The following is a 50,683-nucleotide window of genomic DNA, read 5'->3' on the forward strand; positions in this document are numbered from 1 at the left end:
CAGCTGCTCGTCGGTGAGGCCCTCGCACTTCATCGCCAGCGTGGCCCGGTGGTACTCCAGGAAGGCCCGCAGCGTCTCGCGCTCGGTCCCGGAGTGGGGCGGCTCAGGACGGTCGTCGGTGCTCACCGCGATGCTCCTCTCCCCTGTCGGACGTCCGGAGCGGACCCTACTCCAGGCCGTCCCGCGCCGGGCCGCCGGCCGTCAGCCGGCGAGGAAGGCCTCGATCGCCTCGGCGAGCGCCCGAGGGCTCTCCTCCGGCGCGTAGTGGCCCGCCTCCGGGAGCACTTCGAGCCGGGCGTTCGGATACCACCGGAGCCAGGTGGCCTCCATCGCCGCGGCGCCCAGCGCCGGGTCGTGGGCGCCGACGACGAGCAGGACGGGGGTCGGGTTGTCCTTGACCCGGTGGTGGAAGTCGGTGCGGGACCAGGAGTCCAGATAGGCGCGGAAGGCCGCGGCCGACGATCGTTCCAGCGAGCGTTCGACGACCTGGCCCAGCCAGGCGTCGTCGTACCGGCCGCCCGTGGTGGTGTCGATGATGACCCGTCGGTTGCCGGGCTCCTCCGCCGCGCCCGCGAATAGCTCCCAGCTCGCGCCGTCGAGGGGGAAGCCCGCCGCGGAGACGGGCGAGATGCCGATGAGCGAACGGACCCGCGCGGGCGCGTCGAGGAGCATCAGCTGGGCCGCCTTGCCGCCCATGGAGTGGCCGATCACCGAGAACGAGTCCCAGCCCAGGTCGTCGGCGACGGCCAGGGCGTCCGCCGCGACCTCCTCCATGGTGAACGCGCCCTCGGCGCCGATCGCCTCGCCGTATCCGCGGCAGTCGAGGAACGCGTACGTACCGGTGTCACCGTCGAGGTGCGCGCGGAGCGGGTCGAAACTCGTGCGGTCGCCGAACCAGTTGTGCAGCACCAGTGCCCGCCGGGACCCGCTGCCCTGTACGTCGTACGGAAGAACCTGGCCCGTCATCACGCCCCCCGATCACCGTGCACGCCATCGCCGACGATCGAGTCTCGCGAGCCACCGAACGCGGGTCAACCTTCCGGCGCGGGCCTGCCGGCGCCGGTCGGCGCACCCGCCGCCCCGCACAGGCGCCCCGCGCAACCCGTACGCCCCCACGCCCCGCGTGACGGCGGCGACGGTCCGTGACCGTGCCCGCCGTGCCCGCCCCGCCCACCCCGCCCACCCCGCCCGCGCGAGATGCGGGGGTCCGCGGTGGGGGAGCATCCTGGCTGTGTGACGTCGCACGGCGTGGCCGGCCCGGGCCCGTCGGCCGAGACCGGGGCCACGCCCTGGAGAACGGACGCCGACGGGGGGCCTTTCGATGCCTTGCCGCTGGTCACGGCCGAGGCCGCGCTGCGCACGATCGAGGCGGTCGGCGGGTACGCGGGCGCGGTCTATCTGCGGTCCGGGACTCCGGGCCTGCTCCGCATGTCGGTGCTGGCCGGGCTGCCTGGCCCGCTCTTCCGTCCCTGGTGGCGGATGCACGTGAACCGGCCCTTTCCCGTCGCGGAGGTGCACCGCTCCGGCCAGCCGGTGCACCTGGCCGACGCCGAGGAGGCCATGCGCCAGTTTCCGCAGCTGGTGGCGAGTCTCCCGTTCCCCTTCGCCTCTCTGTACGCGCCGATCGTCAGCGGCCGCGAGCGGTTCGGGGTCCTCGTCGTCCTGCGGACGCCCACCCCCGGCGTCCCCGTCAACGCCCGGGACCGCACCCGGATGGCACGGGAGGCCCGGCGGCTCGCGGCGGCCCTCGCCGACCTGGCCGCACGGGGCCATTCCGTCGAATGGCCCGGCGAGCCGGTGTGCGTCCAGCTGCCCTCGGGCGGCACACCGCCCGTGCGGATCGGCTACTTCGACTGGGACCTGGACACCGGCGCCGTGACCGCCGACGCCGGGCTGCGGACCATCCTCGGCGACGGCGGGTCCTTCCCCGGCACCATCGACGCGCTCACGGAGCGCCTGGCGCCCGAGGACACCTACGCCCTGTGGACGATGGCCCGGCGGGCCGCCGAGTCGGGCACCCAGGTGGCGCGCCGGCTCCGGCTGAAGGGGCCCGACGGCGGACTGCACCTGCTGGAGGTCTCCGCCCGCGCCAGCCCGAGCGGCCGGCCGGGCGTGCTGACCGGCTCCCTGGTCGACCTTGGCACCGGTCTGGTCGGCTCGGACGCCACCGACCGGCTGCCCCGGGCCATCCTGGCGATCGACCGGCTGGGCCGGATCACCTACGTCAACCACCTCACCGAGGCCCTGCTCGGCCGCCCCCGCGGCTCGCTCGCCGGGCGGACGGTGTGGGAGGCCCTGCCCTGGTTCGATCATCCCGCTCACGAGGAGCACCTGCGGGCCGCGCTCCTGTCCGACGATCCGGTGCACTTCCTGGCCCACGCCTCCGAGCACGAGTGGCTCACGGTCTCGCTCTATCCCGGCCACGACGGCGTGACGCTGGTGCTCCTGCCGGAGGCGGACCCCGCCTACCGTCCCGGGTCCGTGACCCGGCCGGACGCCGGTCTGGGCTCCCCGGCGGACCGGGCGACGGCGCTCTACCGGCCGGTGGCGCTCGCGATCGCGCTGACCGAGGCCGTCACGGCCCGCCAGGTGTCGGCGGTGGTCACCGACGAGCTGCTGCCCGCGTTCGGGGGCCGTCAGCTGGCGATCTATCTGCTCAGCGAGCGCCATCTGTACCTGGCCTGGGAGACCGGCTTCCCGCCGGGCTTCCTGGAGCCCTTCGACGGTGTGGGCCTGGACGCCCATCTGCCCGGCGTGGAGACGCTCACCACCGGGCGCCCGCTGTTCTACGAGTCGATGGAGCAGCTGAGCCGCGCCTATCCGGGGCTGCCGCTGGACGCGAACACGGGCGCCCGGGCGTTTCTGCCGTTGATCGCCTCGGGCCGTCCCGTCGGCTCCTGCATCCTCGGCTTCGACCGGCCGCGCGGTTTCAGCCCGGAGGAGCGCACCGTACTGACCGCGCTCGCCGGGCTCATCGCCCAGGCGCTGGAGCGGGCCCGGCGCTACGACAGCGAGGCGGCGCTCGCCCGCGGGCTGCAGGACGCCCTGCTGCCCCACCGGCTGCCGGTCCGCGACCAGGTCGACACGGTGGCGCGCTATCTGCCGGGCACCCAGGGCATGGACGTGGGCGGTGACTGGTACGACGTGATCGAGACGGACCGGGGGCTGCTCGCCCTGGTCGTGGGTGACGTCCAGGGCCACGGCGTCGCCGCCGCGGCCACCATGGGCCAGCTGCGCAGTGCGGTACGGGCGTTCTCCCTGGCCGGCCTCGCCCCCGAGGAGGTCGTCAGGGGCACCAACCGGCTGCTGATCGACCTCGATCCCGGGCAGTTCGCCAGCTGCTGCTACCTCGTGCTGGACCCGGAGACCGGCGTCGTCCAGGCCGTACGGGCGGGCCATCCGCAGCCCCTGCTGCGGCGACCGGACGGAACGGCGCAGGTGCTGGATCTCCCGGGCGGTCTCGTCCTCGGCATCGACGACGACGCCACCTTCCCGGTCTCCGAGCTGGTTCTGGAGCCGGGAGCGGTGCTCGCGCTCTACACCGACGGTCTGGTGGAGCATCCGGGGACGGACATCGACGAAGGGGTCGAGCGGCTGCGGCGCGCGTTCTCCGTCTCGGGTTCGGTCGCGCTCACGGAGACGGCGGACCGGCTGATCCGCGACGCCCGCCAGGCGGCCGACCGCCCGGACGACATCGCCCTCCTCCTGGCCGCCCGCTGGTCGCGCTCCTCCTGATCGCGGCCGAGCTGGGCCGGGGAAACGCCGGGGGCACGGCGGGGGCACGGCGGGAGACGTCACCCGGTCGGACCGTCGGTGCTGGTCGGCCGGCCGGTGCCCGGCGAGGCTGGGCCCAGCAGCAGGCAGCCCGAGGAGGAGACGTGCAGCAGGACAAGCAGCCGGAGTACGGTCCCGTGGTCTTCCGCGACCGCTCCGCCGGGTTCGCCTTCCTGACCCGGTCCACGGCGAGCAGCGAGCAGACCATCGAGTGGGACGACGGCGAGACGTACCCCGTCGTCGACGTCGAGATCTCCTCGGAGAGCCACCCGTTCTACACGGGCAAGGCGCGCACGGTGGACTCCGAGGGCCGGATCGCGAAGTTCGAACGGCGCTTCGGCGACGAGCCCTCCTGACCACTGATCGGGAGACGCCGGACCGCCCCGGCGAGAGGTTCGCGGGGGCGGTCGGGCGACGCTGATCGGGTGGTCGTGGCTCAGGCCTCGACGACGCCGGACGCGGCGACGGCGATCTTCGCCTTGGTCGCGCCGGAGGGCGAGCCGAGGGACTCGATCTTCGTGACCAGGTCCTGACCCTCGACGACCTCGCCGAAGACGACGTGCTTGCCGTCGAGCCAGGGGGTCACGACAGTGGTGATGAAGAACTGGGAGCCGTTAGTGTTGCGGCCCGCGTTCGCCATCGAGAGCAGGAACGGCCGGTCGTGCTTCAGCTGGAAGTTCTCGTCCGCGAACTTCTCGCCGTAGATGCTCTTGCCGCCGGTGCCGTTGCCGTTGGTGAAGTCACCGCCCTGCAGCATGAACTGCGGGATGACCCGGTGGAACGGGGAGCCGGCGTAGCCGAAGCCGTGCTCGCCGGTGGCGAGCTCGCGGAAGTTCTGGGCCGTCTTGGGGACGACGTCGTCGAAGAGCTTGAAGACGATCCGGCCGGCGGGCTCGTCGTTGATGGTGATGTCGAAGTAAACGTTGTTGCTCATGGGGACATCCTGTCATTCCTGTTCCGGCCGCGCGCGCACGGCCTGCCGCTACGCGGCGGATCCCCGCGCCTCTGGGCGAGGCGCGGGGATCGGGGGTGTCACGCCAGTCCTTCGACCTTCGGGGTCTTGAGCGGCGTTTCCGCCACGAGCTGTCCTGCCTCCTCAGCGAGGGTGCCGAGCGCGGTGTCGTTCTGCAGGAGACCGGTCGTGCCGGTGCCGGTCGTGCCGTGATCCGAGGCGGTCGCGTGGGGCGGCGGGGTGACGAGGGCGGTGACGACGCCTGCGGCGAGGGAGGCGATGGCGAGCATGCTGCGCTTCTTCATGCCCTGGTCAACTGTCGAGGGGCGCGAGGGTTACGGTCTCGTTCCGACGCGTACGGGACGAGCGGAGCGAGCTGGCGCACGGCGGCGAGTCCGCCCCGGCCCCGACCTCCCCACTTCAGGACATCTCCCTCTATTCCCCGCCATACCCCTGCAACCGTATGGTTGTGCTGGATGTCTCTCCTTGTGACACCACTGCCCCCATCGCAGGAAAGAAGGGGGGCGTCATGCTCCATCGTCAACGCCTCGCGGCCGTGGCCGCCGGCATTCTGCTGACCGCCGGGATCGGTGCCACGATCCCCGCCGACGCCGCCACGGAGCGGTCCCGGGCGACGACCCAGCCGTCGACCGCGCTCGTGGTCAACGCCCGCTGGGGCGGGCACTCCACGTTCGACCGGCTCGTCGTCGACGTCCGGGGCACCATGCCTCCGGTCACCGTCACCCCGGTCAACGCCCTGCATTACGACGGCTCGGGCGCCAGGGTTCCGCTCGCCGGGAAGTACTTCCTGGAGATCAAGCTCTCCCCCGCCGCCGCCCACAACGAGTCCGGCCGGTCCGTCTACGAGGGACCCCGGCTCCTGAAGATCCATCTGCCCATGCTCAAGGGTGTCGCCCTGACCGGCGACTTCGAGGGCGTGGTGACCATCGGAGCGGCCTTCGACACCAAGCCCGCGTACAAGACCTTCACGCTCCACTCGCCCGAGCGCTTCGTGCTCGACATCGCCCATCCGGTCGGCTGCCCGGCCTGACCGCACGACACGGCGGCGGGGCCCGTCCCGGCGAAGGGCCCGCCGCCTACCCCGCTTCCCCGCCGGGTCCGCGGTCTCTCAGATGTCGGCGGCGGTCTCGACGTACACCGTCGTGCCCGAGCGGCGGGCACGGTCGATCTCGGCGAGCCGGGCGAAGTTCCGCGGGGTCATCTCCCGCTGCCATTCAGCGAGGGTGCGGACCCTGAACTCGCTGTGCTCGTCGGGGTCGAGGACGACTCCGGCGAGCTGTTCATCCGTCAGGGTGCCGCCGTCGAAGATGAAGCCGATGTGGTTGGCCGGCCACTCCTCGCCCCGGTCGGACACGAAATGGGTGCCGAGGAGCCGCGGCTCACCCGTGAAGACGATCCCCGTCTCCTCGTGACACTCCCGTACCGCCGTCTGCCAGGGCGTCTCCCCCGGGTCCATGTTGCCGCCCGGCCACTGCCACAGATCGGTGCGGTACGTGGCGCGCAACTGGAAGGGCCGGCCGTCGGTGTCGGTGAAGTAGAGGCAGGCGTACGCCGTCGCCCTCGGCAGCGTCGCGACGTACTCGGCGGGCGGCAGCCAGGTGTTCGCCATGGGGCAGCTCTCTTTCGACGGGCCGGTGGATCACCTCCATCCAACCGGTCCCGCGGCCCTCTCCCGCCGCCCCGGGGCCGCGTCACCGGATCGTGTGATCATGACGGGCCGCTCAGTCGACGGACACCAGACCCGTCTCGTACGCGATGATGACGAGCTGCACCCGGTCGCGGGCGTCGAGTTTGGCGAGCAGCCGGGTCACGTAGGTCTTGGCGGTGGCGACGCTGATGAAGAGCCGCTCGGCGATCTCGCCGTTGGACAGGCCGCTGCCGATGAGGGTGAGCACCTCGCGCTCGCGGTCGGTGACGGCGGCCAGTTCTCGGCGTCGTGGCGTGCCCGGCGCGGGCCGGCCCGCGAGGTCCTTGATGAGGCGGCGGGTGACGCTCGGCGCGATCAGGGCGTCCCCCGCGGCGACCACGCGGATCGCCGCGAGGATCTCGTCGAGGCCCATGTCCTTGACGAGGAAGCCGCTCGCCCCGGCGCGCAGCGCCCCGTAGACGTGGTCGTCGTCGTCGAAGGTGGTCAGGACCAGGACACGGGTGGGGCCGGGCCGCGCCGTGATCAAGCGGGTGGCCTCGATGCCGTCCGTGCCGGGCATGCGGAGGTCCATCACGATCACGTCGGGGCGGAGGGACGCGGCCAGTTCGACCGCCTCCGCGCCGTTCCCCGCCTCACCGACGACTTCGAGATCGGGCAGCTCGGCGATGACCATCCGCAGCGCGGTGCGGATCAGGGGCTGGTCGTCGGTGAGGACGATCCGTACGACGTCGGAGTGGGCGGGGGCAGCGGCGGTGGTCGGGCCGGTCATCGGATTCCTGTCGGTACGGGGAGGCGGGCGGTCACCCGGAAGCCGCCTTCGGGGCGGGGGCCGGCGGCGAACTCGCCGTGCAGCAGGGCGACCCGCTCACGCATGCCGGCGAGGCCGTAGCCGCCGCCCGCGTCGGCGGCGGCGTCGCCCTGGCCGTCGTCGACGACCTCGATCCTCAGCTCGCCCCCGCGGCGGTCGACGGTCACCCGGCAGGAGGCGGCGCCCGCGTGCCGTACGACGTTGGTGACCGACTCCTGGATGACGCGGAACGCCGAGAGCTCGATGTCCGGGGGCAAGGGGTGGCGTTCGCCCCGCCACTCCACGTCGACGCGGACCCCGGCGGCCGTCGTCGCGGCGGCCAGCGCCTCGACGTCCGCGAGCGCGGCCAGGGGTTCCAGGGCCGAGCCGTCCGGCCCCTCCTGCGCGCGCAGGGCCCCGAGCAGGCGGCGCAGCCCCGCCAGGGTCTCCCGGCTCGCGCTCTCCACCGCGATCATCGCCTCGCGCGCCCCGGCCGGCTGGGTGTGGACGACCCGTGCCGCGGCGCCGGCCTGCAGGGCGATGACACCGATGCTGTGGGCGACCATGTCGTGCATCTCGCGGGCGATCCGCAGCCGTTCGTCGGTGACGGCCTGCTCCGCCGCCTGGGCGCGCGCCTGTTCGGCGTGCGCGCGGGCCTGCAGGGCCGCGTCGCCGATCAGCCAGGCGATGACGGTCGTCAGGGCCACGGCCAGTTCCGCCGAGGTGCCGACGTCCCAGCCGAAGGCCAGTCGGGTGCCCACGAAGCCGACGAGGACGCCGAGCGACGTGACAAGGGCCTTGATCCCCGTCCGGCGCGGCCCGTTGGCGGCGATGACGTACAACGCCACGTCGACGGCGAGGAACTGGGCGAGCGGGATCTCTCCCACGCTCAGTGGGACGGTCGCGAGGACGGAGCCGGTCAGGAGCAGAGCGAGCGCGTTCGTCGGGCGGGTGAGCAGGCGCCGGCTTCCGATGAGCACGAGGGCGGTGGCGAGGGCGAGGAACGTCAGGCCGTCCCAGCGGAGGTAGACGACTCCGGCCCTGACGGCCGGGCGGTTCTCGCCGGGCAGCTGGGTGCGGATGAGGAAGGTGAACAGCGCGCCCGCGCACCAGGCGAGCACCGTCCAGCCGCCCGGTGACACCTTCTTGAGCAGCGGAAGCGTGGGGGTGGCGGGCATGCGGTGATCGTATCGGCGGGCGACGGGCGGGGCATCGGGCCGGGGTCGTACACCCGGGGACGACAAGCGGCGGTCAGGAGTGTCCTCGGTGGTCCGATGCCCGGGACGGGTCCCCGGCGGCACCGTGGTGCCCATGATCGAAGTCAGGGAACTCACCAAGCGCTACGGCGCCACGACCGCCGTCCACGGGCTCACCTTCACGGTACGACCGGGCCGGGTCACCGGCTTCCTCGGTCCGAACGGCGCGGGCAAGAGCACCACGCTCCGGATGGTCCTGGGCCTGCACGCGCCGACGAGCGGCTCCGCCACGGTCTGCGGAAGACCCTTCCGGGACCGCGAGCGCGGTCTGCGGCACGTCGGCGCGCTCCTCGACGCGGGCGATGTGCACGGCGGGCGTACGGCCCGGGCGCATCTGGGCGTGCTGGCCCGCAGCAACCGCATCCCGCTCGCCCGGGTCGACGCGGTCCTCGAGGAGGTCGGCCTGACCGGTGCGGCCCGGCGCCGTGTCGCCGGGTTCTCGCTCGGGATGCGGCAGCGGCTGGGGATCGCCGCCGCGCTGCTCGGCGATCCGCCGGTGTTCGTGTTCGACGAGCCGCTCAACGGGCTCGACCCGGAGGGGGTGAAGTGGGTACGGGGGCTGTTCCGGCGGCTGGCCGGGGAGGGCCGTACGGTCTTCGTCTCCAGTCATCTGATGTCCGAGATGGAGCACACCGCCGACGATCTGGTGGTCGTGGGCCGCGGTGAGCTCATCGCGGCGGAGAGCCTGGCCGCGTTCTCGGCCCGGGGCACCCGGCCGAGCGTGACGGTGGTGAGCCCTGACGCCACCGCGCTGACGCCGCTGCTGGTCGCCGAGGGCGCCTCGGTGGAGACCGCGGGCGGCGAGCTGCTCACGGTGACGGGGCTCCCGGCGGCCCGGATCGGCGAACTCGCCTTCCGCCACCACGTCCCGCTGCACGAGCTGACCACGCACAGCGCCTCACTGGAGGAGGCGTTCATGGAACTCACGGCCGACAGCGTCGACTACCTCGCGGGAGAAGCCCGATGACCGCCCTCGAGCTTCCGCCGCTCGTCGAAGCGCGCGCCCGGTTCCGCGACCTGCTGGCCTCCGAGTGGCTCAAGCTGTGGTCGCTGCGCTCGACGCCCTGGTCCCTGCTCCTGAGCGGGCTCGCCGTCACCGCGTTCAACGTCGGCACGGCCTACGACCACTACCGCTGGTTCCCGAGCTACGGCCCGGACGGACAGGCCTCGTTCGTCGCGGACCGGATGGCGTTGGGGGACGCCTTCACCGCCAACGCCGCCATGGTCCTGATGCTCTGTTTCGGCGCCATCGGCGCCCTCACGGTCGTCGGCGAGTACAGCACCGGAATGATCCGCACGACGTTCGCGACCGTTCCGGCCCGCAGGTCCGTGACGGCGGCCAAGGTGGTCGTCGTCCTCGCGGTCACGACGGGCGCCGGCGCGATCATCTCGGGGGTGTCGTTCGCCGTCACCCAGGCCGTGCTGTCGGGCCGGGACGTGGGTCTCTCGATCGACGAGCCCGGCGCGCTGCGGCTGGTCGTCGCGTCCACGTCGCTCGCACCGGTCTCGGCGCTCGTCGGGATGGCCGTCGGAGTCCTGGTCCGGCACAGCGCCACGACGATGGTCGTGACCGTGCTCGTGCTGCTCCTGGTGCCGTCGGTCGTCGGCGACCAGCGCCACGCCACGGCCGTCGTCGCCCACACCCTGCCGTACCGCGCCTGGATGCGGCTGGTGCAGGCCGGACCGTACGAGGTCGCCTTCCCCTGGTCCGTGGGCGGGGCGTGGCTGGTGTACGGGGTGTGGACGCTGGTCGCGGGAGTGGTCACGGTGACCGTGGTGCACCGCCGGGACCAGTGAGGTCGTCGTCGTCCTGGCCGAAGTCCCGGTCCTCGGGGGGCAGCTCGGCGGGCAGGCGGTCGATGCGGCCCCGGACCAGGTGCTCGTGGATCAGGCGCCCGACCAGGGCGGCGCCGTAGACCACGAAGCCGACGCCGACGAGCCAGGACTGCAGGACGAGGACCGTCCCGAACTGGCCGTACGTCACCGCGTTGGAGGCGATCAGCGGGGAGAAGACGAACTGGGAGAAGATCCGCAGCCCCAGGAGCCCCAGGGCCGTGCAGATGGCGCCCGGGGCCAGGGCGCGCCAGCGGATGCGGCCGCAGAGGAGGAAGCGCTGCGACCACCAGAAGAAGAGGAAGGCTCCGACGACGTCCCCCGCCGCGACGAGGAGGGTGACCGAGGCGGAGGAGTCCACCGGCGGAGGGGTGGCGACGAAGAGGAGGAGCGCGGCGACGAGGACGGCGAGCCAGACGACATGGCGCCACATGGTGTGCCAGCGGGCGGTGGGCAGGTCCCACGCCCGTTCGTACCCGGTCTGCACGGCGGACCCGAAGGTGACGCCGAACGCGGCGAGCGCGGCGAGACCGAAGGCGGTGGTCCGCTGCAGCGCCTGCCCCGGCCTGCCGAAGAGCTGTTCGACCTCCTCCTGCGAGACCTCGGCGACGCCGAGGCCCTGCACCAGCCACCGGGCGAAGCCCTGACCGCTCGCCAGGTCGGCGGCGGCGACGACGATGAGGAGCGGGACGAGGGTGAGGAGGCTGAGCGCGGCGAAGCCCATCGCACGGTGCATCAGTTCCATCTCGCGGCCGCGGTACCAGGCGAGCCCCAGGACCGAGGTCACGACGGCCCGATGGAGCCGGTGGAACCAGTGACCGTGCTCGGCGGGGGCGCCGTCGTGCGGCGCACCGGAAGTGGAGGGCATGCCACGGGGAGTACCCGCAGGGAGCCGGGACACCTCCGGCATGCCGCCGAACGGGCGCTCTCTCCGCTCCTCGCGGTCAGCGGCCGGTGGTGAGGCACATACGGGTGCAGCGGTCCGACGTCGTGTCGGCAGGGGCGGCCGGGCCCCGGTCGGCGGCCTGGAGCGCCGCGCTGACCAGGGTCGCCAGGAGATCGATGTCCGAGCCCGTGTCGAGACGGACCGTCACCCACCCGGAGCCGGCGCGCAGTCGCACGGCGCTGGAGCCGAGCAGGGCCGGCCGCAGCTTCGCGATCATGGCGTGGGTCAGATGGACGTCGGCTTCGTGCTCACCGTGGAAGTGGACGATGTCGTGGGTCGTGGTGCCCAGGCCGAGTTCGGCGCCGCAACGGGCGCGTCCGGCGATCAGCGAGGGCCAGCTCATCAGGCGTTCACCGGCGTGCCTGGCGGTGTTCATAGCTGGAGCGTGCCCGGGATCGGCGCCCCCGCACAAGCGTCCTGCCGAAAGAATCGCGCCGAGGCGTGAAATAGCCCCTCGTGGTGACACGAGGGGGCGCCCGGAGCCTCGAACGCGCCGGGCCGTGGACTCCGGGGGGCCGCTTCCCGGCAGCTGTGTCACTGAGGGGTGTGGCGCTCGCGGATGCGCGCGGCGAGGACGGCGACGTCGTCCTCGGCGCGGCGGGCGTCGAGGCGCTGGAGCACCTCCTCGACGACCCGCTCGGGTCCGGAGCCGGCGGGAAGCCGCAGCGTGGAGAGGCGTGCGAGGGAGACGTCGATGTCCTCGCCACGCCGCTCCACCAGGCCGTCGGTGAAGAGCAGCAGCGTGTCGGACGGGGACAGGGTCCGGGTCACGGGTTCGTATCCGGCGACGCCCGTGCCCAGCGGCGGACCGACGGGCACCTCGACGAGGTCGGCGGACCCGTCCGCCGCGAAGATCACGGGTGGCAGGTGCCCGGCGCTGGCGAGGGTGGCGGCGCCGCGCGCGGGGTCGATCTGGATGAGCAGACAGGTCGCGGGTCGCATGGTGCCGTGCTCCGCGACGACGGCGTCCAGCTGGCGCAGCACGCGGTGCGGCGGCAGGTCCGTGGAGGCCACGTCCCGCAGCGCGGAGCGGTACGCGTTCATGTCGACGGCCGCGTCGAGGCCGTGGCCCATCACGTCGCCGACCACCAGGAGGCTCCGGCCGAAGTGGAGGCGTACGGTCTCGAACCAGTCGCCGCCGACCAGCGTCCTCGCGCCGGCGGGCAGGTAGCGGCCGGCGATCTCCAGGTTGGGGTGCGGCCGGCCCGGTTCCGCCACGAGGGCCTGTTGCAGGTGGTAGGCGGTCCGCTCGGTCGCGGCGAGGCTGCGGGCGTGGGCGAGGTGCGCGGCGGCGAGCCGCGCCACGTCCTGGACCAGGCCCGTCTCGTGCTCCTCGCCCCGCGAGGCCGCCGTCCGCGCCACGTCCTGGACCAGACCCGTCTCGTGCTCCTCGCCCCGCGAGGCCGCCGTCCGCGCCGCGTCCTGGACCAGGCCCGTCTCGTGCTCCTCGACGCGCGAGGCCGGGCCGCTCGGCGCGCCGGTGAGGCGCACGGCGGTCACGACGCCGAGGGACCGGCCCTGCCACTCCAGCGGGGCCCGGACCACGCGTACGGGCCGGCCGTCCGGCTCGGCGTCCGGGTAGGCGCGGCCCGGCCCGTCCTCCCGCGTCGGCTTCACGTGGTCGACGAGCTCCGACGGCCCGGCGACGGCGGCGCGCACCCAGGAGGCCCCGTCCTCCGGCCGGACGTCCACGGCCGCCGCGTCGTACCCGTGCCGGCTGAGGAACGCGGCCAGATCCTCGCAGACGGCCCGCTCGTCGAGGCGCGTGCCGATCTCCCCGATCGCGGCGGCCACGGCACGCAGCCGGGCCAGCGCCGCGGCGTGCTCCTCCACCGGGGAGACCGGCGCCTCCGCTCGCTCCGACAAGACACCTCCACCGCCGCGACGGGCCCCGAGCAGCGCACACCTCTCATTGGACCAGCGGCCCCGCGCGCCCGCGCGCCGCACCAGCCGGACCGGGTGTGACTTTCCGTAACCCTATAGCCATGGCTGGCCTGTTCCGGCGCTGGTCGCCACACGAGGACGCCGCCGACGGGCCCGTGATGTCGGCCGCAATCGCCGTCGGGACGGTTGTGCGGCCGGGCCGGAGCTGATCGAGTACACCCGTGGCTACCGGCCAGTAGGACAACCGCCGCTCCTGGGGAGAACAACCGATGGCGACCGGGTACTTCACCTCCGTCGACGACGTCGCCGAGCGACTCGCCGCGACCGGATATCTGGCCTCACCCGCCGTCGCCACCACCGTCTTCCTCGCCGACCGGCTGGGCAAGCCGCTGCTCGTCGAGGGCCCGGCGGGGGTCGGCAAGACCGAACTGGCCAAGGCCGTCGCCCGCGTCGCGGAGGCCCGGCTGGTACGACTCCAGTGCTACGAGGGCGTCGACGAGTCCCGCGCCCTGTACGAGTGGAACCACGCCAAACAGCTGCTGCGCATCACCGCGGGCCGCGAGGAGTCCTGGGACGAGACGCGGACGGACATCTTCAGCGAGGAGTTCCTGCTCTCCCGTCCGCTCCTGACGGCGATCCGCTCCGCCGACCCGACCGTGCTCCTGATCGACGAGACCGACAAGGCCGACGTCGAGGTGGAGGGCCTGCTGCTGGAAGTGCTGAGCGACTTCCAGGTCACCGTGCCCGAACTGGGCACCATCACCGCCACCCGGCGCCCCTTCGTCGTCCTCACCTCCAACGCGAGCCGCGAACTGTCCGAGGCGCTGCGCCGCCGCTGCCTCTTCCTCCACATCGGCTTCCCCGAGGCGGAGCTCGAACGCCGGATCCTGACGATGAGGGTGCCCGGTCTGGACGAGACGCTCGCCGCCTCCGTCGTGCGGGTGGTCGGGGCGCTGCGGGCGATGGACCTGCGCAAGGTCCCCTCGGTCGCGGAGACGATCGACTGGGCCCGCACACTGCTCGCGCTCGGCGCCGGCACGCTGGACGAGACGGTGGTACGCGACAGCCTGGGCGTGGTCCTCAAGCACCAGGACGACATTCTGAAGGCGGCGGCCAAGCTCGACCTGGACACGGTGTGACGGTGCCGACGACGGGGACGGGGGCGGCCGCGGCGGGGGTGACCGACCGGCTCACCGGCCTGGTGCGGGCGCTGCGCGCGCACGGGTTCGGGATCGGGACCGGCGAGAGCGTGGACGCGGGCCGCGCCCTGGAGGCCGTCGGGTTCGACGACCGGGAGCGGATGCGGGAGGCCCTCTCCGCCACGCTCCTGCACCAGGAGGGGCAGCGCGCGCTCTTCGACCGGGTCTTCGACCTGTACTTTCCCGCGAGCGCCGGCCCGGTGGCGGACGACGCCGTGGGCCACCTCGACACGGCCGCGCTGCGCGAGCGGCTGGCCGCCGCGCTCGCCGCCGACGACCGGTCGGCGCTGGCCCGCCTCGCCGGCGAGGCGGTGGGCGGCCTCGGCGGTTACGGCTCCTCGCCGGGGTCGGACGGCTGGTCCTCGTACCAGACCCTCGCCCGGCTCCGTCCCGAGACGCTGCTCGCGCGCGTGCGGGCCATGCTCCGGGAAGGGGGCGCGCCGGACGCGGAGCCCGGGGATCCGGCGTTCACCGACCGGCTGCGGGACGACGAGATCCGGCGGCGCATCGAGGCGTTCCGGGAGCAGGTGCGCACGGAGGCGCGCCGGCGGGTCGCCGAGCGGCAGGGCCGGGACCGGGTCGCCCGCCGCGCGGTCGGCGGCACGGCGGACAGCGTCGACTTCCTCCTCGCCGGCCGGGCCCAGCTCGACGAGCTGCGCAGAACGGTGCACCCGCTGGCGCGCAGGCTCGCGACCCGTCTCGCCGCCCGGCGCCGCCGCGCCGCGCGGGGGCGGATCGATCTGCGCAGGACTCTGCGAGGTTCGCTGTCGACCGGCGGTGTGCCGATGCGGCCGGTGTTGCGGCGCCGTCGCCCCGGGCGGCCGGAGCTGGTGCTGCTGTGCGATGTGTCGGGGTCCGTGGCAGGGTTCGCGAACTTCACGATGCTGCTGGTCCAGGCGCTGCACGACCAGTTCAGCCGGGTGCGGGTGTTCGCCTTCGTCAACCGGACCGACGAGGTGACCGACCTGATCGCCCGGGGCTCGGCCGACCCGGCGGGTCTGGGCGCCCGCATCCTCGCGGAGGCCGAGCTGACCGGCTGGCACGGGCAGAGCGACTACGGGAGCGCGCTGGGCGAGTTCGTCGAACGGTACGCGGACGCCGTCGGTCCGCGCACCGCCGTCTTCATCCTCGGTGACGCCCGTACGAACATGACGGACCCGAATCTTGCGGCGCTGAGGCTCATCAAGGACCGGGCCCGCCGCGTCCACTGGCTCAACCCCGAGCAGCCCTCCCTGTGGTCGACGGGCGACTCGGCGGCGCTCGCCTACGCCGAGCTGGTCGACATGCTCCCGTGCCGCAACGCACGTCAGCTCGGCGAACTGATCGGCCGCCTGCTGCCCGTCTGAGCCACGAGCCACGCCGGGGCAGTCGCGGGTACACGGGGGGTACGCCTCGGGGACGCCCGCCGGAGCGCCCGCGCCCGGGGCGGTTTCAGCCGGGACGCGAGGGGCAGCCGCGAGGTCGAGGGCGGACGGCGCGAGCCCCCCGCACGCTCGACGACCGGGGCGCACGCTGTCCGTACACCGGCGGTACTCGGCACCCACGCGTCTGGGAGACGTCATGGAACTCGGATTCCTCAAACCGCTCTTCACCCGGCCGGGCCCCTGGGCCTCGGTCTACATCGAGACCACGCGCGCGACAGAGGACGGGGCCAAGGTCCAGCAGCTCCGGGAGCGCTCCATCGCGGGCCAGCTCATCGACGCGGGCGCCGACGCCTACACCACCAGAGCGGTGATGGAGCGGCTGTCCCATGAGCCGGTCTCCGGCACACCGCCCGGCCGGGCGCTCTTCGCCTCCGGCGCCGAGGTCGTCCTCGACGTCCCGCTGTCCGTGGCCCCGCCCGCCGGCGAGGCCCGGTGGTCCATCCTTCCGCACGTGGCGCCGCTGCCCGCCCTGCGAGGCGACCAGCCGACGTGCCTGGTGGCGTACATCGACCGCACGGGCGCCGACATGGAGCTGCGCGAGGCGTTCCGCCGCGAGCACGTGGGCCAGGCGCAGGGCAAGGAGTGGCAGGGCCGCGGCCACCGCAGCATCCCCGCCGACCGGTACGAATGGCATTACCGCAACAAGGTCGAGAACAGCTGGAACGAGACCGCCGCCGCCATCGCCGGCGAGCTGGCCCGGCGGTGGCCGGAGAGCGGCGCCGACCTTCTGGTGCTGAGCGGTGATCCGCGCGAGCGCAAGGCCGTGTACGGGCGTCTCCCCGAGCAGATCCAGGCCGTGACCGTGGAGGCGGAGAACGGCAGCCGGTCCCCCGGCGCGTCGACGGCGGCGCTCGACCGGGAGATCGAGCGTGCCCGCGAGGAGTTCACGCAGAACCGGCTGCGCAGGGCGCTCGAACGGTTCCAGATGGGCCGCGGCAAGCCGGGGGCGCACCGCGCCTCCACCGTCGACACGGGCCCCGGGGAGGCGGCCGAGGGGATCCCCGCCGTCGTCGACGCCGCGCGCAACCATCAGGTGGCGACGCTGCTGCTGGCGCAGGGCGCCTCCGACGGCGGTCGCCCGGTCTGGATCGGGCCCGGTGTCGACGACATCGCCGTGCAGCGCGGCGAGGCGCGGGCGATGGGCGTGCCGCGTCCCGAGCAGGCGCGCGCGGACGACGCGGTGCTGCGGGCTGCCGCGGCGGCCGACTCCGAGGTCCTCGTGGTGCCCGACGGGGTACGTGGGCCCGCCGGCGGCCTGGGCGCGGTGCTGCGCTGGTCTATGTGAGGCACGCCGATGTGAGTCGCTGGGACGGGGAGCGGTGAGCCGTCGAAGCGCCCGGGCCGCGGGAGCGGTCCGGGCGCTTCGACGTGCTTTCGGCACTGATGAGGCGATGGGGGCCCTGACGCCGTGATCTCGGACACGACGCGTTCTCGGGCCTGGTGACGCCTCAGGCGGGGGTGACGTTCTCGGCCTGGGGGCCCTTCGGGCCCTGGACGACGTCGAACTCGACCGCCTGTCCTTCATTGAGCTCGCGGTACCCGGTGGCGGCGATGGCCGAGTAGTGGACGAAGACGTCCGGGCCGCCCCCGTCCTGGGCGATGAAGCCGAAGCCCTTTTCCGCGTTGAACCACTTCACTGTTCCGGTTGCCATCGTGATCTCCTTGGCGCATACGGACACTTCCATGGTCCCTCAGCACGGCGCGGAAGTCCCGGCGGACGCGCCCGTCCGGCCCGGACCGGCCCCGGCTGTACGGAAACGGGCCCGCGGAATTAGCGTGGCCCCATGGAACTCATCGGAGAGATCGCCGCCGACCGGCCCCTGCTCGTGCTCGCCGTGAAGGAGGAGGCGCAGTTCCTCGACACGGATCTGCCGATCCTGCTGACGGGCATGGGCAAGGTGAACGCGGCCACGGCGCTCGCGACCGTACTGGGCCGCGGCACGCGCCCGTCCGGCGTCGTGAACCTGGGGACGGCGGGGGCGCTGCGTCCCGGCTGGACGGGCACCCATGTCGTCGGCAAGGTCCTCCAGCACGATCTGGACGGCGAGCTGCTGGCCTCGCTGACCGGTGAGACCTACGGCGCGCCGCTGACCCTCCCCGACGGCGGTGCCGTGACCCTGGCCACCGGTGATGCCTTCATCGCCGACGCGGACGCGCGGGACCGGCTCGCCGCACTGGCGTCCCTGGTCGACATGGAGGCCTACGCCCTCGCGACGGCCGCCGCCGTCGCCGGTGTGCCGCTGCGGGTCGTGAAGCACGTGAGCGACGAGGCGGGCGAGAGCGCCGCCAGGAGCTGGCGTGAGTCGGTCGCCACCTGTGCGAGGGCGCTCGCCGACTGGGCGAAGGCGCACACGCCGTACCGCTCGTGAGAGCTGCTGAGACAGCCTGAGAGCGTCTGAGAGCTCCTGCTCCTGAGACCCGCCGAGCCGCCCCGTGCGCACCGCCTCCGGCGCCGAGCGTGGTCAGCCGGCCGCCGCCGGACCGAAGCGGCGGCGGTACGCGGACGGCGACAGGCCCGTCTCGCGGTTCATCAGGGCGCGCAGATGGGCGGCGGTCCCGAGGCCGCAGCTGCGGGCCACGACCTCGAAGCGGGACTCGCCGCGCTCGATGAGACGGCAGGCGAGCGCGACCCGCTCACGGGTCAGCCAGGCCAGCGGGGTGGTGCCCAGCTCGGCCCGGAAGCGGCGGTGGAGCGTCGCCGGGCTGACGGCGGCGCGGGCCGCGAGGTCGGCCACGGTCAGCGGGGAGCCGAGGCGTTCCTGGGCCCAGGCGAGCAGGGGCGCGAGGGACGCGTCGGGCACGTCGGGGACCGGCCGCTCGATGAACTGCCGCTGACCGCCGTCGCGATGGGCCGCGAAGACCAGCCGGCGGCTCACCGAGTTGGCGACCTCGGCTCCGTGGTCGCGCCGCACGACGTGGAGTCCGAGGTCGAGGGCGGCGGCGCTGCCGGCGGCGGTCAGGATGTCGCCGTCGTCCACGAACAGGACGTCCGGTTCGAGGCGTACGGAGGGGAAGCGGTCACGGAAGGACTCCGCCCACTGCCAGTGCGCGGTGGCGCGCCGGCCGTCGAGGACCCCGGCCTCGGCGAGGGTGAAGGCGCCGCTGCAGAAACCGATCAGGCGTGCCCCGCGTGCGTGGGCGCGGCGGACCGCGTCGAGCACGGCCGGGCGGCGCGGCACGTCGACGTCGGGCCGGTTGGGGACGATCAGGGTGTCGGCGGAGTCGGCCGCCTCGAGCCCGGCGACGCCGGTGAGGGTGAAGAAGCCGTCCCGCATGAGGGTGCGGGGCTCGGGCGAGCAGAGCCGGAAGTCGTACAGGTCGCGGCCGAGCTCCGGGCGGCGCAGGCCGAAGACCTCGGTGGCGCAGCCCAGCTCGAAGGGGTTCGAGTTCGCGTCGACGATCACGACGACGCGGTGGAGCCCGGTATCGGGGTGAGAGGATCCTTGCGGCATATGCTCTTTCTAGCACTCGCCGCGACCGGCGGGCCGGGTCGAGGATGGCCCCATGAACGCCAAGAACCCTGTGACCAGCGCTCACAGCGCCCCCGTCGCCCTGGCCGAGGCCCTCGCCACCTTCGACGACCTGTGGAGCCCCCGCATCGTGACGCGGGTGAACGACTACGACGTACGCGTCGCCAAGGTGGCCGGCGACCACGTGTGGCACGCCCACGACCGCACGGACGAGTTCTTCCTCGTCCTCGACGGCGAGCTGCGCATCTCGCTGCGGGAGGACGGGGCCGAGCGCACGGTGACGCTCCCGCGCGGCTCGGTCTTCACCGTGCCCCAGGGGGTGGAGCACCGTCCGTCCGCCCCCTCCGGCGCGACGATCCTGCTCTTCGAGCCGACCGGCACGCTCTCGGTCGGCGACCGCCACGACGAGATCCCGGACCACGTGGACGCGACGACGGGCCACGTACTGAACGCCTGACGTGCGGCCCGTGGCGGGCGGTGGGCGGACGGTGGTCGACCGGGTTTGCCCGGTTTCCCGCGTGTGGAACGGCCACGCGGTGCGTCAGCCTGGACGCGAGCCCATCCTGGAGGGGTGGGCTCCTGTTCGAGGAGGCGCGAGGCATGAGCGGGTCCGAGCCCGGCACGGGCAGCACCGACGCCACGGGCGGCACGAGCAGCCCCGGCGGCACAGGTGGCACTGGCACAGGCGGCACCGGCGGCACAGGCGGCAAGGCGCGCTTCGACGACATCTACGACCAGCCCGATCCGCGGGCGTACTTCCGGCGCCTGGCCCCACTGGAGTACGAGATTCCGCAGCAGGCCCAGGCCGCCTTCCGGCGCGCGGCGGCGGAGCGCGAGGGCGGGACGGTGCTCGACCTGTGCTGCTCGTACGGGATCAACGCCGCCCTCCTCAACCACGACGTCACGCTCGCCGAGCTGTACGCGCGCTACACCGATCCGGCCGTCAGCGAGCTGACCCCGGCCGAACTCGCCGTGCGCGACAAGGAGTTCTTCGCCGCCCGGCGCCGTCCCGACGCGGCCCCGGTCATCGGGCTCGACGTGGCGGGCCACGCGCTGAGGTACGCCCGCGAGGTCGGGCTCCTGGACGACTCCTTCGCGGAGAACCTGGAGGAGGGCGCGGACGAGGGGGCGGACGAGGGCGCGGCACCGAGCCCGCGGCTGAGGGCCGCGATGGCCGACGTCGGCCTGATCACGCTGACCGGCGGCGGCAGTTACCTCACCCGGCGCACCTTCGCCGCGTTGCTTCCCTGGGCGCGGCGACCGCTGCGGGTCAGCGCCTTCGTGCTGCGCACGGTCTCGTACCGGCCGATCGAGGAGTGTCTGGCCGCCCACGGCCTGCGGACCTTCTCCGACCCGTCGCGGACCTATCCGCAGCGGCTCTTCACCGACGAGAACGAGCAGCGCTTCGCCGTCGAGGCGGTACGGGCGCTCGGGGCCGATCCGGAGGGGCGGGAGACGGAGGGCCGGTTCCACACGGTGCTGTACGAGTCGGTCCCCGAGCTGTCCTGAACCGCGCTCACGGCGCGCGCACGAGTTCCGGGGCGGGAAGCCGTTCGACGAGGATCGCGGCCACGTCGTCGTCGAGGCCGTCGGCCCCGTAGGCGGTCAGATCCCGGTGGAGCAGGGTCGGAAGCCGCTCTCCCGGCTCCGCCGCCCAGCTGCGCATCCGCTCCTCCAAGGGGTAGAAGGTGCCGGTGCGGTCGCGGGTCTCGCTCACTCCGTCGGTGAACAGCAGCAGGCGGTCCCCGGGCTCGAAGGGCACCTCCTCCACGCGGTGGCCGGCGTCGGCGAGCCCGGCCAGGCTGACCGGCAGCGAGGGCTCGGTGAACTCGACGGGACGCACCCGCGCGCCGTGCTGGAGCAGGGGGGCGGGGTGGCCGCAGCTGAGGAGACGTACGACGTCCGTGTCGTCGGGGATCTCGACGAGGACGACGGTGGCGAAGCGTTCGGCCGCCTCCGAGGCGGGCTCCCAGTCCCCGAAGCGGCTCAGGCCCGCCTCCAGCCGGTCGGCGAGCGCGGGCAGGTCGGGGGCGTCGTCGACGGCGGCGCGGAAGGAGCCGAGCAGGACGGAGGCGGTCTCGACCGCGCCGAGTCCCTTGCCCTGGACGTCACCGAGCATCAGCCGTACGGCGCCGGGCACGCGGACGGCCTCGTAGAAGTCGCCGCCGATCCGGGCCTTGGCCGCGGCGGCGACGTACAGCAGATGGAGGGCGACGGGGCCGAGCCGGGGCGGCAGCGGGCGCAGCACGACCCGCTGGACGACCTCCGCGACGGCGGTGACCTCCCGCAGGTCCCGCTCGTGGCGGGCCCGCACGCGGCTGGCCCAGACGGCGCCCGCGGTCACGATCGCCAGGACCGTTTCGTTGGCGAGGAGGTCGGGCGCGACCGGCTCGCCCCTGAGCGCGCCGAGCAGCCCGCGCAGCGCCATGGCGACCAGCCCGATGACGACTGTTCCCCGGACGCTCCAGGTGACGGCGGCGAGGGCGGGCGCCGCCACGAGGAGCCGGTCGAAGCGTTCCCGGTCGGGGGTGAGGATGTCGACGACCACCGTCAGGACCATGACGAGGACGGGCAGCGCGCGGCCGATGGTGATCTGCGTGTGCGGCCGGGGCCAGGAGCGGCGACGACGGTGGCGGTGACCTCCGGTGGGCATTTCGTGATCGTACGCAGGGCGGGCGGCGAGGCCGGGTCGCTGCCCGCCGGGCGTGTCCGGGCTTGTACGGGCTTGTACGGGGGGAGCCGCGATGGCGGGCCGGGCCCCGGTGTCAGGGGTGGAGCGCGGGCCGTGGACGTTCCGCTTCCCGTGGCTGTGGCTCCGCCGATCCGCCCGGCAGCCCGAGGGCCGCGGCGGCGCCCAGTGCGGCGACCGCCGCCAGGGCGAGGAGCGTGGTGCCCATGGCGGGGACGAACCCGGCGGAGGGATCGAGGGTCATCAGCAGGGTCGCCGTGGCGACGCCGAGCACGGGGCCGGTGTTCATCGCGGTCTGCTGGAGCCCTCCGGCGACCCCGGCCTCGGCGGCGGCCGCCCGCTTCACGACGGCGGCGGTGGCGGTGACCATGACCGTACTGAATCCGGCGCCGAGCAGGACGAAGCAGCCGCCGGTCGTCACGGCCGTGGCCCGCTCGTCGAGCCGGGAGAGCAGCAGGACGCCGAGGGTGAGCAGGAGGCCTCCCGCCACGGCCGTACGGCGGGGTCCGAACCGGCGTTGCGCCAGGGCGACGGCGGGCGCGCCGAGCACCATCACGACGGCGAGGGGCAGTGTCCACACGGCGCTCGTGAGGGGGTCGAGGCCCCGGACGTCCTGGAGGAAGTGCGTCGCGACGAAGAGGGAGCCGAAGAGGGCGGCCGACGCGGCGAGGAGAGCTCCGAGGCCGGCCGCGACGGGCCGCGAGCGCAGGAGGGCGGGCGGCAGCAGCGGGTGGGCGGCGCGGCGCTCGTGCCGTACGAGGAGCGCCCCGGCCACGAGCGCCGCGGCGAGGGCGAGCCCGGTGCCGGCGGTACCCCCGGTGAGGCCCGACACCGGTGCCGCGACGAGGACGTGGACCAGGCAGGCCAGGGTCACGGCGAGCAGGAAGGCACCGGGCAGGTCGAGGGAGGCTCGGGTCTCCCCCGACCTGCCCCGGTCCGCCGGGGCAGAAGTGGGCGACGCGGGCGGGAAGCACGGCTCGACGGACGCGGCCGGCGCGGGCGGTGCCCCCGGCGGCCGGACCGGGGACGCGGCCGGGGACGCGGTCGGGGGTGACGACGCCGGGACGGCGAGGGCGAGGAGCCCGATCGCGAGGGCGGGGAACACGGTGAGGGCGAAGACGGAACGCCAGCCGTACGCGCTCACCAGCGCGCCGCCCACGAGCGGGCCCGCCGCGGCCGCGAGGCCGATGGCGCTGGCGCGCAGCGCGATGGGCATCGCCAGCCGGCCCGGCGGGTACGCGGCGCGCAGCATGCCGAGGGTGGCGGGCTGCAGCAGCGCCCCGCAGACCCCCTGCAGGACGCGCAGTGCGATGACCCAGCCGATGCCCGGGGCGAGCGCGACAGCGGCCGACGCGGCGGCGAAGCCGAGCGTACCGAGGGCGAAGATCCTGCGGTGGCCGTAGCGGTCGCCGAGCCGGCCCGCGAAGACGAGCAGGCTCGCGACCGCGATGAGATAGCCGGTGCTGGTCCACTGCACCTGCGCGAAGTCGGCGTGGAGGTCGTGCTGGAGTACGGGCTGGGCAAGGGTGAGGACGGTTCCGTCGAGGGCGACGACGGCGGCCCCGATCACGCTGCAGGCGAGGGTGAGACGGCGTTGACGTATCACCGGGCCGGGTCCGCCGGTCCGAGGTGGGCGTCGACCGCGGCGCGGAGCAGCGGTTCGACGGTGTCCGTTCCGGCGGCCAGCTGGAGGCTTCCCCAGCCCCACAGCTGGGCGATGCCGTGGAGGTTCGCCCAGAGCGCGCCGGCGACGAGGGAGGGTTCGGGGCCGGCGCCGGGGCGGGCGCGGCCGACGAGCCGGGTGAGGAGCTCGAAGAGCGGAAGGCTGGTCTCGCGCAGTCCGAGCCGGCCGCTCTCCAGCAGGTCGTGGCGGAACATCAGCTCGTACATGCCGCGGTGGGTCAGCGCGAAGTCGAGGTAGGCGCGGGCGAGGGCGTCGAGTTCGGCGCGCGGGCCGTCGTGTCCCGCCGCGAGGGTGGCGGCGACCCGGTCGGCGAGATCGGCGAAGCCCTCGCGGGCGATGGCCGAGAGCAGGTCCAGGTGGGTCGGGAAGTGGCGGCGCGGGGCGCCGTGGGAGACGCCCGCGCGCCGGGCGATCTCGCGCAGGGACAGGGCCTGTGCGCCTTCCGCGTGCACCAGCTCGACTCCGGCGTCGATCAGGCGGCCGCGCAGGCCGGCCTCGGCTTCTTCGTTCATGGACACTGTCTACCAGTCGGCCGTAGACAGTGTCTACCAAGATCGGAGGAGGGGGCCGAGGGCGGCGGCGCCGGAGGAGGGCTCCGCTACACTGGTCGCCAGCGAAGGGGAGTAGCCCTGCGAACCGGTCGTCGACACACTGGAGCCCTCGGGTTCCCGGTGACCGGGTCCACGCGGAAGCGCGGGCGGGCGAGACCTTCGGCCAGGCATTCGCCATGCCCGCGTCCCGCGGGTGTGGTCCGTCATGCCGGGCCGAGTGGTTCTTCCCGTCGCCCTCCGAGGTGCCGTGTGGATCCCGGCCCGGAACCGAGCAGAGAGCCCCCGGTATGCACCTCGACCCCTTGGCGATTCTGACCGCCTTCGGGCTGATCTTCCTTGCCGAGCTTCCCGACAAGACGATGTTCGCGTCCCTCGCGATGGGCACGCGCATGCGTCCGCTGTACGTCTGGTTCGGCACCTCGACCGCGTTCCTCGCGCACGTCGCCATCGCCGTGGGCGCCGGCAGCCTCCTCGGCCTGCTGCCCGACTGGATCGTCAAGCTCGTCTCCGCCCTGCTGTTCGCCTTCGGCGCCTTCATGCTGCTGCGCGGCGGGGACGACGACGAGCGGGACGAGGCCGGCGGCAGGACGGTGACGGGCTTCTGGCCCGTCTACTCCACCGCGTTCACGGCGGTCTTCATCAGCGAGTGGGGCGACCTGACGCAGATCACCACCGCCAACCTCGCCGCCACCAACGGCACCTGGTCGACGGCGATCGGCTCCGCCGCGGCCCTGATGAGCGTCTCGGCACTCGCCCTGGTCGCCGGCCGTTTCATCGCCAAGCGCGTCCCGCTGAAGACGGTGCAGCGCATCGGCGGACTCTGCATGGCGGCTCTCGCGATCTGGTCCCTGACCGAGATCTTCGTCGGCTGACGGAAGCGGGAGCGCCCGTGCCTTCACCGGCCCGGGCGCTCTCCCCCGTAACCTCCCGCACTCCTCCCTCAGAACCCCCGGAAGACCCCCTCGGGATCGTCGACGATGCGCGCGGTGAGCTCGGGATCCGCGGTGAGGGGCGACCTGACGACCCGCCAGCCGTCCTCATGGGTGTAGTCGGTACGGACGACAAGGGCTTCGGAGCCGTCGCGTCGGGTGATCGGCGGGCGTCACCTTCGCTTCGGCGCGGGCGGCGGCAGCAGGCGGGGCCGGCCGAAGTCCGTGTTGTCGACGAAGGCGTCCATCCTCGGCAGCGGGTCGACCTCGTCGAGGTAGATCCGCTCCGCCACCAGGTACCGGTCACGGTGGAGGGACTCGGCGTCGGATCCCGCCCAGTCCTGGTCGCGCTCCGCGCCCCGTCGTACGGAGAGTTCGGCGTCGATGTCGATCCAGACGCGGTAGTCCCAGAAGGAGTCGATCTCCGGCCGGAAGGCGAAGACGCCGTCCACGACGAGCACCGCGTCCGGCGCGAGCGGGGTCCGCTCGGCGGAGTGGTCCCGCTGGGTCAGCGGGTCGATGCCGCACAGGGCGCAGGCGTCCGCGCCGGGATTCCGGCAGGGGTCCAGGAGCAGCCGCTTGACCAGCTCGTAGTCGTAGGCGTTGCGGTAGTAGCCCTCGCCGGATTCGCGGTCGTAGAGGTGCCGGTCCTTCCACGGCTTCTTGAAGTCGTCGAGCGTCGCCCGGAGCACGGGCCGCCCGGCGTTCGCGATCCACTCGGCCAGCTCGTGCCCGAAGCTCGTCTTCCCGGCCGCGGTGAGCCCGTCGACACCGACGAGCAGCCGCCCCGGGCCGCGCGCCAGAATCGCCTCCGCGACCTCCTCGATCAGCGCGGCGCGTTCGACCGAGGCCGAGGGAGGCACCGGCTGCCGCCAGGTCGAGGACGAGTGATGCACGGGGGCAGGCTGAGCGGTCATGCGCCCGAACCTATCGACAGGCCCGGCCCCACGCGGCTCCGGGTGAACGGAGCGCCGTTCCCGAGCCTTGATGAAGGAGTGAATCACTGCTTCACTTCTTCCATGCCCTACCGACGCACGCCTGCCGTCCAGGCCCGGCTCGACGATCGGCGCGCCGTCGTCGTGGACGCGGCGCTCGGGCTGCTCGCCGAGCAGGGATACGCCGGCTGCACGATGGCCGCGGTCGCCGCGCGGGCCGGGATCGCCACCGGGAGCGTCTACCGCCACTTCCCCAGCAAGGGGGAGCTGGCCGTCGAGCTGTTCCGGACCGTGGTCTCCCGCGAGGTGGCCGCCGTGTCCGAGGCGGCCCGGCGACCCGACGGTGGGGACGCCGCCGAGCGGGTCGTCGCCGTCATCGAGACGTTCGCGAACCGGGCCCTGAAGTCCCCGCGCCTCGCCTACGCCCTGCTCGCCGAGCCCGTCGACCCGGCCGTGGACGCCGAACGGCTGGTGTTCCGGCGGGCGTTCCGCGATGTGTTCGCCGAGCAGATCGCGGAGGGCGTGCGCTCCGGACAACTGCCCCCGCAGGACGCCTCGCTGACCGCCTCCGCCCTCGTGGGAGCGGGCGCGGAGGCGCTCGTCGGCCCCCTGGCGGCGGGCAGCGTGGGACCCGACACCGTACCCGCCCTGGTCACCTTCACCCTGAGAGCCCTGGGAGTTCCCGATGCCGAGCACGCATGAGGTCACCAATCAGGTCCCGCCGCTGAGCGGTTACGACGTCTCGGCCGACCCGGCCTTGCTGGAGAGCCTGCGCCGGGAGGGCGGAGGGTGGGCGGAGGCCGAGGTGCGCGAACTCGGTGTACTGGCCGGCGGCGAACAGGCCCAGGAGTGGGGGCGCCTCGCCGAGCGGAACTCCCCGGTGCTGCACACGCACGACCGCTACGGCCACCGCGTCGACGAGGTGGAGTTCCACCCGTACTGGCACGAGCTGATGACCGTCGCCGTGCGGCACGGTCTGCACGGGGCGCCGTGGCGCGACGAGCGGCCGGGCGCCCATGTGGCGCGGGCGGCCAAGGTGTTCGTGTGGGGGCAGGCCGACCCGGGCCACCTGTGTCCGATCTCGATGACGTACGCGGCCGTGCCCGCCCTGCGCGCCCAGCCCGACCTCGCCGAGGTCTACGAGCCGCTTCTCGCCTCCCCCTTCTACGACTTCGGGCTGCGCGAGCCGACATCGAAGCGGGGCGTCATCGCCGGGATGTCGATGACCGAGAAGCAGGGCGGATCGGACGTCCGCGCCAACACGACACGGGCGGTGCCGACCGGCGAGGAGGTCTCTACGCGCTGACCGGCCACAAGTGGTTCACCTCGGCGCCGATGTCGGACGTGTTCCTCACCCTGGCGCAGGCGCCGGGGGGACTCTCCTGCTTCCTGGTGCCGCGCGTCCTGCCCGACGGCACGCGCAACGCGATCCGCCTCCAACGGCTCAAGGACAAGCTCGGCAACCGGTCCAACGCCTCCTCCGAGATCGAGTACGAAGGCGCTCTGGGGCGTCTGGTCGGCGAGGAGGGCCGAGGCGTGGCGACCATCATCCGGATGGTGAACATGACCCGCCTCGACTGTGCGGTCAGTTCGGCCTCCGGCATGCGCCAGGGGCTCGTCCAGGCGGTGCACCACGCCACGCACCGCGGCGCCTTCGGTGCCCGGCTGGTCGACCAGCCGCTGATGACGAACGTCCTGGCCGACCTGGCGGTCGAGGCGGAGGCGGCGACGATCGCGGGGCTGCGGCTCGCCGGGGCGGTGGACCGGGCGGCCGCGGGCGACGCGGACGAGGAGCTGCTGCGCCGGATCGGTCTCGCGGTGACGAAGTACTGGGTGTGCAAGCGGGCCCCCGCGCACGCGGCCGAGGCGCTGGAGTGCCTGGGCGGCAACGGCTACGTCGAGGACTCGGGACTCCCCCGGCTGTACCGCGAGTCCCCGCTCCCCTCCATCTGGGAGGGCTCGGGCAACGTGGCCGCGCTCGACGTGCTGCGGGCCATGGGGCGGCAGCCGCAGGCGGTCGACGCGTTCTTCGCGGAGATCGACCGCGCCGCGGGCGCCGACCGGCGCCTCGACGCCGCCACGGCCCGGCTGCGCAAGGACCTGAGCGACCTCGGCGACGCCGCCGCCGTCCAGTACCGGGCGCGCCGCCTGGTCGAACGGATGGCGCTGGTCCTGCAGGGCTCCCTCCTCGTCCGCCACGGTCACCCGGCGGTGGCGGACGCCTTCTGCGCCTCGCGCCTGGACAGCGACTGGGGCATCGCCTTCGGCACGCTGCCGCCCGGCGTGGACACGGCGACGATCATCGCCCGCGGTACGCCGGGGGCGGCCGTCCCGGCCTGACGCGGCGGCGGGTGCGGGACGAGATCCGCGCGGCGGGCGAGCGTGACGGGGGCGGGGGCGGGGGCGGGATGCGACGCTGAAGGGACGGTCGTACTCCGAGAGGACGTGCCCCTTGAGCAGCGCAGAGACCCATGACGGCCGCGCGGCGGCCTCCCAGGACGGCGCGGCGGCCGGCGGTGGCGGGACGGTCAACCCCGACGGTGGCGCGGCCGTCCATGAGGAACTGGACCGGCGTGCCGAGGAGGTGGCGGCCCGGGTCGTGGCCTGGCGACGGCATCTGCACCGGAACCCCGAGCTCCCCAACCGCGAGGCCGGGACCGCCCGGTTCGTCGCGGACCATCTGCGCTCCCTGGGCCTCGACGAGGTCCGTACCGGGATCGCCGGACACGGTGTCGTCGGCGTCCTGCGCGGCGGCGCGCCGGGCGGGCGGGTGGCGGCGCTACGGGCGGACATGGACGCGCTGCCCGTCCCGGACCTGTGCGGCGAGGAGTTCGCCTCGGACGTCGTGGACGCCGCCTATCCCGGTGGCCCGTTCCCCGTCTCGCACGCCTGCGGCCACGACTGTCACACGGCGATGCTCATGGGCGCGGCCACCGTTCTCGCGGAGGCGCGGGAGCGGCTGCCGGGGACGGTGCTGTTCGTCTTCCAGCCCGCCGAGGAGGGCCCGCCGGTCACCGAGGAGGGCGGCGCGCGGGCGATGGTCGAGGCGGGCGCGTTCACCGACCCGGTGCCGACGATGGCGTTCGGGATGCACGTCACGCCCTACCCGAAGGGGTACGTCGGCTTCCGGGTCGGGAACCAGTACGGTGCCTCGACCCTGCTCAAGATCGTGATCACCGGCGAGCAGACGCACGGCTCGACCCCCTGGCAGGGCATCGACCCGATGCCGGCGGCAGGCGCGGTCCTGACCGGCATCGGCCAGCTGTACCGGCAGGTCTCCGCGTTCGACGCGATCACGGTGTCCATCGGGCACGTCGAGGACGTGGGGCGGTTCAACATCATCGGCGAGACGGTGACCCTGTGGGGCACTGTCCGCTGCGCGGTGGAATCGGACATGGCCGAGGTACGGCGGAGGCTGACGACGCTGGCCGAGCACACCGCGGCGGCGTACGGCGCCACGGCCTCCGTCACGTACCTCCAGCCCGTTCCGCCGGTGCACAACAGCGCCGAGTGGGTCGAGGCGGGACTGCCGACGATCCGACGGGTGGTGGGCGAGGAGCGGACGGTGGAGACGGGCGCGACGCTCGGATACGACGACGTCTCGGAGTTCGTGAACCGCTTCGGCGGCCTGTACGTGATGCTCGGCGTCCAGGACGCCTCCCTGGACGCCGACGGCCGCCCGCTGCCGCTGCCGGACGGACGCGGCCTGGTCACCAACCACAACCCGCGCTTCTACGCCGACGACGACACGCTCGTCACGGGCGTCCGCCTGCACGCGCACATGGCGTACGACCACCTCACGGGCGCGGCGGCCCCTGTCTAGGAAGTTGGGAAGTGGGGCCGGGACGCTTGCGCAGGGCGCCGAGGTAGACGCCGAGCAGGATCAGCGGGGTGCCGAGCAGCAGCCAGGAGGTGAGGGGTTCGTCGTCGAGCCAGGCCGAGAGGACGATGGTGACGACCGGGACGACGACGAAGACGTACGAGGCGCGTGAGGCGTCCCACCGGTGGACCACGAACAGATAGAGGACGAAGGTCAGGACCGAGCCGCCGACCACGAGGTAGCCGAGCGCCCACCAGGTCACCGCGCGGTCCGGCAGCCGCCAGGTGTCGCCGGCCGCGAGCGAGCCGGCGAACAGCAGGACCGCGGCGGCCGTCATGCCCACCGCGTTCATCGTCACCGCGTGGACCTTCGGGAGCCGTCGTACCAGCACGGTGGCCTGCGCGAACGCCAGCATGCTGCCGAGGATCGCCAGGAAGGACAGCAGGGGCACGTCGCCCTCGATCGAGGCCTGCGAGATGACGGCGACGCCCGCCGCGGCGAAGACCGTGCCGACGGCCGCCATGAGCCGGAACCGTTCGAGCCGCTGCGCCACCGCGAGCAGCAGGGTGGCCAGCGGGACCAGGGAGAGGATGGTCTGGCCGAAGCCGGCGTGGATGCGGACCAGCGCGTAGTACGCGAGCGCGAACGTCACACCGAAGTTGAGGACGCCGAAGAGGACGGCTCCGGCGAGCGCCCTGCCGCGCGGGAACTCCAGTCTCCGTACGGCCATGACGGCGAGGAGCAGCAGGGAGGCGGCGCCGAAGCGCAGGGCAGCGCCCCACAGCGGATCGAGTTCGCGGTTGCTGAAGCGGACGCCGACCGCGCTTCCGCCCGCGAGGACCGCGGTGGCGAGGAACGCGACGAGCGTCAGGCGGTCTGCGGCTCGCTGCACCGGATCACCGTAGCCGCGCCGGTTCCCGGGCCCGCCCGGGACACACCCGCCCACCCGGGGCGGGCCATCTCAGGGCGCATGTCAGGGGCGCACGTCACGGGCGCATGTCACAGGCGCACGTCAGGGGCGCATGTCACGGGCGCACATCAGCGGCTCCCGTGACGGCCTCGGCGAAGGCCCGGATCAGGGCGTTCTCGGCGGCCGTGGGCCAGATCAGTCCGTACTCGACCGGTGGCGCGTCCCGCAGCGGTACGTAGGCGATGCCCGGGCGCGGGTGGTAGCGGGCGCCTCGTGCGGCGCCTGGCGAGACGCCTCGGCCTGCGCTCACCTGGGAGAGGACCTCCTGCCAGGTCGCCGCCACCGGGCCGCGGGGAATGACGGCCCCTGTGGGGGTGCGCTCGGGGTAGTGGGCGTCCAGCCAGTAGCGGGGGTTGGCCCCGGCCGGGGCCACCAGAGGGACACCGGCGAGGTCTTCGAGACAGACCGAGGCGCGGCGCGCCAGCCCGTGCGCGGCGGGGACGAGGAGGACCCGGGGCTCGGCGGCGAGGACGGGGCCGGCGGTGATGCCCGGTTCGCGGACCGGGAAGGCCGTGAGGTGGAGGTCGAGTTCGCCGTCGTGCAGGGGCTGGAAGCCGCCGTCGAGCGGCACCTCACGGACGCGGATCTCGCAGCCCGGATGGCGGGCGAGGAAGGCGTCGGCCGCCGCCGTGAGCAGCTCGCCGCTCCAGGGTGCGGCGAAGCCTGCCCTGAGGGTGCCGTGGACGCCCCGCCCTGCGGCGACGGCCCGCTCGAGGGCCGCGAGCATCTGGAGGCGGACCGGACGCAGGTCCTCATGGAGGCGGCGGCCGACCGGGGTGAGGCGGACGCTACGGCTGGTGCGCGCGAACAGCGGTGTCCCGACCCGGCGTTCGAGCTTCTTGACGGTCTGGCTGATCCGTCCGGTGGAGACGCCGAGCCGTTCGGCGGTGCGGCCGAAGTGGAGCTCCTCGGCGAGCGTCAGAAACGTCTCCAGCTCGTGCCGTTCGAGCATCGACCGCCCCCATCGTTGAGCCTCGCTAAACGCCGGTTGCATTGTCGCACCTTGATCGGCCGGGGCGGCGGGCAGCAGCCTGGAGCCCATGGAACTTCCGACCGGCCGGGCGCCGGCGCCCGCTACCGAACCCGCACCCGGACCCGCCACCACGCCCGCGCCGCGGGCCGCGGGTCGTCCCGCCGCCCGTCCCGCCGGGCGTCCGCCGGTGCTGCTCATGGCCGTGGCGGGCGCCGTGACCGTCGCCAACCTCTACTTCCCGCAGCCGCTGCTCGCGGCAGTCGCCCGGGGGCTGCGCGTCTCCGAGCAGACCGCCGGCCTGGTCGCCTCGGTCGCCCAGGTCGGGTACGCGCTGGGGATCCTGCTCATCGTGCCACTGGCCGACACGGCCCGGCTGCGCCGCCTCACCAGCGTCCTTCTGGCCCTGACCAGCTGCGGGCTGCTCGTCGCCGCGGTGGCGCCGAACCTCCTCGTCCTGACGCTCGCCACCCTCGCGCTCTCCACGACGACGGTCCTGCCGCAGGTCCTCACCCCCGTGGCCGCCGCACTCGCCGGGCCGGGGCGACGTGGCCGCGCCGTCGGCGCGCTCGGCCTGGGGCTGACCCTCGGTTCGACCGTCTCCCGCACCGTCTCGGGCGCGGCCTCCGACGCCGGCGGGACCTGGCGTACGGCCTATGTGGTGGCCGCGGCGGCCACCGCCGCGCTGCTGTTCCTGCTGCCGCGCGCCCTGCCCGACCGCGCGGGCACGGTGGGGCACCGGCTGCCGTACCGCAGGCTGCTCGGGAGCCTGCCGCGCCTCCTCGTCGACCACCGGGAGGTGCGCGTCTCGGCGGCGATCGGGGCGACGGTCTTCGCCGCGTACAGCGTCTTCTGGGCGACGCTCGCCTTTCACCTGGCGGCCCCTCCGCTCGGCTTCGGACCGGGAGTGGCGGGGCTCTTCGGGCTGCTGAGCGTGCCCGGCGCGCTGCTGTCGGCGTACGCGGGACGGCTCGCGGACCGTTTCGGCGCGGAGGCGGTCAACACCTGGTCGCTGCTCTGCCTCGCCGTCTCCCTGGCCCTCGTCGGGTTCGGCGCGCGGTCCCCCGTGGCGCTGGTGGTCGGCGCCAATCTGCTGGTCCTGGGCACCAGCGCGAGCCAGGTCGCCAACCAGGCGCGGATCTTCGGCCTCCCTTCCTCGGTCGCGGCCCGCGTCAACACCGTCTTCATGCTCTCTTCCTTCGGCGGCGGAGCGCTCGGCTCGCTGTCGGCGGCGTGGCTGTACGGGGCGTACGGCTGGACGGCGGCGGTCCTTGCCGCGGTGGGGTTCTCGGCCGTGGCCGCTGTGGTGGTCGCCGTGGCCCGACGTGGTGTCCCGAGTTGCGTCACGCGTGACAGGCGCGAGGCTAAGACTCACGACCCGCGCACCCCGCAGGGAGAAACGATGCAGGATCTCGCAGCCCTCGCCGACGAGCATCTGGCCAAGGCGCACGCCGACGCGCACGGCCGGAGCGCCCATCTGGTGGTCCACGACGGAGTGCTCCGGCAGAGCGTCATCGCCCTGGTCTCCGGCACGGTCCTCGACGAACACAACGCCCCGCCGGCGGCGAGCCTCCAGGTCCTCCGCGGCCGCGTCCGCCTGACGGCGGCGGACCGGTCCGAGGACCTGTCGACGGGCCAGCTCCGCATGATCCCGAAGGAACGCCACGGCCTGACGGCCCTGGACGACGCTGTCGTCCTGCTGACCGCCGTCAACGACTAGGTACTTCAGGCCAGGCCGATCCCGGTCGCCGGACAGTCAGGCGTGACGCCGCGGGGAGCGTCCTCCGCGAACCCCCGCACCGGCATGATCGGCAAGGCGCCCCTAGCGGCCTATCCCTTGGACCTGCGGCGTCGGGATGGAAGGTGCCCGGGACAGCTTGGCCGCAGTGCCGCGGGCCGTCTCGAAGGCCGCCGCGGGGTCGCCGTCCTTGCGCCACGGTTCGGCGCCGCACCACGGGCCGATCAGCCGGAACTGGTCCAGGGCGGCGGCGTACATCCTCGACCGGAGCATGTAGTGCGCCAGCAGGTGGCGCAGGGCGGGGAGGCGCTCGTCGTCGGGGGCGACCTCGTCGAACGATGCCGCGACCTGCTTCAGGATGCCCTTCGCCGCAGGCGTGGCGGAAAGCGCGGAAGCGCCGGAGCGTCCGGTCAGCTCGCTCAGGGCATGCAGGTAAATTCCGGCGAGCGGGCTGCCCGGCGGTGCCTTGCGGACCGCCTCCCGGGCGAACCGCATCATCCGCCGGTCGCTGCCGAACCACTTGGCGCACCAGTACTGGAGGGTCTGCCAGTGCCCCTCGTAGTGGTGGGGAGCGCGGGCGACCAGCTCCTCCCAGAGGGGCTGGAACTGGTCGTGGCCGTACTGCGCCCCGCGGGCCGCGGTGATCATGACGACCCAGGGTCCGGGGTTCACGGGATCGAGCAGCGCTGCCTTCCGCGCCTCCTCGATAGCGGCCGGGAGCATGGCGCGGAAGCGGTTCATCCGCTCCTTCGGGACCTCGTGGGCGTACGCGCCGCCCCGGATCTCCCAGGCGCGATGGACCATCAGTTTGGCGTGGAGGGTCGCCGCGTCGCAGTTCCGGGGCTGGGCCGCACGCCACGCGTCGAGCCAGGCGTCGTCCTCGCGGGCGACCTGCCACAGGAGTTCGATCCGGGACCAGTGCTCGTCCCAGTCCTCGCCCGCCGCCCTGACGTAGGCCTCGGCGGCCCGCCAGTCCCCCTCCCACGCCGCGTCGGCCACGGCCTGCCTCTCCTTGATCCGGTACGGCGCCGGGGGCGGGCCGGGGCGCCCCGGGTCGAGTTGTTCGCGCGGCGCGAGGCCGTAGTCGGAGGCCACGAAGCCGGATCCGACCCAGCGCCCGACTCGGCGAGGAACGATGAAGAGGCGGTAGAGCCCGCAGAGGAACACGCCGAGTACGACGGCGAGGAAGACTGTCACGAGCGGGAATCATCCCCCACTTGATCACTCTCCGCAATAATCCAGGCCAACGATATGGCGAGGTCAGAGCCAGGGTGCGAGGGCGTGACGGGTGCCCCTCCCCTCCCAGCGCTTCAGACGGTCTCGTTCAGGTCCCGCGCGTAGTGCTCGATGGCCGGCCGGTACCTGCGGACGTACGGATCGTCGCTCGTGGCGGCGAGCAGGTTCAGGAGCAGCCGGGCCGACTCGTGGTGGTCGCCCGTGTTGAAGAGGGCCATCGCGAGGAAGGCGCGCAGCGCCCCGTCGTCGGGGAACTCCTCGGTCCCGCGGCGCAGCGTGGCGACGGCCTGCTCGTAGCGGCCGAGGACGCGGTACGTGCTGCCGAGGCCGAGGAGCGCGCCGCGCCTGTCCTCGGTCGACAGGGCGGGCGCGCCCGTGCCGTCGAGGGCCCGCTCGTAGAAGGGCACGGCCTCGGCCTCCAGGCCGAGCACGTCGTGCGCCCAGGCGGTCTGGTACGCCACCTCGGCGTCGTCGGGGTACCGCGCGGAGAGCTCCACCAGGCGGGTCCGCGCCTCCTCCTGACGGCCCCCTTCCCGCAGCCGTACCGCTGCGGCCAGCAGCCCGTCCCGCGCCTCGTCGCTCGCATTCATGGGGTCATCGTCGCAGGCGGCGACGGGCGGCCGCCGTAGGGGGCTGCCAGGTGACGGAGCGCCATATTCCCGCACCGTCGTTGTGGCGGCCGGGCCCATAGGAGCCGGTCCGGCACACCTCTAGTGTCCCGGCCACGCACCCGCCCGAATCGAGCCGCCCGGGAGATTCCATGCGACCACTCCGCCCCGACCGCCCGCGCCGTCCCCGCCCGTGCCGTCCTCGCCTTCGCCGGCGCACGGGCCGGCTGACGGCCCTGCTGCTCCTCGCCGCCACGGCGCTGTTCCCGGGCGCCTCCCCCGCGACGGCCGCCGCCACCGCCTCCGCCCCCGTCTCCGCTCCCGTTCCCGTCCCCGGTGAGCTGCGGCCGTACAACGTCGACGCCGTCTACAGCGCCGGCATATCGTCCGGCGGCTACATGGCCACGCAGCTCCACGTGGCGTACTCCGGTACGTTCAGCGGCTCGGCGGCCTTCGCCTCCGGGCCGTACGACTGCGCCCAGAACACGCTCTCCACCGCGCTCAACGCCTGCATGAACACCACACAGGACCTTCAGCTCACGAAGCTGGAGCAGACCACCCGGGACCGGTCGGCGCGGGGACTCGTCGACCCGGTGGCGAACCTCGCGGGCGACCCGGTGTACGTCTTCAGCGGCTCGGGCGACGCGACGGTGAAGCGGCCGGTGGCCGACGCGCTGGCGGACTACTACGGCCGCTTCGGCGCGTCGGTCCGGTACGACCGCTCCTCCCCGGCCGGGCACGCCTGGATCAGCCCGCTCGGCCCCAACGCCTGTGCGGTGACGCAGACTCCGTGGATCAACAACTGCGGCATCGACGCCGAGCGCGATCTGCTCGGCCATCTCCTGGGCTCCGTCGCGGCCCCGAGCGCCGCCCCCGGCGGCACGCTCACGCAGTTCGACCAGAACGCCTACACCCCGGGCGGAGCGGCGGCGCTGTCCATGGGCGACAAGGGCTTCGTGTACGTGCCGAGGTCGTGTTCCGACGGCGCGGTCTGCGCTCTGATGGTCGCCCTGCACGGCTGCAAGCAGGGGTACGGCTATCAGGGCTTCGGGACCCAGTTCGTCGACAAGGCGTATCTGAACGAGTACGCCGACACCAACGACATGATCGTGCTCTACCCGCAGGCCGCCGCGACGGCCACGCCGGAGAACCCCAACGGCTGCTGGAACTGGTGGGGTTACCTCGGCGACTCCGCCTACGCGCAGCACGGCGGACAGCAGATCGAGGCGGTGATGGCCATGGTCCGGGCGCTGCGCGGTTCCACGCCCCCGCCTCCTCCCCCGCCCGCGGCCGACCGGATCACGCTGGCGAGCGTGGACGCCCAGGACGGCTATGTGAAGGCCGCGGCGGACGGCTCGGGCGCGACGGCCGGCACACTGGAGGACACCTACGGCCTCGCCCTCGGCCGGGGCACCGACGGCAAGGTGAACCGGACGCTGCTGTCGTTCGACACGTCGAGGATCCCGGCGGGCAAGGAGATCACCCGGGCGTATCTGACGGTGAGCCGGAGCAGCGGGTCCGGCGACCCATGGGCCTCGCCCGCGGGCAACCGGCTCCTGGCGGACGTCCGGACCGGCTGTTTCGGGGCGTGCGCGGTCGAGGCCTCGGACTGGTCGGCCGCGGCCACGGTGGCGGGCGGGGCGCGGGTCGCCGCCTTCTCCTCGGGCAGCGCCACCTCGACGGACCTGTCGCCCGAGGCCCTCGCGGCCCTCGACCGGACCGGCACGACCCAGGTGCGGCTGCGCTTCGAGTCCGCGCCGCTGTCCACGGCGTACCTCTTCGTCAACAGGGACACTCCGGTGACGCTGACGGTCGAGTACCGCTAGGGGCCGTGCCGGGGCGTGGCCGGCGGCCGGCCCGCCGCCACCTGGCCCCTCACGCCTCACGTCTCACGCCTCACTCGCTGCGCAACGCCTCCGAGATGGTCAGCCGCGCCGCCCGCCTGGCCGGGACCAGCGCGCCGAGCAGGGCGAGCGTGACGCCGGCGAGCACCGGCAGGGTCACTGTCGGAGCGGTCGCGAGGGAGAGGTCGACGATCACGTCGGAGGTCACCTCGGCCGCCCCGGGCACGGCGCGCAGCAGCGCCTCGGGCTCGGCGTCGCTCCGTTCCCGCGCCGGCTCCTCCCCGAAGAACGGGTTCCCCGGCCGCATGGTGAGGTCGACGCGAAGCTGGCGCTGCGCGACCGGGCGCAGGCGGTGGTCGTCGCGTACGAGACGGGCCTGGTGACCCCGGGGGCGCCGGGGATCGAGCGGCTCAGTCCGGGGACTTGGTCCACTCCAGTGTCACCCGCAGGTTGGCGCTGCCGCTGCCCTTGACGATGAGCGCGGTCAGTCCGCCGGCGTCGATGCCCAGCTGGCAGCCGAACTCGACGGACGCCCGGTCCGGCGCCGCCCGGTGCAGGGCGTCGCTCAGCTGCCCGGCGAAGGAGGCGAGGGCGCTGGTGACGCCGGAGAGGTCCGGGACGTGGTCGCGTACGCCTTCGAGGCCCGGCTCGGGCCCGAGCCGTTCCGCCTCCACGTAGAGCACGGCGTCCCCGAGCTCGACCCTGGTGACGTCCGGCATCACGGCTCCTTCGGGTACGGATCGGGTACGGGCACGGGTACGGGTGGTGAGGCAGGGCGCCAGTATCACCGAGGACGACCGGGGCGACCGGTCGGCGCGCCGCCGGTCACAGCGCCGGTCGCAGGCCGCCGGAGGGGCGGCCCGCGGGGGTCGCGGCCGGGCCGAGGGCGCTGCCCCGCCGCCACGCGTCCCAGCTCAGGTTCCAGTCGCCGTAGCCGTTGCCGAAGGGGGTCATCCGCTTCCCGTACCCGTTGACCACCTCGACGAGATCGCCCTCGCGGAGGGTACGGAAGAGCCAGGCCGCGTCCTCGGTGCTCATGCCCGTGCACCCGTGGCTGACGTTCTCCCGGCCCTGGGCGTCCGTCGACCAGGGGGCCGCGTGCAGGTACTCGCCGCTCCAGGTGACCCGGGTCGCCCAGCGGACCTTGAGGTCGTAGAAGTCCCGGCTGCCGCGGGCGATGCCGATGGAGTCGCCCCGCATCCGGACCGTCGGCTCCTTGCCGAGGACGACCTTCACGCCGACCCGCGTCCGGTAGCCGGCCTTGCCCGTGGTCACGGGGATCGTGCGGACGACCCGGCCGTTGCGCTTCACGGTCATCCGCAGGGTGGCGACATCGGTGACGGCCTCGATCCGGTCGCCGGTCATGAGCGTCAGGGGCGCGGACGGTCCCCCGTGGAGCCGCTCTGTGACACGGACCCCGTCGAGGCCGCTGCGGACCCGGACGGTGGCGTGGGCGGGCCAGTAGGCCCGGGGCCGGTAGTGGAGCGTCGTGGGGCCGACCCAGTGCCAGGCTCCCTCGACGTGCGGCTCGGACCGTACGTCGAGGGCGCGTTCGACGGCGCGGCGGGCCTCCGGGTCCTCGGCCTCCACGGGATGGCTCAGCTCGGCGGTGATGGGCTGCCCGACACCGTATGTCCGGCCGGGAGCGGGACCGAACGTGACGCCGAGCCGCTCCCCCGCCGGCGCCTTTCCGGTGCGGAACTCCAGGCGCGCCGAGCGCCGTTCGGGACCGCTGCCGGTCCCGGCGCGTTCGACGGTGAGGCGGGCGGTGTAGCGGCCGCCGGGGAGGAGGGCGGCCTCGCTCGTCCAGCGGGCGCCGTCGGCGCTCACCCGGCCGGCGACATGGCGCCCCCGCTCGTCGGCGAGGGTGACGTCGGTGAGCCGGCCCGGCGTCTTCAGCGCGACCGCGATCGGAGCGGGTGTGCGCGCGTCGAGCGCGAACGGCTCGGCCGTGAGGTCCTTCCTCCCGGAGAGCAGGAGGGCGTGCGGGGCGGATCGGCAGAGCCTTCCGGCGGCCCCGCACCCGCTCACGGAGACGATCATGGAGGGAGCGGACGCGTCGCCGGCCCGGGACGTGCGCGTCGCCTTGGCCGGGTGCTGTCCGGCGGTGGTCACGAGTACGGCGCCGATCGCCAGGAACAGCGCGCCCCACCCTTGGGTCTTTCCGCGTGACGGCACGTCGGACCGCCTCCTCCTCCGACCGGTGGATGTCGACCCGAGCATCAAAACGGATGAAGGGAGGAAACGATGATCACGCGGCGGCGTGTGGCGCGCGGTGTCGTCCGACACGACTCGAATGCACCAATGCACCAATGCCCCAGTGCGCCCATGTACCCCCGTACCCACGCGGTGGCTCAGCGCGGCGGCTCCGGCAGTTCCTCGCCGGTCTCCAGGAGGGACTTGAGGCTGGAGAGCAGGGCCGGCCAGCCCTCGCCGACGAGGCTGCGGACCATGCCGTCGGGCTCCAGTTCGTCGTGGATGAGGGTGAGCTTGACCGTGTCCCCTGCCGGTTCCATCGCGAAGGTCACCTTCGAACGCCGTTCCTTCGCGAGTTTGGCGTACGTCTCGTCGTCGATGCCGACCGCCTCGGCCCACTCCGGCGTGAAGGTGTGCCAGGTGTACGAGAGGAGCCGGCCGGGGTCGGCCTTGAGGACCACCTGGTCGGGGTGGGCGGTCTTGCGGCCGCCCTCGTCCCAGACCATCGGCGAACCGGCGGCCCATGTCGTCTCGAAGGCCACACCCCAGTAGCGGCGCGTGTAGGCGGGGTCGGTGAGGGCCTGCCAGAGCTCCTCGGGGGTGGTGCGGATATAGGTGGTGTAGACGAAGGCGTTGCTGTCCATCGGGCTCTGCTCCCTGCTGACGTGCGGCTGCTGCGTGTCGACGACGCCCGGGCCGGCGGGCCGCAACGCCGCCGCCACCAGACCTTCGACCTCCTCCACGGAGACGTCTCCACCTCGGACCACCCGGTCGAACACGAGACCGTCCACGCACCTGAGCAGCGTGAGCGTGCGCCCCTCCGGGTCCTCGACCCGGTGGGCGGCGAGGAAGCGGCGTACCGCGTCCCGCGCGGGGTTCTCGCGCGCCACCAGGATGTCCCGGAGTTCGGGGTCCCGCACGCTCTCGACGGTGCAGGCGTAGCGGGCGAGGGACCGGCGCCGACCCTCGCCGGTGAGGCGGGCGGTGACGAGCGCGGTGGTGGCGTGGGCGAGTTCGGCGGCGGAGCGGGGCTCGTCGAGGTGCTCCCCGGCCGCGCGCAGCTCGGCCTGGTCCCGTTCGACCAGACGGCGGACGAGGGCGGTCAGCAGGGCGGAGCGAGTGCGGTAGTACGCGGAGGTGGTGCCGGCCGGGAGCCCTGCGGCGGCGTCGACGGCGCGGTGGGTGAGCCCGCGCATCCCCGCGTCGGCGAGGACGCCGATCGCGGCGTCGGCGAGAAGGGTACGGCGCTCGGTGGCGGCGGGGCGTCGGTCGGAGGTCACCCCCCATTTCTACACCTGTAGAGACCTGGCGCTAACCTTCTACACCTGTAGAAGAACATGGCGAAGAACTCCGGAGAAGGGATGGTTCACCATGGGGAACACCGCTGTCGTCGTCGGCGCGGGCATCGGCGGGCTCGCCGCAGCCCTCGGACTGCGGCGGATCGGCTGGGAGGTGACGGTCGTGGAGCGCGCCCGGATCCTCGACGACGCGGGCGCCGGGATCTCGCTGGCGGCCAACGGCGTTCGGGCCCTCGACGCCCTCGGTGTCGGGACCGAGGTCCGGGCGGCCGCCCGCGGCCAGTACACCGGGGGCACGCGGACGCCGGGCGGCTCCTGGCTGGCCAGAATGGACGGCACCGCCCTCGAACGCGCGCTCGGTACGCCCATCGTCGGCATCCCCCGCGCCACCCTGCACCGGATCCTGCGCGCGGCCCTCCCGCCCGAGACCCTCACCATCGGCGCCGAGCTGACCGGCCTCGACCACTCGTCGCTCTCACCGGATCGCGTCCGCGTCCACCTCCGTACGCGGGCCGCCGAGGGCTCGCCCGCGACCGAGTCGCACCTGGACGCCGATCTGGTGGTGGCGGCCGACGGCGTCAACAGCCGCGTCCGGGCGCTGCTCTTCCCCGAGCACCCGGGTCCGGCCCACAGCGGCTCGACCGTCCTGCGCGCCGTCACCGACCGGCCGTTGGACCTGCCGACGGACTTCGAGATCACCTGGGGGCGCGGCGCCGAGTTCGGTCACATCGCCTTCGAGGACGGGCGCGCGGAGTGGCACGCCGTCCTCAACTCCCCGCCCGGGATCCGTCACGCCGATCCACTCGCCGTGATCCGTGGGCGGTTCCGTGGCTGGCACCGGCCCATTCCCGACCTGCTCGACGCGACCCGCCCCGAGGCCGTGCTCCACCACGACATCCACGAACTCGTCACCCCGCTCCCGTCCTTCGCCTCCGGCCGCGTAGCACTCCTCGGCGACGCCGCCCACGCGATGACCCCCAACCTGGGCCAGGGCGCCTGTCAGGCCCTGGAGGACGCTGTCGTGCTCGCCGCCTGTCTGGCGCGGCACGACCGGACCGCCGACACGGCCGACACGGACAGCACGGACAGCACGGACAGCACGGGCGTCCTGGCGGCGTTGGCCTCGTACGACGCCGAACGCCGCCCTCGCGCCCAGGCCGTGACGGTCGCCGCCCGTCGCGCCGGCCGCATGGGGCAGCAGCTCAGCCACCCGGCGGCCGTGGCCCTGCGCAACGCGGCGCTTCGGCTGGCACCCTCGGGCGCGGCGGTACGCATGATCCTGCGGCACGCGGACTGGACGCCGCCGTCCCTGCCTCAGCCCTCCGCCCGGGACGGGAGAAGCGTTGAATAGGTGCGAAGGGGGCTATTCAACGACTGCTAGCGTGTCCGGATGTCGCTCAAGCACGCCGTCCTCGCAGCGCTTCTGGAGGGCGAGGCCTCCGGATACGACCTGGCCAAGATCTTCGACGTCTCCGTGGCCAACTTCTGGGCCGCGACGCCGCAGCAGCTCTACCGGGAGCTGGAGCGGCTTTCGGAGGCCGGTCTCATCGCCGCCCGCGTCGTGCACCAGGAGCGGCGGCCCAACAAGCGGATGTTCTCGCTCACCGACGCGGGCCGGCGCGACCTCGTGGCGTACACCTCCCGGCCGCCGCGTCCCACCGCCATCCGCGACGAGCTGATGGTCCAGGTGCAGGCCTGCGACGAGGGCGACACGGACGCGGTGCGCGGGTTCGTGCGGGAGCGGATGGAGTGGTCACGGGGCAAGCACGCGCGGTACGAGAGGCTGCGGGAGTGGATGCTCGACGGCCGTGACGAGGAGACGTACCTGCGGGAGGCGGAGCGGATCGGGCCGTACCTCACGCTGATGCGCGGTCTGTCCCTGGAAGAGGAGAACCTGCGCTGGGGCGAGCGGGTCCTGGCCGTTCTGGACCGGCGCCGGACCGCGCGTCAGCAGGCCTGAGGCGTCGGCCCATACGCACACCTATGCTTGGGTACGTGACCGATAGAGGAACCGATGGCCCGGGGGGCGCTCCGCGCGGGCCGCTCGACCTGTCGCTGCTGCGCACGTTTCTCGCGGTGCACCGCACCGGATCCTTCACCGCCGCCGCCCGGCTGCTGACGCTCTCCCAGCCGACCGTCACGACGCAGATCCGCTCCCTCGAACGCCGCCTCGACCGCGAACTGTTCGAGCGCCGGCCGCGCGGGGTGGCGCCGACGCCGTACGCGGACGATCTGGCGGCCCAGGTGGCGGCGCCCCTCGACGCGCTGGCCACCGTCGCCGACCGCGGTCCGGGACGGACCCCGGCGGCCCAGCCGGTCCATCTCGCGGGCCCCGCCGAGTTCCTGTGCGTGAGCGCCCTGCCCGCGCTCGCGCCGCTGGTCGAGGAGGGTGTACGGCTCCAGGTGCGGACGGGTCTGACCGACGAGCTTCTCGACGGGCTGCGGGCGGGCCACCACGATCTGGTGATCTCCACGGTCCGCCCGCGCGGGCGGACCCTGACCGCGGTGCCGCTCACGGACGAGGAGTTCGTCCTGGTCGCCTCGCCGGAGTGGGCGCGGCGGATCGGCCCGCGGAACGTGGCCGAGGACGGGCCCGCGGCGCTGCACGGCGTACCGATGGTGATGTACGCGGAGGACCTTCCTATCGCGCGTCGTTACTGGCGTCATGTCTTCGGCCGGCGGCTGACGGGCGAGGCCGCCGTCACCGTGCCCGACCTCCGGGGCGTCGTCGCCACGGTCGCGGCCGGTGCCGGGTTCAGTGTGCTGCCGCACTACCTGTGCCGGGCGGAGCTCGACGCGGGCCGGCTCGTGGCGCTGCTGGAACCGGACGACCCTCCGATCAACACGTCGTATCTCGCCCAGCGTCCCGGCACCCCGGAGAGCCCGCACGTGACTCTCGTACGAGACCGGCTGCTGGCCGCCGCCCGCCTCTGGTGACAGACGCCTCTGGTGACAGACAGCCTTACTCCCGGGTAACGTCAACCGTCGGTGACCGGAGGGGCCGGTCGCGGACAAGGGGCGGGCGGGCAGGCCGGATGAACGTCGGTGACATCGTCGAGGACTTCACTCTGCCGGACGAGACGGGGACGCCCCGCTCGCTGACCGGTCTGCTCGAAGAGGGGCCGGTGGTCCTCTTCTTCTATCCGGCGGCCCTCACCCCCGGTTGCACGGCGGAGGCCTGTCACTTCCGGGACCTGGCGGGCGAGTTCCGGGCGGCGGGCGCGCGTCCGGTCGGCGTCAGCTCCGATGCCGTGGCGCGCCAGCAGGAGTTCGCCGACCGTCATTCGCTGGGGTATCCGCTGCTCTCCGACCCCGAGGGTGTGATCCGTGACCGGTTCGGGGTGACCCGTGGATTCTCGCTCGCACCGACGAAGCGGGTCACCTTCGTGATCGACACCGACCGCCGCGTCCTGGAGGTCGTCCGCAGTGAGCTGCGGATGAGCGCGCACGCCGACCGTGCGCTGGCGGCGCTGCTCGCGCGCCGGGTCTGAACCGCCGGTCCGGCCGGCAGGGCGTACGGGCTCCCACACCTCTGAGGTGCGGGAGCCGCTCGGCGGGTCGGTTCAGCAGCTCATCGCCCAGGTGTGGGAGTCGCCGCGGTCGTTGGCAGCGCCGTTGTAGCCGACCTCCTGGCCGGGGGCGAGACAGATGGTCATGGCGCCGCCCTGCCAGGCGCTTTCGTAGACGCGGACGTGGTCCTTGACCCCTGGCCCGGAGATGCCGTGGTTGGCCCAGGAGGAGTCGGTGTCGGCGATCCAGTTCTCCCACCAGCCGTCGTCCCCGCTCCAGTTGGCGCGCTGGCCACCGAAGTTGGCCTCCTGCCACGTGCAGAAGTGGCCGCTGGGACAGTCGGCGGCCACGGCCGGGGTGGTCAGGGCGAGGCCACCGGTGAGGGCGAGCAGAGCCGCGGCGGCGGTGGTGAGCATGCGCTTCATGAGGCGTCGTTGCCTTTCTGGTCGGTGGTACGCGCGGACAGTTCGGCTGCCCGCTGCAGCGCGCGGGTGCGCAGCTGCCGGTAGGTGGTGAGCTGGTCGGCGCGCAGAGCGCGGACCTCCGCCAGCTCCGCGGGCTCCAGGCGGGCCCGCACATCGGCCAGTCCGCTCTCCCGCTCGCACCGGGCGGCGACGGCGGGGTCGGGGCGTTCGGGGCGTGGCCGGCCCGGCGGGGCCGCGCACCGGGTCCAGCGGTCGAGCGCGGCAAGGTGGGCGGGGTCGTCCTTCACGCGCCTGGGCCTCGGCCCGCAGGTTGTCGACGGTCACCTGGGCGCGGAACCAGCGCGTCTGGTCGCCGTAGAGGTTCTGCCGGGCGGCGGCGACACAGCCGTCGGTGTGGGCGGTGACGGTGTGGCCGGTGGCGAGGGTCAGGGAGAGCTCGCGGGGGCCGGTGCCGAAGAGGGCCGCCTGCAGCCGCCCGTCTTCGGCGGGCGCGGGCGAGCCCTCGGGCGATGCCTCGGGGACGGTGTCGGGGAGGGTGAGGCCGCGCGCTGCGAGGCAGCGGACGACGAGCGTGTGTTCGGCGGTCCTGAGGAGTTCGTCCTGGGCCTGGCGCGAGGACGGCACCGTCGAGCGGGCGTGGACGGTCGCGCAGCCCGCCAGCACGAGGGCGGCGGCCGCGGTCGCGAGCGGTCGGCGGGCACGCCTGGTGACGGAAAGCATGGTCCCCCCTTGTGAAGCGCCTGGTCAGCGGGGCCGCAAGGGTTCGTCACGCGGCGATCGCGCGGCTTTCGTCACGGCCCGTGACGACACTGCCCGGGCGGAGGCCGACCATGCGGGGGGTCACTCGAACGGGTCGAACGCGCCGGAGTGTGCGCCGCTCGGGAGCGGTCCGCGCCAGAGAGCGCCGGGCAGCGCGGGAGTACCTGGAAGTACGCGCGGGCACGAAGCAGCCCCGGGTGGACGGGGGATTCCAACCGGGGCTGATCGCTGCGACGCGCGAAGAGCGGTCACCTCAAGGGGGGACTCGGGGACCGGGCCCCTTCGCAGTCACATATGCATGAACGATAAACCTTCACACCGTGTTCCGAAGACTCGAACCTGCCCGATGTGAGTCACCTCACCCCGATTTCGCCGGTCCGGTGTCTCACGTTACGGACGGTAGACGGTTCCTGGCTCTGCGCTGCCCGGAGCGAGAAGCTGCGGGACGGTCACGAACGTGAACCCGCGCCGCTTCAGCTCGTCGATGATCCCGGGTACGGCCGGCACCGTTCCGTCGTATATGTCGTGCAGGAGGATGATCCCGTCCCCCTTCGCCCCGTCGAGCACTCGCTGGCGTATCAGCGCCGAATCGGTCGTCGAGTAGTCCTTCGCCGTGACGCTCCACAGGATCTGCGCGAGCCCGAGTTCGCGGCTCACCTCCGAGACCGTGTCGTCGGTGCGCCCCTGCGGCGGCCGCATGAGCGTGGGCCTGCTCCCGGTGATCTTCTCTATCGCGTCCTGGGTGCGGGACAGCTCCTCGCGCACCTCATCCTCCTCCAGCTCCGTGAGTATGCGGTGGGTCCAGGTGTGGTTGGCGACCTCGTGGCCCTCGTCGGCGATGCGCTTCACGACCTGGGGATAGCGGTCCACGTGCTTCCTGCCGAGCAGGAAGAAGGTGGCGGGGACCTGCTTCTCCTTGAGGATGTCGAGGAGGCGGGGCGTGTCCTTGCCGGGGCCCGCGTCGAAGGTCAGCGCGATGCACTTCACCGTGGCGCAGTCGACCGCCGCTCCGGATGCCGCCCCCGCCTTCCCGCCCTTGCCGTCCGCACCGGCGGCCTTGCTCCTGGCCTCTCCCGGAGTGACCTTCTCGACCCCGCAGCCACTGAGGGCGAGGACCAGCGAGGCCGCCGCCAGAAGGGCGACGACCGGTCCCCGGCTCTTTGCCGGCTTGGTTCGGAACATGGTGCGACCCGCTTTCCCCGTCGATGGCTTGGGACGGCCAGGCCCGCCTGGTCAGCGGCGATCCGTGGCATGTCCCGCACACTACACACGGTGTATACACGCCATGCATAGGGGGGTAGGTCGTGATCGCTCACCGCCGCCGTGGGCACACGTATGCCCCGGACGGCGCCCGTCCGCTCCGTCCGGGGTGTCATGTGCCGGCGGGCCGCCGGCGGGTCAACGGGAGGCGAGCAGCAGCCGTGCCTCGGTCTCCTGGTCGCCGGAGACCGACTGCAGCGACTGGATGTCGAAGCTGGTGGCGAGCGTCTTCTCGACCTCGTCGACCGCGTGGTATCCGCCGATCAGCACCGCCCCGACCATGCCGGTGAGCGGTACGGGGCGGACCTCCTCGTGGGGGCCGGCCGCCGTGTCGAAGGTGGCCGTCCAGACGTTGACGCCGGGGGTCGTGGCCGCCTGCGTGCCCGGGACCTTCATGTCCTCGAGCTCGTAGACGTGGTCGAGGACGTCGAAGACGGCCTGGGCGTCCTCGCGGGAACAGTCGCTCAGCTGCACGCAGACGTCGGTGTCGATGTGCATGTCGTACACGTCGCTCATCTCCTCGCGGCGGTCCCGTGGGCCGGTCGCCCCGCCTCGCTTCCAGCATCCCTCGCGCGCGGGCGTCCCGCGAGGCCCGCCGCCCGTCGCCCGTCACCCGTCGCCCGCCCGTGGCCCGCCCGTGGCCGGCCGTGGCCCGGCCGTGGCCCGGCTCCCGCACGGTTGAAGGCCCTGTGTGCGGTTACTCGCGACGAAGGGGTCCGAACGGGAGGTCCCGTGCCCACCACGCCACGACAGCTCACGCCGGACGCCGACGGTCTGGTCCGAGGGCGTCACGAGACGCCGGAGGAACGCGCGGACCGGCGGTGGGGTGAGCTGATGCAGGAGATCAGGGTCGCCCAGACGGGCGTGCAGATCCTGTTCGGCTTCCTGCTCACCGTCGTCTTCACGCCCCGCTTCCCTGAGCTGCCGGGCGCCGACCGGATGATCTACGTCATCACCGTCTCCCTCGGCGCGGCGGCGACGGGCGCCCTGATCGGCCCGGTCTCCTTCCACCGGCTGGTGGCGGGGCGGCGGATCAAACCGCAGGCCGTCGAGTGGGCCTCCCGGCTGACCTTCATCGGGCTGCTCCTGCTCCTGGCGACCCTGGCCTCCGCCCTGCTCCTGGTCCTGCGGGTGGCGACCCAGCACGCGTACGTCCCGTGGCTCGTGGCCGGTCTGGTCACCTGGTACCTGCTCTGCTGGTTCGTGCTGCCGCTCTGGGTGCGCGGGCGCTACACGAACAGTGCGGGCGACCCCCCGGGGGAGGCCAGAAGGCGGACCCGGTTCACGCGCCGCCGGTGACCCGCTCCACGGTGTCCGCCTCAGCGGCCGGCTTGTCGGGCCGATGGCGTACGACCCGGGCGAAGCGGAGCGTGACCCCGGCCGGGTAGCGGGTGGAACGCTGCAGACCGTCGTACGCGATCTCGACGACCAGCTCCGGCCGTACGCGTACGGTGAATCCGTCGTCGGCCTCCGCGAGTTCACCCAGCCTCTCGGTCTGCCAGCGCAGCATGTCGTCGGTGAGGCCCTTGAAGGTCTTGCCGAGCATCACGAAGGTGCCGTCGGCGGCGCGCGCGCCGAGGTGCAGGTTGGAGAGCAGCCCGGTGCGCCGGCCGTGGCCCCACTCGGCGGCGAGGACGACGAGGTCGAGGGTGTGAACGGGCTTCACCTTCAACCAGGTACGCCCGCGCCGGCCCGCGACGTAGGGCGCTTCGAGCGCCTTGACCAGGACTCCTTCGTGGCCGCGGGCCAGTGTGTCCGTGAAGAACCGCTCGGCCCCCTCGATCTGCGCGGCCGAACCGGGATCGTCGACGACGCACCGGCGCACCCGCGAGGCCTCGGGAACCAGCCGCGCCAGGGCCGCGTGGCGCTCGTGGCCGGGGTGGTCGATGAGGACGTCGCCGTCCGCCGCGAGCACGTCGAAGAAGACCGGTGAGACGGGGGTCGCGGCGCTCGCCGTCACGACGTCGACGCGGGATCCGACCCGGGAGGCGATGTCCTGGAAGGGAATCGGCCGCCCCGTGGCCGGGTCGAGCGCGATGACCTCACCGTCCAGGATGAACTGGTCGCCGCTCATCTCCCGGGCACGGGCGACCACTTCGGGCAGTCGGCCGGTGATGTCGTCGAGGGAACGGGTGAAGACCCGTACCTCGTCGCCTCGGCGGTGCACCTGGACGCGGATGCCGTCCAGCTTCTCCTCGACCACGCACGGGCCGAGGCTCCCGACGGCCTCGGCGACCGAGCCGGCGGTATGGGCCAGCATCGGCTGGACGGGAGTGCCCACCCGCAGAGCGAAGGTCTCCAGCGCGGCGGGTCCGTCGGCGAGCACCGCCCGGGCGACGCGCGGCAGGGACCCTTCGAGCATCACCGCCCGGCGGAGCTGGTCGGACGGAACCGTGGCGGCCCGCGCGACACCCTCGAGCGCGATGGCGTCGAGGGCGCCCTGCCGCACGTCGCCGGAGAGCAGCCGGATCAGGAACTCCTGTTCCGGCAGGGTGGCGGCGGCGATCAGGTCATGGACGAGACGGGCCCGCTCGGCCTGCGAACCGGCCCCGGTGAGGCCGGCGAGCGCGGTCATGGTGTCATCGGTGCCGGCGAGGGTGAGGGTCGGGTGCTCGGCGGGCGGCACGGCGGGCGGGATCACGTGTTTGAGCACGCTCCAGCCGACTCCGATGCGTCCCTGCGGAAGCCGGCCGGAGAGATAGGCGATGACGAGCGGGCTCTCCTCGGGCGCGGCCTCCGCGAACAGCTCGGCGAGCAGGCCGATCTTCCGCGAGCGGGCCGAGGTGGCGGCGACCTGTCGGGAGACGTCCGCGAGCCGTGCGAGAAGCATGCGGCCATCCTGCCCCGCGCCGCACTCCGCCCGCACGTCGGAGACCCGCCGACGCCGCCCGACACCCGCCGCATGCCGTCGCCCGGGGCCGGCCCCCGCCCCGCCCCCGCCGTACCGGCCAGCGCCCCGCCCCCGCCGTACCGGCCAGCGCCGGCCGGCCGGTACGGGCACGGGGTTACGAGCTCGGGGGTACGGGCACGGGGTTACGAGCTCGGGGGTACGGCTCGGGGTACGGGCCCTAGGTCGCCGACGTGGCCGGGCGGGGAGCCGTCTCTCCGATTCCCTCCGCTCTCGTGCCCGCGTCCGCTCCCGCTCGCCTGCGGCGGCGCAGGCGGTCGAGCAGGGTCGGACGGGTGCGGCGTGTGGGTGGGCGGGAGAAGGACGGCGGGCGGGGTGGCCGGGTGGCGGTGGGGCCGGCTCCCCGCCCCCGGACCGCCCCTCCTCCTGGTCGTGGTGCCTGGCGCTCCTCCCGTGCCTCGTCAAGCGCCAGCGCCAGGCTCATCCGGTGCCAGAGGATCTCGTCCGGGTCGTCGGCCAGCATCAACCGGTCCGCGATCTCCCGGGCGGTCGCGGACTCCGGGAGCCCCGACGGCGGTTGCGGACGCAGCCGGTCGAGGTGCGCCCGTTCGTACGGGTCGTCGACGACCTCGGCCAGCTGGAGCGGGTCGAGGAGCGAGGCGATCGCCGCCGCCCGCGCCCATGGGTCCTCCGTCGCCCGCAGCAGCAGGCCGAGCCGCCTGGCCCGCCAGTTCCGCGGCCGCCGGTCCTCTCCGGCGTCGATCCGGTCGCGGACCTCCTGGGGAAGCCGTCCGCTCAACAGGCCCTGATGGGTCACGGCGAACTCACCGAGCTCTCCGGCGAGATAGAGCCACACCACCGCGCGGTAGCGGTTCAGATAGAACCGCGCCGGGCTGAAGTGCCCCGTCCTGGCCAGCTTGGTGAAGCGGTCCGGGGTGATCGAGAGCAGCTCCGCGGCCTCCGTCGTACCGACCGTGCGGACCCGCTCCCGCATCCCCTCGGGGAAGTCGGGAGCGGCTCTGAGCCGGTCGACCTCCGCCCGCTCCACCCTGCGCCGGCCGCCGCCCGGCGACCCGGAGGCGCTCGTCCCACCGGCCGTGGGGGCCCCCCGCGCCCCCCCCCCCGCCCGCCCCCGACCCCAGAAAACCAAAAGCACCCCCCCCTGGTAAAACTCCCCCCCCCCGTACAAGTAAAGTGGCCGCCCCCGCCAACCCCCCCC

The 50,683-nt window shown here is 73.6% G+C and carries 51 protein-coding genes and 2 pseudogenes (1 of these 53 running past the window's edge); 22 read left to right on the plus strand and 31 right to left on the minus strand.

The features are described 5' to 3' along the window. Nucleotides 1–126, minus strand: partial view of a DinB family protein gene (locus ACF06X_RS28350; protein WP_392290123.1) — the start only. Its footprint begins 384 nt before the window's first position; the window shows 126 of its 510 coding nt (coding positions 1–126); it begins with the start codon at nt 124–126; the stop codon falls past the left edge of the window. A 75-nt stretch (nt 127–201) separates the two neighbouring features. Beyond that, a complete protein-coding gene (locus tag ACF06X_RS28355; RefSeq protein WP_392290124.1) occupies nt 202–966 on the minus strand; it encodes an alpha/beta fold hydrolase in 765 nt (254 codons plus the stop codon). 267 nt (nt 967–1,233) lie between these two features. Here ACF06X_RS28355 and ACF06X_RS28360 point away from each other — a divergent pair, with 267 nt between their 5' ends. Continuing rightward, on the plus strand, nt 1,234–3,735 hold the full coding sequence (locus tag ACF06X_RS28360; RefSeq protein ID WP_392290125.1) for a SpoIIE family protein phosphatase: 2,502 nt from the start codon (nt 1,234–1,236) through the stop codon (nt 3,733–3,735). A gap of 143 nt (nt 3,736–3,878) precedes the next feature. Further along, complete coding sequence (locus ACF06X_RS28365; protein WP_392290126.1) at nt 3,879–4,130, plus strand: type B 50S ribosomal protein L31; 252 nt, start codon at nt 3,879–3,881, stop codon at nt 4,128–4,130. 80 nt (nt 4,131–4,210) lie between these two features. Here ACF06X_RS28365 and ACF06X_RS28370 read toward each other — a convergent pair whose 3' ends face one another. Then, entirely contained in the window at nt 4,211–4,708 is a 498-nt protein-coding gene (locus ACF06X_RS28370) for a peptidylprolyl isomerase (protein WP_392290127.1), read from the minus strand. Nucleotides 4,709–4,806: 98 nt separating this feature from the next. Next, entirely contained in the window at nt 4,807–5,031 is a 225-nt protein-coding gene (locus ACF06X_RS28375; protein ID WP_392290128.1) for a hypothetical protein, read from the minus strand. Nucleotides 5,032–5,255: 224 nt separating this feature from the next. Here ACF06X_RS28375 and ACF06X_RS28380 point away from each other — a divergent pair, with 224 nt between their 5' ends. Further along, nucleotides 5,256–5,777: a hypothetical protein gene (locus tag ACF06X_RS28380; protein ID WP_392290129.1), complete on the plus strand. Its 522-nt coding sequence runs from the start codon at nt 5,256–5,258 to the stop codon at nt 5,775–5,777. Nucleotides 5,778–5,855: 78 nt separating this feature from the next. Here ACF06X_RS28380 and ACF06X_RS28385 read toward each other — a convergent pair whose 3' ends face one another. From ACF06X_RS28385 to ACF06X_RS28395, 3 genes are all read right to left on the minus strand, one after another. After that, on the minus strand, nt 5,856–6,356 hold the full coding sequence (locus tag ACF06X_RS28385) for an NUDIX domain-containing protein (protein WP_392290130.1): 501 nt from the start codon (nt 6,354–6,356) through the stop codon (nt 5,856–5,858). A 112-nt stretch (nt 6,357–6,468) separates the two neighbouring features. Continuing rightward, nucleotides 6,469–7,164, minus strand: coding sequence for a response regulator (locus tag ACF06X_RS28390; protein WP_392290131.1), 696 nt, complete (start codon nt 7,162–7,164; stop codon nt 6,469–6,471). Continuing rightward, the gene (locus ACF06X_RS28395; protein WP_392290132.1) at nt 7,161–8,360 is read right to left on the minus strand and encodes a sensor histidine kinase; all 1,200 of its coding nucleotides are present in this window, start codon (nt 8,358–8,360) and stop codon (nt 7,161–7,163) included. Before ACF06X_RS28395 ends, ACF06X_RS28390 begins: the two co-directional genes overlap by 4 nt. A gap of 133 nt (nt 8,361–8,493) precedes the next feature. Between ACF06X_RS28395 and ACF06X_RS28400 the strand changes: the two genes are divergently transcribed. Together ACF06X_RS28400 and ACF06X_RS28405 are read left to right on the plus strand one after the other, a co-directional pair. Next, nucleotides 8,494–9,405: an ABC transporter ATP-binding protein gene (locus ACF06X_RS28400; protein ID WP_392290133.1), complete on the plus strand. Its 912-nt coding sequence runs from the start codon at nt 8,494–8,496 to the stop codon at nt 9,403–9,405. After that, on the plus strand, nt 9,402–10,235 hold the full coding sequence (locus ACF06X_RS28405) for an ABC transporter permease (RefSeq protein ID WP_392290134.1): 834 nt from the start codon (nt 9,402–9,404) through the stop codon (nt 10,233–10,235). The genes ACF06X_RS28400 and ACF06X_RS28405 overlap by 4 nt, the downstream gene beginning before the upstream one ends. Here ACF06X_RS28405 and ACF06X_RS28410 read toward each other — a convergent pair. From ACF06X_RS28410 to ACF06X_RS28420, 3 genes are all read right to left on the minus strand, one after another. Further along, nucleotides 10,201–11,139 carry a YhjD/YihY/BrkB family envelope integrity protein gene (locus ACF06X_RS28410; RefSeq protein WP_392290135.1) on the minus strand — a complete coding sequence of 313 codons (939 nt, stop codon included), beginning with the start codon at nt 11,137–11,139 and terminating at the stop codon, nt 10,201–10,203. The two genes, ACF06X_RS28405 and ACF06X_RS28410, sit on opposite strands and share 35 nt — an antisense overlap. Before the next feature lie 76 nt (nt 11,140–11,215). Further along, nucleotides 11,216–11,593, minus strand: coding sequence for a luciferase family protein (locus ACF06X_RS28415; protein ID WP_392290136.1), 378 nt, complete (start codon nt 11,591–11,593; stop codon nt 11,216–11,218). Nucleotides 11,594–11,751: 158 nt separating this feature from the next. Continuing rightward, on the minus strand, nt 11,752–13,083 hold the full coding sequence (locus tag ACF06X_RS28420; RefSeq protein WP_392290137.1) for a PP2C family protein-serine/threonine phosphatase: 1,332 nt from the start codon (nt 13,081–13,083) through the stop codon (nt 11,752–11,754). A 287-nt stretch (nt 13,084–13,370) separates the two neighbouring features. Between ACF06X_RS28420 and ACF06X_RS28425 the strand changes: the two genes are divergently transcribed. The 3 genes from ACF06X_RS28425 (at nt 13,371) to ACF06X_RS28435 (ending at nt 17,009) form a co-directional block, all read left to right on the plus strand. Beyond that, on the plus strand, nt 13,371–14,240 hold the full coding sequence (locus ACF06X_RS28425; RefSeq protein WP_392290138.1) for an AAA family ATPase: 870 nt from the start codon (nt 13,371–13,373) through the stop codon (nt 14,238–14,240). A gap of 2 nt (nt 14,241–14,242) precedes the next feature. Then, a complete protein-coding gene (locus tag ACF06X_RS28430) occupies nt 14,243–15,646 on the plus strand; it encodes a VWA domain-containing protein (RefSeq protein WP_392290139.1) in 1,404 nt (467 codons plus the stop codon). 214 nt (nt 15,647–15,860) lie between these two features. Beyond that, nucleotides 15,861–17,009: a hypothetical protein gene (locus ACF06X_RS28435; protein ID WP_392290140.1), complete on the plus strand. Its 1,149-nt coding sequence runs from the start codon at nt 15,861–15,863 to the stop codon at nt 17,007–17,009. Nucleotides 17,010–17,172: 163 nt separating this feature from the next. On the opposite strand, the gene ACF06X_RS28440 is transcribed toward ACF06X_RS28435, so the two are convergent. After that, nucleotides 17,173–17,376 carry a cold-shock protein gene (locus tag ACF06X_RS28440; protein ID WP_392290141.1) on the minus strand — a complete coding sequence of 68 codons (204 nt, stop codon included), beginning with the start codon at nt 17,374–17,376 and terminating at the stop codon, nt 17,173–17,175. Between the two features lie 132 nt (nt 17,377–17,508). Between ACF06X_RS28440 and ACF06X_RS28445 the strand changes: the two genes are divergently transcribed. Beyond that, nucleotides 17,509–18,093: a nucleosidase gene (locus ACF06X_RS28445; protein ID WP_392290142.1), complete on the plus strand. Its 585-nt coding sequence runs from the start codon at nt 17,509–17,511 to the stop codon at nt 18,091–18,093. A 93-nt stretch (nt 18,094–18,186) separates the two neighbouring features. Here the strand turns inward: ACF06X_RS28445 and ACF06X_RS28450 are convergent, their stop codons facing one another. Next, complete coding sequence (locus ACF06X_RS28450) at nt 18,187–19,176, minus strand: GlxA family transcriptional regulator (protein WP_392290143.1); 990 nt, start codon at nt 19,174–19,176, stop codon at nt 18,187–18,189. 52 nt (nt 19,177–19,228) lie between these two features. Here ACF06X_RS28450 and ACF06X_RS28455 point away from each other — a divergent pair, with 52 nt between their 5' ends. Together ACF06X_RS28455 and ACF06X_RS28460 are read left to right on the plus strand one after the other, a co-directional pair. Next, a complete protein-coding gene (locus ACF06X_RS28455; RefSeq protein WP_392290144.1) occupies nt 19,229–19,651 on the plus strand; it encodes a cupin domain-containing protein in 423 nt (140 codons plus the stop codon). Between the two features lie 143 nt (nt 19,652–19,794). After that, nucleotides 19,795–20,703 carry a hypothetical protein gene (locus ACF06X_RS28460; protein WP_392290145.1) on the plus strand — a complete coding sequence of 303 codons (909 nt, stop codon included), beginning with the start codon at nt 19,795–19,797 and terminating at the stop codon, nt 20,701–20,703. Nucleotides 20,704–20,710: 7 nt separating this feature from the next. Here ACF06X_RS28460 and ACF06X_RS28465 read toward each other — a convergent pair whose 3' ends face one another. From ACF06X_RS28465 to ACF06X_RS28475, 3 genes are all read right to left on the minus strand, one after another. Next, nucleotides 20,711–21,847, minus strand: a complete 1,137-nt coding sequence (locus ACF06X_RS28465; protein ID WP_392290146.1) for a PP2C family protein-serine/threonine phosphatase — start codon at nt 21,845–21,847, stop codon at nt 20,711–20,713. 112 nt (nt 21,848–21,959) lie between these two features. Further along, nucleotides 21,960–23,453 (minus strand): MFS transporter, encoded by a 1,494-nt coding sequence (locus tag ACF06X_RS28470; protein WP_392290147.1) that lies wholly within the window; start codon nt 23,451–23,453, stop codon nt 21,960–21,962. 32 nt (nt 23,454–23,485) lie between these two features. Beyond that, nucleotides 23,486–24,079: a TetR/AcrR family transcriptional regulator gene (locus ACF06X_RS28475; RefSeq protein WP_392290148.1), complete on the minus strand. Its 594-nt coding sequence runs from the start codon at nt 24,077–24,079 to the stop codon at nt 23,486–23,488. 326 nt (nt 24,080–24,405) lie between these two features. Between ACF06X_RS28475 and ACF06X_RS28480 the strand changes: the two genes are divergently transcribed. Next, a complete protein-coding gene (locus ACF06X_RS28480; protein ID WP_392290149.1) occupies nt 24,406–24,990 on the plus strand; it encodes a TMEM165/GDT1 family protein in 585 nt (194 codons plus the stop codon). Nucleotides 24,991–25,220: 230 nt separating this feature from the next. Here ACF06X_RS28480 and ACF06X_RS28485 read toward each other — a convergent pair whose 3' ends face one another. Next, nucleotides 25,221–25,964 (minus strand): uridine kinase, encoded by a 744-nt coding sequence (locus tag ACF06X_RS28485; protein ID WP_392290150.1) that lies wholly within the window; start codon nt 25,962–25,964, stop codon nt 25,221–25,223. Nucleotides 25,965–26,066: 102 nt separating this feature from the next. Between ACF06X_RS28485 and ACF06X_RS28490 the strand changes: the two genes are divergently transcribed. The 3 genes and pseudogenes from ACF06X_RS28490 to ACF06X_RS28500 all read left to right on the plus strand — a co-directional run bounded on the left by ACF06X_RS28490 (nt 26,067) and on the right by ACF06X_RS28500 (nt 29,805). Next, nucleotides 26,067–26,684, plus strand: coding sequence for a TetR/AcrR family transcriptional regulator (locus ACF06X_RS28490; RefSeq protein WP_392290151.1), 618 nt, complete (start codon nt 26,067–26,069; stop codon nt 26,682–26,684). After that, nucleotides 26,668–28,322 (plus strand): annotated as a pseudogene (locus ACF06X_RS28495) (acyl-CoA dehydrogenase family protein). Before ACF06X_RS28490 ends, ACF06X_RS28495 begins: the two are co-directional and overlap by 17 nt. A gap of 112 nt (nt 28,323–28,434) precedes the next feature. Then, nucleotides 28,435–29,805, plus strand: a complete 1,371-nt coding sequence (locus ACF06X_RS28500) for a M20 family metallopeptidase (protein WP_392290152.1) — start codon at nt 28,435–28,437, stop codon at nt 29,803–29,805. Here ACF06X_RS28500 and ACF06X_RS28505 read toward each other — a convergent pair. Both ACF06X_RS28505 and ACF06X_RS28510 read right to left on the minus strand, forming a co-directional pair. Beyond that, entirely contained in the window at nt 29,780–30,694 is a 915-nt protein-coding gene (locus ACF06X_RS28505) for a DMT family transporter (RefSeq protein WP_392290153.1), read from the minus strand. The two genes, ACF06X_RS28500 and ACF06X_RS28505, sit on opposite strands and share 26 nt — an antisense overlap. Before the next feature lie 133 nt (nt 30,695–30,827). Next, nucleotides 30,828–31,724 carry a LysR family transcriptional regulator gene (locus ACF06X_RS28510; RefSeq protein WP_392290154.1) on the minus strand — a complete coding sequence of 299 codons (897 nt, stop codon included), beginning with the start codon at nt 31,722–31,724 and terminating at the stop codon, nt 30,828–30,830. A gap of 88 nt (nt 31,725–31,812) precedes the next feature. Between ACF06X_RS28510 and ACF06X_RS28515 the strand changes: the two genes are divergently transcribed. Continuing rightward, nucleotides 31,813–33,462, plus strand: coding sequence for an MFS transporter (locus ACF06X_RS28515; protein WP_392290155.1), 1,650 nt, complete (start codon nt 31,813–31,815; stop codon nt 33,460–33,462). Nucleotides 33,463–33,564: 102 nt separating this feature from the next. On the opposite strand, the gene ACF06X_RS28520 is transcribed toward ACF06X_RS28515, so the two are convergent. Together ACF06X_RS28520 and ACF06X_RS28525 are read right to left on the minus strand one after the other, a co-directional pair. Continuing rightward, the gene (locus tag ACF06X_RS28520; RefSeq protein WP_392290156.1) at nt 33,565–34,677 is read right to left on the minus strand and encodes a hypothetical protein; all 1,113 of its coding nucleotides are present in this window, start codon (nt 34,675–34,677) and stop codon (nt 33,565–33,567) included. Nucleotides 34,678–34,790: 113 nt separating this feature from the next. Then, nucleotides 34,791–35,306, minus strand: a complete 516-nt coding sequence (locus ACF06X_RS28525) for a tetratricopeptide repeat protein (RefSeq protein ID WP_392290157.1) — start codon at nt 35,304–35,306, stop codon at nt 34,791–34,793. 170 nt (nt 35,307–35,476) lie between these two features. Between ACF06X_RS28525 and ACF06X_RS28530 the strand changes: the two genes are divergently transcribed. Then, nucleotides 35,477–37,150 carry a poly(3-hydroxybutyrate) depolymerase gene (locus tag ACF06X_RS28530; RefSeq protein ID WP_392290158.1) on the plus strand — a complete coding sequence of 558 codons (1,674 nt, stop codon included), beginning with the start codon at nt 35,477–35,479 and terminating at the stop codon, nt 37,148–37,150. A gap of 70 nt (nt 37,151–37,220) precedes the next feature. Here the strand turns inward: ACF06X_RS28530 and ACF06X_RS28535 are convergent, their stop codons facing one another. The 5 genes and pseudogenes from ACF06X_RS28535 to ACF06X_RS28555 all read right to left on the minus strand — a co-directional run. After that, nucleotides 37,221–37,475: a hypothetical protein gene (locus ACF06X_RS28535; RefSeq protein ID WP_392290159.1), complete on the minus strand. Its 255-nt coding sequence runs from the start codon at nt 37,473–37,475 to the stop codon at nt 37,221–37,223. A 103-nt stretch (nt 37,476–37,578) separates the two neighbouring features. Beyond that, the gene (locus tag ACF06X_RS28540) at nt 37,579–37,887 is read right to left on the minus strand and encodes a CU044_2847 family protein (protein ID WP_392290160.1); all 309 of its coding nucleotides are present in this window, start codon (nt 37,885–37,887) and stop codon (nt 37,579–37,581) included. Between the two features lie 106 nt (nt 37,888–37,993). Beyond that, complete coding sequence (locus ACF06X_RS28545) at nt 37,994–39,346, minus strand: Ig-like domain-containing protein (RefSeq protein WP_392290161.1); 1,353 nt, start codon at nt 39,344–39,346, stop codon at nt 37,994–37,996. Between the two features lie 176 nt (nt 39,347–39,522). Further along, nucleotides 39,523–40,008, minus strand: coding sequence for an SRPBCC domain-containing protein (locus ACF06X_RS28550; RefSeq protein WP_392290201.1), 486 nt, complete (start codon nt 40,006–40,008; stop codon nt 39,523–39,525). Nucleotides 40,009–40,068: 60 nt separating this feature from the next. Then, nucleotides 40,069–40,560, minus strand: a pseudogene (locus ACF06X_RS28555) (TetR/AcrR family transcriptional regulator); the annotation flags it as partial. 175 nt (nt 40,561–40,735) lie between these two features. Here ACF06X_RS28555 and ACF06X_RS28560 point away from each other — a divergent pair. The 4 genes from ACF06X_RS28560 to ACF06X_RS28575 all read left to right on the plus strand — a co-directional run bounded on the left by ACF06X_RS28560 (nt 40,736) and on the right by ACF06X_RS28575 (nt 44,153). Next, entirely contained in the window at nt 40,736–42,013 is a 1,278-nt protein-coding gene (locus tag ACF06X_RS28560) for an FAD-dependent monooxygenase (RefSeq protein WP_392290162.1), read from the plus strand. Between the two features lie 39 nt (nt 42,014–42,052). After that, nucleotides 42,053–42,622: a PadR family transcriptional regulator gene (locus tag ACF06X_RS28565; protein ID WP_392290163.1), complete on the plus strand. Its 570-nt coding sequence runs from the start codon at nt 42,053–42,055 to the stop codon at nt 42,620–42,622. A gap of 23 nt (nt 42,623–42,645) precedes the next feature. Then, a complete protein-coding gene (locus ACF06X_RS28570; protein ID WP_392290164.1) occupies nt 42,646–43,599 on the plus strand; it encodes a LysR family transcriptional regulator in 954 nt (317 codons plus the stop codon). Nucleotides 43,600–43,697: 98 nt separating this feature from the next. Further along, nucleotides 43,698–44,153, plus strand: a complete 456-nt coding sequence (locus tag ACF06X_RS28575; protein WP_392290165.1) for a peroxiredoxin — start codon at nt 43,698–43,700, stop codon at nt 44,151–44,153. Nucleotides 44,154–44,225: 72 nt separating this feature from the next. On the opposite strand, the gene ACF06X_RS28580 is transcribed toward ACF06X_RS28575, so the two are convergent. The 4 genes from ACF06X_RS28580 to ACF06X_RS28595 all read right to left on the minus strand — a co-directional run bounded on the left by ACF06X_RS28580 (nt 44,226) and on the right by ACF06X_RS28595 (nt 47,132). Next, a complete protein-coding gene (locus tag ACF06X_RS28580; protein WP_392290166.1) occupies nt 44,226–44,597 on the minus strand; it encodes a peptidase inhibitor family I36 protein in 372 nt (123 codons plus the stop codon). Beyond that, nucleotides 44,594–44,884, minus strand: a complete 291-nt coding sequence (locus ACF06X_RS28585; protein ID WP_392290167.1) for a hypothetical protein — start codon at nt 44,882–44,884, stop codon at nt 44,594–44,596. Before ACF06X_RS28585 ends, ACF06X_RS28580 begins: the two co-directional genes overlap by 4 nt. Nucleotides 44,885–45,746: 862 nt before the next feature. After that, nucleotides 45,747–46,538 carry a polysaccharide deacetylase family protein gene (locus ACF06X_RS28590; RefSeq protein ID WP_392290168.1) on the minus strand — a complete coding sequence of 264 codons (792 nt, stop codon included), beginning with the start codon at nt 46,536–46,538 and terminating at the stop codon, nt 45,747–45,749. 216 nt (nt 46,539–46,754) lie between these two features. Next, nucleotides 46,755–47,132, minus strand: a complete 378-nt coding sequence (locus ACF06X_RS28595) for a hypothetical protein (protein WP_392290169.1) — start codon at nt 47,130–47,132, stop codon at nt 46,755–46,757. Between the two features lie 216 nt (nt 47,133–47,348). Between ACF06X_RS28595 and ACF06X_RS28600 the strand changes: the two genes are divergently transcribed. Then, a complete protein-coding gene (locus ACF06X_RS28600; protein WP_392290170.1) occupies nt 47,349–47,915 on the plus strand; it encodes a DUF6328 family protein in 567 nt (188 codons plus the stop codon). On the opposite strand, the gene ACF06X_RS28605 is transcribed toward ACF06X_RS28600, so the two are convergent. Both ACF06X_RS28605 and ACF06X_RS28610 read right to left on the minus strand, forming a co-directional pair. Continuing rightward, a complete protein-coding gene (locus tag ACF06X_RS28605; RefSeq protein WP_392290171.1) occupies nt 47,899–49,446 on the minus strand; it encodes an ATP-dependent DNA ligase in 1,548 nt (515 codons plus the stop codon). The two genes, ACF06X_RS28600 and ACF06X_RS28605, sit on opposite strands and share 17 nt — an antisense overlap. Before the next feature lie 238 nt (nt 49,447–49,684). Continuing rightward, the gene (locus ACF06X_RS28610) at nt 49,685–50,512 is read right to left on the minus strand and encodes a DUF6397 family protein (protein ID WP_392290172.1); all 828 of its coding nucleotides are present in this window, start codon (nt 50,510–50,512) and stop codon (nt 49,685–49,687) included. Nucleotides 50,513–50,683 lie beyond the last annotated feature (171 nt).

The sequence above is a fragment of the Streptomyces sp. NPDC015346 genome (assembly GCF_043078785.1).
Lineage (GTDB): Bacteria > Actinomycetota > Actinomycetes > Streptomycetales > Streptomycetaceae > Streptomyces.

Excerpts from the sequence above, each read along its gene's own strand:
- ACF06X_RS28355 (WP_392290124.1), bottom strand. The coding sequence starts at position 966 with ATGACGGGCCAGGTTCTTCCGTACGACGTACAGGGCAGCGGGTCCCGG.
- ACF06X_RS28370 (WP_392290127.1), bottom strand. The coding sequence starts at position 4,708 with ATGAGCAACAACGTTTACTTCGACATCACCATCAACGACGAGCCCGCC.
- ACF06X_RS28375 (WP_392290128.1), bottom strand. The coding sequence starts at position 5,031 with ATGAAGAAGCGCAGCATGCTCGCCATCGCCTCCCTCGCCGCAGGCGTC.
- ACF06X_RS28380 (WP_392290129.1), top strand. The coding sequence starts at position 5,256 with ATGCTCCATCGTCAACGCCTCGCGGCCGTGGCCGCCGGCATTCTGCTG.
- ACF06X_RS28385 (WP_392290130.1), bottom strand. The coding sequence starts at position 6,356 with ATGGCGAACACCTGGCTGCCGCCCGCCGAGTACGTCGCGACGCTGCCG.
- ACF06X_RS28390 (WP_392290131.1), bottom strand. The coding sequence starts at position 7,164 with ATGACCGGCCCGACCACCGCCGCTGCCCCCGCCCACTCCGACGTCGTA.
- ACF06X_RS28395 (WP_392290132.1), bottom strand. The coding sequence starts at position 8,360 with ATGCCCGCCACCCCCACGCTTCCGCTGCTCAAGAAGGTGTCACCGGGC.
- ACF06X_RS28400 (WP_392290133.1), top strand. The coding sequence starts at position 8,494 with ATGATCGAAGTCAGGGAACTCACCAAGCGCTACGGCGCCACGACCGCC.
- ACF06X_RS28405 (WP_392290134.1), top strand. The coding sequence starts at position 9,402 with ATGACCGCCCTCGAGCTTCCGCCGCTCGTCGAAGCGCGCGCCCGGTTC.
- ACF06X_RS28410 (WP_392290135.1), bottom strand. The coding sequence starts at position 11,139 with ATGCCCTCCACTTCCGGTGCGCCGCACGACGGCGCCCCCGCCGAGCAC.
- ACF06X_RS28415 (WP_392290136.1), bottom strand. The coding sequence starts at position 11,593 with ATGAACACCGCCAGGCACGCCGGTGAACGCCTGATGAGCTGGCCCTCG.
- ACF06X_RS28425 (WP_392290138.1), top strand. The coding sequence starts at position 13,371 with ATGGCGACCGGGTACTTCACCTCCGTCGACGACGTCGCCGAGCGACTC.
- ACF06X_RS28435 (WP_392290140.1), top strand. The coding sequence starts at position 15,861 with ATGGAACTCGGATTCCTCAAACCGCTCTTCACCCGGCCGGGCCCCTGG.
- ACF06X_RS28440 (WP_392290141.1), bottom strand. The coding sequence starts at position 17,376 with ATGGCAACCGGAACAGTGAAGTGGTTCAACGCGGAAAAGGGCTTCGGC.
- ACF06X_RS28445 (WP_392290142.1), top strand. The coding sequence starts at position 17,509 with ATGGAACTCATCGGAGAGATCGCCGCCGACCGGCCCCTGCTCGTGCTC.
- ACF06X_RS28450 (WP_392290143.1), bottom strand. The coding sequence starts at position 19,176 with ATGCCGCAAGGATCCTCTCACCCCGATACCGGGCTCCACCGCGTCGTC.
- ACF06X_RS28455 (WP_392290144.1), top strand. The coding sequence starts at position 19,229 with ATGAACGCCAAGAACCCTGTGACCAGCGCTCACAGCGCCCCCGTCGCC.
- ACF06X_RS28460 (WP_392290145.1), top strand. The coding sequence starts at position 19,795 with ATGAGCGGGTCCGAGCCCGGCACGGGCAGCACCGACGCCACGGGCGGC.
- ACF06X_RS28465 (WP_392290146.1), bottom strand. The coding sequence starts at position 21,847 with ATGCCCACCGGAGGTCACCGCCACCGTCGTCGCCGCTCCTGGCCCCGG.
- ACF06X_RS28475 (WP_392290148.1), bottom strand. The coding sequence starts at position 24,079 with ATGAACGAAGAAGCCGAGGCCGGCCTGCGCGGCCGCCTGATCGACGCC.
- ACF06X_RS28480 (WP_392290149.1), top strand. The coding sequence starts at position 24,406 with ATGCACCTCGACCCCTTGGCGATTCTGACCGCCTTCGGGCTGATCTTC.
- ACF06X_RS28485 (WP_392290150.1), bottom strand. The coding sequence starts at position 25,964 with ATGACCGCTCAGCCTGCCCCCGTGCATCACTCGTCCTCGACCTGGCGG.
- ACF06X_RS28490 (WP_392290151.1), top strand. The coding sequence starts at position 26,067 with ATGCCCTACCGACGCACGCCTGCCGTCCAGGCCCGGCTCGACGATCGG.
- ACF06X_RS28510 (WP_392290154.1), bottom strand. The coding sequence starts at position 31,724 with ATGCTCGAACGGCACGAGCTGGAGACGTTTCTGACGCTCGCCGAGGAG.
- ACF06X_RS28515 (WP_392290155.1), top strand. The coding sequence starts at position 31,813 with ATGGAACTTCCGACCGGCCGGGCGCCGGCGCCCGCTACCGAACCCGCA.
- ACF06X_RS28525 (WP_392290157.1), bottom strand. The coding sequence starts at position 35,306 with ATGAATGCGAGCGACGAGGCGCGGGACGGGCTGCTGGCCGCAGCGGTA.
- ACF06X_RS28530 (WP_392290158.1), top strand. The coding sequence starts at position 35,477 with ATGCGACCACTCCGCCCCGACCGCCCGCGCCGTCCCCGCCCGTGCCGT.
- ACF06X_RS28535 (WP_392290159.1), bottom strand. The coding sequence starts at position 37,475 with ATGCGGCCGGGGAACCCGTTCTTCGGGGAGGAGCCGGCGCGGGAACGG.
- ACF06X_RS28540 (WP_392290160.1), bottom strand. The coding sequence starts at position 37,887 with ATGCCGGACGTCACCAGGGTCGAGCTCGGGGACGCCGTGCTCTACGTG.
- ACF06X_RS28550 (WP_392290201.1), bottom strand. The coding sequence starts at position 40,008 with ATGGACAGCAACGCCTTCGTCTACACCACCTATATCCGCACCACCCCC.
- ACF06X_RS28560 (WP_392290162.1), top strand. The coding sequence starts at position 40,736 with ATGGGGAACACCGCTGTCGTCGTCGGCGCGGGCATCGGCGGGCTCGCC.
- ACF06X_RS28565 (WP_392290163.1), top strand. The coding sequence starts at position 42,053 with ATGTCGCTCAAGCACGCCGTCCTCGCAGCGCTTCTGGAGGGCGAGGCC.
- ACF06X_RS28570 (WP_392290164.1), top strand. The coding sequence starts at position 42,646 with ATGCTTGGGTACGTGACCGATAGAGGAACCGATGGCCCGGGGGGCGCT.
- ACF06X_RS28575 (WP_392290165.1), top strand. The coding sequence starts at position 43,698 with ATGAACGTCGGTGACATCGTCGAGGACTTCACTCTGCCGGACGAGACG.
- ACF06X_RS28580 (WP_392290166.1), bottom strand. The coding sequence starts at position 44,597 with ATGAAGCGCATGCTCACCACCGCCGCCGCGGCTCTGCTCGCCCTCACC.
- ACF06X_RS28590 (WP_392290168.1), bottom strand. The coding sequence starts at position 46,538 with ATGTTCCGAACCAAGCCGGCAAAGAGCCGGGGACCGGTCGTCGCCCTT.
- ACF06X_RS28595 (WP_392290169.1), bottom strand. The coding sequence starts at position 47,132 with ATGAGCGACGTGTACGACATGCACATCGACACCGACGTCTGCGTGCAG.
- ACF06X_RS28605 (WP_392290171.1), bottom strand. The coding sequence starts at position 49,446 with ATGCTTCTCGCACGGCTCGCGGACGTCTCCCGACAGGTCGCCGCCACC.